Consider the following 57671-nt stretch of genomic DNA (forward strand, 5'->3'; position numbering starts at 1 on the left):
GCAGCCTGAAAAAAATATGCGGTTGGCAGACAATTCAGCGTGTCTTTAGACACAGCCAGTAATATGCCCTTATAGGGCTAATGCAAACCACCCGTTTTACGGGTGGTCATGATTAATTGCAAAATAAGGAAAAAATTATAAGTAAAACAAGACCAGCTGTGATAAAATAGTAATAGAATTATGATTGTGTTAAGTAAATATGAAAAAATAGCGTAGCTACACGTATAATTACACAAAATTACACAGTTTTTTTATGTAATCTAAATTAATAAAATTTGATAATACTGGATTTATCAAAAAAAGGCATGCCGAAGGCACCTACTTAAAACTTAAAATGTAGGTGTGTTAAGAATATATGGTTTATTTGAGAATTAAGCAGACAGAAGCCAGTTATTAATATTTTTTTCATCAACTAAAATACCAGCAACTTGTGCAGGAGTTAGATTGTTTAAAGAATAGTGAGGTCTTAAAAAATTATAATGGAAAATAAACATTGCTATTAGAGTGTTTGCACTTTCAAATGATTTAAAACCTCTTTTACGTTTATACCAGTCTTTAAATGTATCATTAAAAGCTTCTAGCAAGTTGTTGGATATATCATCTTTAAATGATTGAACTTTTATGTGTTTTGAAGAATTAAAAATAGTTTTAGTAGCAAGATTATATGAGCCTAATCTATCGGTCACAATAGCCGATGGACATCCAAACTTACTTGCAGATTTAAACAAGGAAAAAGCTTGAGAAGCATCTCTTGAAGGAGATAAATTAAAACCAAGAACCATTCTGGTTTCTGAATCTATAATTAACCAAAGATAATGTTTTTTACCATTAATAAAAACGACAGTTTCGTCGGCATGCCATTCATCAGATGCACTTAAATCAAGATTTTCAGTAAGTTTATTAGCTATACTTAGAAAAATTGGAGCAAATTTTTTGCACCAAGATGCAATAGTTACATGAGAAACTTTGACATTGTAGGTTAGTTTAAAAAATTGAGATATTCTTCTTGTTGAAGAACCATTTAGATAATAGAGGTTAAGTGCAGTAAGAATTAAAAATAATGGAAATCTCATTCTTTTAAAATCTGTCTTTCCTTTAATTAATTCACAAGATGCAGAGGGTATATTAATAGGTTTTGCAACATAAATAGAATGACCACATTTTTTAGAGTTGCAAGTATAATGGGAATAGTACTCATAATCATGGTGCAAATAAGTACCACTACCACAAACAGGACAACGAGGATACCCTCTCAATACACGATTTTTCTTACCCTTATAATCTTCAAGAGTAAACTGACGTCTACAGTCTTTACATTGATATTTTTGATTACCTGCTTTGTCTTTCCCAAAGCGATAGAGATTTTGACTATGGCATCTTGGACATGAAATTTTATTCAATGACTTGCACATAATTTCATCTCTCCTTCGGAGGTATTTTGTTTTTCGCTATATATAAGATAACTCAAAGGAGAGATGAAATTCAAATATCATATAACTTAACAAAACTAGAATTATTATAAGGAGGGGGAAAATGAAAAAGGTTAGGGTTGAAGATGCTGTTGGAATGGTACTTGCCCACGATCTTACAAAAATAATTCCAGGTAAATTTAAAGGGGCAGCATTTAAAAAAGGACACATTATTGAAGAAAAAGATATAATAGAGCTAAAAAGTATGGGTAAAAATCATGTGTATATATTAGAAATTAATGAAGGTATTATACATGAGGATGATGCTGCCATAAAAATTGCAAAGGCAGCTTCAGGGGAAAATATTATCCTTCAAGGTCCATCGGAGGGGAAAATAAATTTTATAGCAGAAAAGAGAGGAATTTTAAAAGTTAATGAAAGAGCACTATATAAGATAAATAGTATAGAAATGATTATGTTTGCTACTCTTCATAACAATACCATTGTAGATAAGAATAAATCAGTTGGAGGAACAAGAATAATACCTTTGACTATTGAAAAGGAGAAGATTGATGAAGTTGAAAATATATGCAAAGAATATGGGAAGGTTATAAGTGTAAAAGAGTTTAAAAGTTGTAAAGTTGGATTAATAGTAACAGGAACAGAAGTATATGAAAAAAGGATAACGGATAAGTTTGGGCCTGTACTTAAAAATAAAATAAGTGAATATCAATGTACATTAGATATAATAAAATATGCCAGAGATGATAAAGAAGCTATAAAAAATGTAATTGAAGATCTTATAGATGAAGGATGTGAAATAATACTTTTATCTGGGGGAATGTCCGTTGATGCTGATGATGTAACCCCATCAGCAATAAAGGATGTGGCAGATAATGTTATAATATATGGAGCACCGGTTCTTCCGGGGGCTATGTTTATGATGGCTTATAAAAATAATATACCATTAATTGGAATACCTGCCTGTGGCATGTATTATAAGATTACTATTTTTGATTTAATATTTCCAAGAATTCTTGCAGGGGAGATTATAACAAGGGATGACATAATAAGATTAGGTCATGGCGGATATTGTGAAAGCTGCAAAGAATGCCGTTTCCCAAGTTGCAGCTTTGGAAAATAGGAGGTTAGTATGAAAAAGAGTATTATTACTATTTTCATAATTATTTTCATTTCTGGGGGGTTATTTAAGCTTTTTAATATTAAAATTAAGGCTTCATCTTCAAATAAAGCAGATAAAGAAATTACTGTTACGGCAGCGGCAGATTTAGTATTTGCCTTTAGAGAAATAGGTGAACTTTATGAAAAAAGTACAGGCAATAAGGTAAAGTTTATTTTTTCATCCTCAGGAACGGCAAGGGAGCAGATTGAAAATGGTGCACCTTATGATGTTTATGCCAGTGCAAATATTAAATATGTTGATGATTTAATAGGTAAAGATAAGATAATTCCTGATACTAAAAAGATTTATGCCATAGGAAGAATAGGAGTTGCCACAAATGTTAAAAGCTCATTAAAAGTAAATGATGTAAGAGATTTGTTAAAGACTGAATATAAAAAAATAGCAATTGCAAATCCGGAACATGCACCTTATGGATTAGCCTCAAAGGAAGCGTTAGAATCCTTAGGACTTTGGGAAAAACTAAAGGATAAAATAATATACTGTAAGGATATTCAAGATGTTTTAACCATGATAAAATCTGGCAATGTGGAGGCTGGATTTATATCTTTATCTGTATATAGAAAGGATGAAGTTAATTTTCTATTAATTGATGATAAACTACATAAACCTTTAAAGCAGGCTATTGCTGTTGTTAAGGGAACAAAAAATGAAAAAATAGCAAGGGATTTTATAAAGTTTGTAAATGGGAAACAGGGTAGAGATATTATGAAAAAATATGGGTTTGTTTTACCAGGAGAGATAGATTAAATGAAAGGAATTGATTTGTTTCCATTGCTTTTATCTTTAAAGGTTGCATCTACATCAACGATTATAAGCATAATTTTAGGACTTCCAATTGCATATTTTTTAAGCAAAAGAAATGATAGGCTATCGGATTTTATTGATACTATAACCAATTTACCTGTAGTTTTACCTCCAACAGTTCTAGGATATTATTTGCTCGTATTTATTGGAAGACAGTCCCTAATTGGAAGATTTCTTGAGGATAATTTTAATGTTATGATAGTTTTTACTCCTACAGGAGCTGTAATTGCTTCAATGGTAGTATCAATACCTTATATGATAAAAGCCTCAAAGGTATCTTTATCAGAGGTAAATGAGGATTATATAAACGCAGCAAGGTTACTTGGCAGGGGAGAAATTAATATATTCTTTACAATTATTATTCCAATATGCTGGAGAGGGATAATGTCTGGAATTACTATGACCTTTGTAAGGGCATTGGGAGATTTTGGGACAACCCTTATGGTTGCGGGAAGCATACCAGGTAAAACTCTTACTATGCCTATTGCAATATATGATGCACTTCAATCTGGCAATAATGCAATGGCAAATTTTCTTGTTTTTATTATGACATTTATTTCAATAATTGTACTTTATATATTAAACTGGCTTGAAAAGAAGATAAAAAGGGGATGATTTTGTGCTTGAGGTATCTATTTCTAAAACTATTGGGAATTTTAAACTTACATCCTCTTTTTGCTGTGAAAAAGAAATCTTGGGGATTATTGGACCTTCAGGCTGTGGGAAAAGTATGACTTTAAAGTGTATAGCTGGGATTTTCACCCCTGATGATGGATATATAAGGCTTTACGGGAAAGAACTTTTTAATTCATATAAAAAAATAAATGTTATTCCTCAACAAAGAAATATAGGATATGTATTTCAAAATTATGCTCTTTTCCCACATCTTACTGTATATGAGAACATAGCCTATGGAATAAGTAAAATTGAAAAGAAAATTCGCCATAATAAAGTTATGGATATGATAGATAAAATGCAGCTTAATGGACTTGAAAAAAGGTATCCATCCCAGCTTTCTGGAGGACAGCAGCAAAGGGTTGCATTAGCAAGGAGTCTTATTACAGAACCTAAACTTTTACTTTTAGATGAGCCTTTTTCAGCTCTTGATACAAATGTTAGGAATACTTTAAGAAAGGAACTTTTAAATATAGTAAGGCAAAGATATAATGGCATAGTGATTCTTGTAACTCATGATATCGAAGAGGCCTATGAGATGAGCAATAAGATATTAATAATGAATGATGGGAGGGTTGTTCAGGCTGGAGATAAAAAAGAGGTTATTAGAAATCCTGCTTCTTTAATAGCAGCAAGGATTACGGGATGTAAAAATTTTTTTGATGCAAAACTTATAGGTAAAGAAGGAGAATATACAATTATAAAATCAAAGGAAATTATGCTATATGTTAAAAAAAATAATTTTTTATCATATTCTAATATAATTGCAGGAGTAAGAGCAGAGGATATAACGATTTTACAAGAAAATAATGGTAAATTGAATACATTTAATTGTAAAATTATTGATATAATAGAAGGATTATCTCATACAATGATTATTGCTGATTGTATGGGTATACCCCTTGAGGTTCAAGTTTCAAATAATGACACATATTTAAAAAATAAAGAAAGAATACTTTTACATATACCTCCAGATAGAATATTTTTATTAAAATAAAGAGGTGAGCTTATGTCAGAAGATATTATAATTGAAAAGTTAAACGAGGCTATTAAACAAAATAAAGGTGCAGGCCTTGTTAGTGTTGTTGATTCGACTGGCTCAAGCCCAGGAAAAAAGGGATTTATTATGGCAGTTTTTGATGATAAAAGTACTGTTGGTACAATTGGAGGTGGAGAGGTAGAAAAGTTAGTAATAGAAAAAGCAATAAAATGTATTGATGAAGGAAGAGATGAACTTTTAACTTTTAAGCTTGAAGATAAAGGAGATCTTCACATACAGTGTGGGGGAACAATCACCATATTTATAAAAACCTTTGGAAGAAAAGATAAGCTTTTGATTGCTGGAGGAGGGCATGTTTCAAAGGCAATATATGAAATAGCAAAAAATTTTAATTTTAAAATAGTTATCTTCGAAGATAGAAAAGAATATGGAAACATTGAAAGGTTTCCAAACTGTGAGATTATTATTGGAGATATAGGTGAGAATATTAAAAATTATAATATCGATAATAGGTGTTATATTGTAATAGTAACAAGAGGGCATATACAGGATGAAAATGCTTTAAAAGCTTCTTTAAATAGAGGTGCAGCTTATGTTGGTATGATAGGAAGCATAAATAAAACAAAACATATAATGCAAAATCTATTAAATGAAGGATATTCAAAGGATGAACTTGAAAGAGTTTATGCTCCAATTGGTATTTGTATTGGAGGGGATAGTGCAGAGGAAATAGCTCTTAGTATTTTGTCGGAAATATTTATTGTTAAAAATAAGGGGCAATTAAGACATAAAAGGGATATTTAAGTATTTTACATGGTATGAAACAAATAAACAGGAAGAAGGGATGCTATGAATGAGTATATTCTTTCTATTGATTGCGGTACACAAAGCATAAGAGCACTTATTTTTGATACAAAAGGGGAATTAATTGCAAAGGAATCAATGGAATTTAAAAGGCCATATTATTCTAATTATCCAGGGTGGGCTGAACAGGATGCTAATGTTTATTGGAATGGACTTTGTAATGTATGTAGAAGCATTAAAGAAAAAAATGAGAATATTTTTGAAAATATAGCAGGTGTTACAATAACAACTATGAGAGATACAGTTGTAAACATTGATAAAAATGGACAGCCTCTTCGTCCTGTAATACTTTGGCTTGATCAGAGGATGGCAAAGTGTGAGGAACCTATACCGTTTTTTTATAATATAATATATAGCTTAATAGGTATGAAAAGTGCTGTTGAAATTTCAAGAAGAAAATCAAAGGCTAACTGGATTAAGGAAAATGAAAAGGAAATTTGGGAAAGAACCTATAAATATTTAATGTTGTCAGGATACTTGAATTTTATGCTAACTGGTGAGATGGTTGATTCTGTTGCATGCCAGATAGGGCATATACCCTTTGATTATAAAAATTTTTCCTGGCCAAAATCCTTTTCAAATTATAGATGGAGCATGTTTGGGGTGGAACAAGATAAGCTCCCGTCATTAGTTCAACCGGGGAGTATTATTGGGTATGTTACTGAAAAAGCTTCAAAAGAAAGTGGAATAAAAAAGGGGCTTCCTGTTATAGCATCAGCTTCAGATAAAGGATGTGAGACTTTAGGATGTGGATGCCTTGATTTAAGCAGTGCAAGTATAAGCTTTGGAACTACTGCAACGGTTCAGATAACTTCCAAAAAGTATATAGAACCTATTTCTTTTATGCCTTCCTATCCAGCAGCAATCCCATACTGCTATAATGCAGAAATTCAAATATACAGAGGCTATTGGATGATAAGCTGGTTTAAAAATGAATTTGGAGCAGAGGATATAATAGAAGCAAAGAAAAAAGGGATTGATGTGGAAGAACTTTTAAGTAATAAATTAGATAAAATACCAGCAGGATCTTTAGGACTTATGCTTCAGCCCTTTTGGAGTCCAGGACTAAAAATGCCGGAGGCAAAAGGGGCAATGATAGGCTTTGGGGATGTACATACAAGGCTTCATGTTTATAGGGCTATTATAGAAGGAATAAACTATGGGCTTCTTGATGGGATAGAAAAAATTGAAAGAAAGTCAAAAAAGAAAATAGACAGGATTATAGTTTCAGGAGGAGGATCAAAAAGCGATACTATATGCCAAATTACTGCTGATATGATGGGAAGAAATGTTTTTAAAGGTCAAACTTATGAAATGTCAGGGCTTGGCTCTGCCATGAATGGATTTGTCGGGCTTAAAATATATAAATCTTATGAAGATGCAGTGAAAAATATGGTTCATTATGTTAAATGTTTTGAACCAAATAAAGAAAATCATAAATTATATAACAAGCTTTTTAACAGAGTTTATAAAAGGATATACCCAAATTTAAGAAAATCATATTTTGAGATTCAACGTATTACAGGATATCCAAATATTTATTAAAAGAATTGACCTGAATTAGGTCAATTCTTTTGGCATATATAAACTCCTGATATTATAAGAAGAGCTGTTAATATTTTTATAGGATATAGTGTTTCCTTTAATATCAAAGTTGAAAGTATTATTGAGAATATAGGAACAAGGTTTATAAATATTGCTGTTTTAGAGGGACCAATTTGTTTTATTGACATTTGCTGAACAAGATATCCTATTACAGATGGGAATATACTCATGTATATACTTGCTATGTAAGAATAATAAGGTATATTATTTATAAGCTTCCAAGGAGCTTCATAAATTACAAAGGGTATTAGAAATATTGTACAAAAAAGGAAACTATAATATGTAAGAATTAAAGGAGAGTAGTTTGGCATAACTTTTTTGCTATACACAGAATAGCTTGCCCACATTAAAACCGCAATTATCATTAATATATCACCTTTATTGAAGGATAGCGTTTTAAATATTGAAATATCTGCATTTGTTAATGTTAAGAATACACCTATAAATGATAGTATAATGCCTAATATTCTTTTAAAATTAATTCTATCCTTTAAGAATATAATACATAGAATAGTTGTAATAAGGGGATTAGTTGCTGCTATTATTGATGAATTTATAGCGGTGGTGTATTTTAATGCATTAAAAAACAAAACATGATAACCAAACATTCCAACAATACCTGTAAAGGAAAAAACAGGTATATCCTTTTTTGATATTTTAAAGGATGAACCTTCCTTTTTATTAATGATGAAATAAAGTATTAAAGATGCAAGGGAAAACCTTAGAAAGGTTAGAGTGTATGCAGGTATGTATGGGGCCGAAAGCTTTCCTGCAATAAAGGCTCCAGCCCAAAAGGTTGTAGATAATATCATTAATAGGTATATCTTTTTATTTGACATATTTATTCCCCCAAACCTCATAGATTATTTTTTATATTAATAAAATGGATGAAATAATTTAAGAAAGCAAGTATTGTAGCACAAAGAGTTAAGTAAAGTAAGTATGTACCAATGGATTTATTAAATATTAAAACAAAAATTGATATATAAAAAAGTATTGTTGCAGTTTTACCATAATAATTTGCTGGTAAAACTTTTTTATATTTATAAAGGTTTATTCCTCCAATTACCATTGTAAGTTCCTTTACAAGAAAAGGAGCAACTATCCAGCGAGGTATTATATACCTATAGGCAAGGCAGAACAATACAGTAAGTGTCATGAGCTTATCAGCCAGAGGATCAAGAACAGTTCCAATCTTTGTAACAAGGTTATATTTTCTTGCAATATGACCATCAAGAAAATCGGTAATTCCTGCTATAAAGAATACGACCATAGACAAAAAAAATGAGTATTTAATATTTGAAAAGTAAATAATACAAAAAACGGGTATTAGGAGGAATCTTATTATAGTTAGCATGTTAGGTATGTTCATATTAACCTCCAATATAATTTTATTAATATCATTATTATAAAGTATATTATAAAATTGTAAAAGGGTATCAATAAATTTCGCATTTTTATATATTTATTTTATTATTAAAGTTTTTTTGTTTTTTTATTACACATAAAATCCGAAATTAATAATTAATTTTTAAATAAATGTTCGTGAAAATATTTGACTCACGACTTAAGCTTTGATAGTATAAATATGTGCTCTTTTTTAAAGGAGGTATAAAATATGAAAAAATACGATGTTATAATTGTTGGCGGAGGTCCGGCAGGAATTTTCGCTGCTATTGAGCTTAGCCGGAGAAATGATAATCTTAAGATACTTTTACTTGAAAAGGGAAAGAGTATAATAAACAGAAGATGTCCTATAAGCTATAGTGAAAAGAAGTTGAAGTGCCAACATTGTGAACCTTGTGCAATAGTTTCAGGATGGGGTGGTGCTGGAGCTTTTAGTGATGGGAAATTAACTCTGACAACGGAATTTGGAGGAGTGCTTGATGAGTATATCGATAAATCAGAGCTTGAAAGCCTTATAGATTATGTTGATAAAATATACCTTGAATTTGGAGGACCGCAGGAAGTACATGGTGATATTACCCCTGAGGTTGAAAATATAATGAAGAAGGCTGCAGCTGCGGACCTTAAATTCATACCTGCAAGAATTAGGCACCTTGGAACAGATAACTGCTTTAACATATTAAAGGATATGGAAACTTACCTTAGGGAAAGAATAGATGTGAAAACTTTATGTGCTGTAAAAAAACTATTGGTTAAAGATGATGTTGCTTTTGGAGTTGAAACTGAAGATGGCCAAATATATGAATCAGATTATGTAATTGTATGTCCAGGAAGAGAAGGTTCTGACTGGTTCTCAACAGAGGTTGAAAGACTAAATATAGAAGTTACAACAAATCCTGTTGATATAGGAGTTAGGGTTGAATGTCCAGCAATTATTATGAAGGATATTACAGATGCAGTTTATGAGTCAAAGCTAATATATTATACAAAATCTTTTGATGACAGGGTTAGAACTTTCTGTATGAATCCTTATGGTGAAGTTGTTGTTGAAAACAACAGTGGAATTAATACTGTAAATGGGCATAGCTTTGCAAATAAAAAGTCTAATAATACTAACTTTGCATTGCTTGTTAGCAAAAACTTTACGAAACCTTTCCGATCACCAATAGAATATGGTAAATACATTGCAAGCCTTGCAAACATGCTTGGAGAAGGGGTTATAGTTCAAAGGCTTGGAGATCTTTTAGAGGGAAGAAGAACAACTGAAGAGAGATTAAAAAGAGGTCTTGTAGAGCCTACATTAAAGGATGCTACTCCTGGGGATTTAAGCCTTGTTTTACCTTATAGATTTTTAACTGATATAATTGAAATGCTTGAGGCTTTAGATAAAATTGCTCCTGGAATATATTCAAAGCATACCCTTTTATATGGAGTTGAAGTTAAATTCTATTCAATGAGACTAAAGCTATCTAATGTTCTTGAAACCCAGATAAAAAATCTCTTTGCAGCAGGTGATGGTGCAGGAGTTACAAGAGGTCTTGCCCAGGCTTCTGTTTCAGGTGTTATGATAGCAAGAGAAATATTAAGAAGAATTTGAGGTGATATTATGTCGGGAGTTGTTGTTATAGGGGCACAATGGGGAGATGAAGGAAAAGGAAAAATAACTGATTTTTTAGCTGAAGGTGCAGATGTTGTTGTAAGATATCAAGGAGGAAACAACGCAGGACATACTGTTGAAGTTGAAGGGAAAAAATATAAGCTTCATCTTGTACCATCAGGAATACTTTATGATGATAAGCTTTGTATAATAGGAAATGGGGTTGTAATAGATCCTAAGGCCCTTCTTGAGGAAATTGAATATCTTGAAGGAGAAGGAGTTAAAGTTACTCCTAAAAAGCTTGTTATAAGCGACAGGGCACATGTTATAATGCCATATCATAAGATACTTGATGGCCTTTCAGAGAAAAAAAGAGGAAAGGCAGATATCGGAACTACAGGTAAAGGAATAGGACCTTGTTATACTGATAAACATGAAAGATCAGGAATAAGGATCTGTGATCTATTTCATATAGAGGTTTTTAAAGAAAAGTTAAAGCAAAACATCGAACTTAAAAATAAAATAATATGCGATGTATATGGAGGAGACCCTTTAAGTTTTGAAGAAATTTACGATGAATATATAAATTATGCAAATAGGTTAAGGGATTTTGTATTTGATACATCTGTTGTACTTTATGATTCTATTAAGAAGGGTAAGAAAGTATTATTTGAAGGAGCTCAAGGAACTCTTCTTGATATAGATTATGGAACATATCCTTATGTAACATCTTCTCATCCTATATCAGGAGGAGTATGTATTGGAGCAGGAGTTGGCCCCACTATGATATCTAATGCAGTTGGAGTATGCAAAGCATATACAACAAGAGTTGGGAAGGGACCTTTCCCAACGGAGTTATTTGATGAAATGGGAGATTTTATAAGAGAAAAAGGATTTGAATATGGAACAACTACAGGTAGGGCAAGAAGGTGCGGATGGCTTGATCTTGTTATATTAAAGTATGCAGTTAGAATATCAGGCCTAACGAGCCTTGCCATAACTAAACTTGATACTCTATCCGATATTGATGAGATAAAGGTATGTGTTGGATATGAAATGGATGGTAAGGTAATAGATTATTTCCCAGCATCTTTAGAAGATCTTGCAAAATGTAAGCCTGTTTATGAAAGCTTTAAAGGCTGGGACAGCTCTATAGAAAAAGCAAAAACCTTTGAGGAACTACCAGAAAATGCGAAGATATATCTAAAGAGGATAGAGGAGTATACAGGCGTTAGAATCTCTATAGTTTCTGTTGGTCCTGCAAGGCACCAGACAATTATTATTAATAAGATGTAAGGCAGCAAATACAGCTGCCTTATTCCATTTATTACCTTAAAAAATTAATAAAAAAATGTATTGACAGGTATATAATTTTCTTGTATTATATAAAAGTGTCAGGCGACAAAAAGCCTTGAAAAAAGTAATGTGGCCCCTTGGTCAAGTGGTTAAGACATCGCCCTTTCACGGCGGTAACATGGGTTCGAATCCCGTAGGGGTCACCATCTTGGGAGCATAGCTCAGCTGGGAGAGCATCTGCCTTACAAGCAGAGGGTCATAGGTTCGAGCCCTATTGTTCCCACCATTTTGGCCCAGTAGCTCAGTTGGTTAGAGTGCCGGCCTGTCACGCCGGAGGTCGAGGGTTCGAGCCCCTTCTGGGTCGCCATTTGCCGGCTTAGCTCAATAGGCAGAGCAACTGACTTGTAATCAGTAGGTTATTGGTTCGATTCCGATAGCCGGCTCCAAAATAAAGACCCTGCTAATGCAGGGTCTTTTTCTTATCCTGATTTTTTCCTATTGATGTTTTTCATGATTCTAATATCATCCCCAAAGAATTCAAATATGCTAAAGAGGCCAAATATTCTTGATGTTATTCTATCAGGGTAGCATTGATTAAAACTTTCAATTGGAATGTTAGTTGAAATAATCATTTTTTTATTTTTAAGAAGCCTTGTATTTATTACATTAAATAACTCTGTTTGAGAGAAGGATGTATTCTGCTCAGTGCCTAAATCATCAATTATAAGAAGATCGCAATCAAAAATATCTTCAATTATATCAGGTGAAGAGTTTTCATCAAAACGAGCCCTTCTTAGAGTTTCTATAAGCTCTACCGCTGTTTGATATATTACTACCTTTCCCATATCAAGAAGTTCCTTAGCTATGCAGTTTGATAAAAAAGTTTTTCCAAGACCAGACTTGCCGGAAAAAAATAGATTTTCATTAGAGGAATCAAAATTTTTATAAAAGGCAATGCATCTTGTATATATTTGCTGCATGTTCTCTAAAGGAGAAAGTCCATACTGAGGGTTTCTTTCTTTGGAATAAAGAGAAAAGTCAAAGGTATCAAAGTTTTCGTATTTTAAAATATCCTTTAGATTTGATTGATTGTATAAGTTGTTAATAATTTTTTGCTTAAAACAGGAACACTTTTCGTTATCAATATATCCTGTGTCCTTGCATTTTTGACATTTATATTTTATCTCAAGGTAGTCTATGGGATATTTATTTTGTACTAATATCTCAGCCTTCTCCATTTTAAGATCCGTTATTTTTTTTCTTCCTTCAATTATTAATGATTCGCTATCAGCGCCTTTAAATATAGAAGAAGCAATTTCCAGCCCTATTTTTGATATTTCCTCATCTATCTCTTTAATCCTTGGAAGTTTTTCATATATTTCTTCTTGACGCTTTTTTTGTTCAGATTTAGCGTTTTCTTGAAGGTGATCATATTCTTTTAATATTTCTATTACAAATTTACTTTTCATTTGAATCACCCCTTCCTAAAAGTTGCCTTTTAAGCTCTGCCATATCGTATTGGCTTTCAAAGTTCTGTATTTTATTAAATGGTTGTGATTTTTTTCTTGACTTTTTAGATAGTTTGTTTAAATCTTCTACTTTTTTTACTCCATTTTTATACCAATCAGAAAGTATAGCATCTATATAGTTGAAGTTTCCTTCGTTTATTCTCATAATACATATACGGCATGCTTCAAGGACTATTTCAAGAGGAAAACCCATTTTAAATAGCCACTTCTCCATGAATTCTTCCTGTGGCTTTGATATTTCTGAATCTTTAAAGCCAAGATAACTTGCTATGGCTCTATATTTATTCCATTTATCTTCACGCATCTTGATTTGTTTTTGAGCATCTTCAATAGACTTAACGCCACTATCATGCCAAGCTATTGCGACTTTTTCTATATATCTTATATCTGTTTTTTTCTTTGCTGCACAGTATTCAACAAGAAGTAATATAACTTCTGGAGTAAAATTAAAATCATCTAAAAAGTTCATATAAGTTAATATTTCTTTTGAATATAAAGGTCTTCCTATCAGTTTTTCTATGTGTTCAAGCATATCCTTTGAAAAATCATTTAAATATAAATTATTATTTTTTATTTGCATAGATTCATCTAAGAATTCCAAGGTTCCATCATTTGATAAATGAAGGAGCCCTTTTTCTTCCCAATATTCAAAGGCTTTTATTACATCTGTCTGCAAAAGACCAAGAGTTTGAGATATGTCTTCAATGCTTGTGTCCATATTTGATAATGCATACCTAAGACAAATAAGATATACCTTTACAAATTCACCCTTGGCCTCTGGAAGATACTTATCTATGAATTTATTATCAACAGGAGTAAATTCAAGTTTGGGTATATTAAATTTTATGTTTCCCATAATAACACTCCTTAATTAACTGTATTAATATTATATCAAAACCAATATATGCCCTCAACAAAATAGGAATAATTTAAAAGGATGTGCATAATAATATCATATTATAATGCACTTGCAAAATAGAAGTTTTTGGTGTATAAATAAAGTGTACGTTAATGAAAGGAGGCGATTCGGTGAATTTTAAAGCTAATCGCTATTTTCAGGGTTTATTTGGCTATATTAGCTTTATTCGGCGTAATTTAAAATCTATTCCGCTTATTGCTATAATATCAGGGCTTCTTGTCGCGATTTGTACATATAGTATATATCAAGCGAAGTCTACAACATATCTTCTAAAGGTCAATAATAAGCCAGTATGTTATGTTAAAAAATTAAGCGATGTAAAATCTATATTAAAGTCTATTAAATCCTCTGAAGGTGAAGATATTTTAAAATCTGTTACTTACACTAAAACAACGGAACAATCAAAAAATCTTCAATTGGATGAAGCAGAAAAAGCAATAAGATATGAGCTTGGACTTGAGATTAAAGCTCTTGAGATTTTAGCAAATGGAGTGGAAATTGCAAAGGTTTATGATAAAAGTACAGCTGATAAAGTTATTCAAAAAGTAAAAGAATACTATTACCCTAAAGTTAACGGTAGCTGTGAAATATTATCAAGTACAATAAAAGAACAAATTACCTTTAAAGATGTAAACGCTAAAGCTTCAGAGATTTTAAATCTAGATGATGCTGTGAAGAAGATTGTAGGGAAGAAAGAAGTAGAAAAAATTTATATAGTTAAAGAGAAGGATACGATATGGGATATAGCTATTAAAAACAACATGACAGTTGAAGAACTAAGGCAGGCAAATCCTAATATAAATATAGATTTAATAAATATCGGACAAGAGATAAAACTTGCAGTTAGTCAGCCATATATAAATGTACAGATAGTTGCAAAGATAAAGGATAGAGAAGAAATACCTTATGATACAAAGGAAGTAGAGGATAAAAAGCTTTCAAAGGGAGTAAAAAAAGTAAAACAGGAAGGTAAGAATGGCATTGCTGATGTAGAAAAGGTTGTAACTTTTTTAAATGAAGATACAATGGATGAAGAAATAACAAAGTCTACGGTGATATCAAAAGCAGTTGATGAGATTGTTGCAGTTGGAAGTAAGGTTCCTATGTATGTTGCAACAGGAAATTTTATAAGACCATCGAGAGGAGTTATAACTTCAAGGTTTGGATATAGATGGGGAAGAATGCATGAAGGAATTGACATTGCAGCTTCAAGAGGCACATCAATAGTTGCATCAGATTCAGGTAAAGTTTCATTTGCTGGATGGAGAAGTGGATATGGTTATTGTGTTATGATAAATCATGGGAATGGATATCAAACGCTATATGGTCATGCAAGTAAGCTGTATGTTAAGACTGGACAATATGTAAATAAAGGGCAAAAAATAGCAGCAGTAGGTAGTACAGGACGTTCAACAGGCCCACATGTTCATTTTGAAGTAAGAAAAAATGGAGTAGCACAAAATCCTTTAAAATACATAAAATAGGACGGATACCCGTCCTATTTTATTATTTTTTCAAAAACAAATATTCCTTTCCCCTGGGAAAATTTATTATCCCCTATGCTTAGGGTTGAAAGGCATAATATTGATTTTACATCTGAAGGAGTAAGATCTGGAGTTTTTTCAAGCAGTAGTGCACAGGCACCTGAAATTAAAGCACAGGCTATAGATGTACCGGACATAGTAATGTATGGATTTTTAATCTCTATTTTTGACTTTATTGAAGGAATGTATGAAGTTACGGCTGAAAGCGATGTTATGTTGCTGCAAGGAGCTACTATATCTGGCTTGGAAGTCCCATCTATTAAAGGACCTCTTCCTGAAAAGGATGATATAGTAAAGTTCTTTAATATATTATCATAGCAGTTTGCACCACCAACGGTTACAACTTCCTTCATATTTCCGGGGAAATAAATACTATAAGGTTGAGGACCAAGGTTGCCTGCTGGAACTATTACGTTTATGTTTTTTTCAATTGCTATTTTAATTATTTCTTGAAGAGGGTTCGTTTTTAAATCATTTAGATAAGGGAATTCGAATGGAAGACAGAGTATTCTTATATTGTATTTATCCTTTACTGAAAGTAATATATCGATTGCTTTTATAATATCAGACATGAAACCGTGACCACTTGCATCAAAGGCCTTTATCATGCATATTGAGGAGTCTGGGGCTACTCCACAGTAATAATTTGATGACATATAACCACTTGAGGCTATACAACCACATATAAACGTTCCATGGCCGTTGTCATCATAAGGTTTTAAATAGCCATTAATAATATCGTAAAAATAAACTATAGTATTTTTGTTGTTTGTTAGGTCAGGATGTGGAAATACACCTGTATCTATAATCCCAATACCTATATTTTTACCTGAAAGGTTAAATTTCCTTGCATGATTAATTCCAAGGACATCTCTTGAATTGTTAAGGCAAAGAGTAGCTTTATGGTCAAGGCATATAAAAGAAACTTCAGGGGTCTCAGACAATTTGTCAGCAGCAATAGGAGTTAGTTCGCAGGATATAGCTTTTATATTTACATATTCATATTTTATCTTACCACTGTTATATAAAATCTTATTCTTTATAGCTTTCAAATTTTCTTTATAACATATTATTACAGGCAATTTCCTCTTAGACATTGTTCTCATATATGGTCTTATACTTGCATCAAATTTTCTGCCAAATAACTGCATTAAAACACCTCATTATATTTCTGCATTATATATTATATGCTCCAGAAAAGATTATGTTACAGAATATGAAGTATTAATATATTGTTATAATGTGATATAATTATAATGGAGGCGATAATATGGCATTGATAGATTTTAAATGTAAAGAATGCGGAAATGAATTCTTTGAAATAGTTAAGAATTGTAATGAAAAAGTAGTTTGCCCTAAATGTAACAGCAAAGAAGTAGAAAGAGTATATAAAGGCAAATTTTACGGAAAAGGATCAAATTGCTCAGGAAGTTGCGGAAGCTGTAGTGGATGTCATTAAAAAAAGCCCAAAAGGGCTTTATTTTTTTTGTGAATAGTTTTCTACGTGTTTTAAGAATTCTTTTGCAACAGGAGATAGAGGCCTTTTGTTATGAGTTACAACGTAAATTCCTCTGGTAATATTCATATCTTTTATATTATGTTTAAATAAAAGACCTGTTTGAATGTAGTCTTTACAAGCTATTTCTGAAACTACAGAAATCCCCGCACCAAACTTTACAAATTGAAGTACAGCTTCGAGGCTACTAACTTCAGCAAATATTTTAAGCTTATCAATTCCATATCCTAATTTACTTAATGCATTTTCAAATACTGATCTTGTAGCAGAACCTTTTTCCCTTAATATAAAATTCTGTTGAAGAAGTATATCAGTTGATATAACCTCTGGAAGAGAAGAGTTTGAGCTTATTAAAATTAGTTTATCCTCATAAACTTTAGAATAAGTAAGTTTAGGATCCTTGATAATTTCTCCTACAATACCAACATCAGCATTTCCAAGAAGTATCATATCAACTACGTTTTTTGTACTTTCTTCTTTTATATCATAGTTTATATTAGGGAATTTATCATAGAAAGATTTTAAAAGCTCAGGTAATAAAAATCTGCATGGTGTTGTACTTGATGCTATTGTAAGACTACCTTGAATTTTAGAGCCAAGTTCTGATAGTTTAGCTGTTGCAGTATTCCTTACGTTAATAAGGCTTACTGCATAATCTAAAAATATTGCTCCTGCCGGGGTTAACCTTATTTCTTTACTACTTCTATCAAACAAAATAACTCCAAGCTCCTGTTCTAAGGATGCAATATGAGCACTAACTGTAGGCTGTGATAAGAATATAGCTTCTGCAGCTTTTGAAAAACTTTTATACTTTGCAACATTTACAAAAGCTTCTATTTGTTTAAAATCCATAAAATCACCCAAATAAATAATATATGATTTTATTGAAAATATCAATATATATTATTATTATTTTAAATATTTATAATATGGAAGATAGCCAATTAAATACTCATCTTTGACAGTTGCGCGAAGCAAAAAGCCTGTAGAACCATTGAATATCAAGGGCTCTCAGGCTTTTATACTTTTCAAAAAAGTGAACAATGTTTTTTATTTTTTCGTGTCTTTAAAAATTTTTTTCATTTGTTTCATATTAATTATTTGATAATCCGTTCTAAAGCCAAATTTGTCATGTAAATCATCTGTAAAATCGGTCCTTGTATATATTGGAATATAGCCCTCATTCTTAATCTCATAAAAATTCATTTCTCTAAGTTCTGATATAATATCGCTACACGTATATTTTTCTGAAAGCTTTTTTTCTAATAGCCTATATATCATCAGGGAAATGAAACAAGTTGTAAAATGCGCTTTTATTCTATCATCTCTTCTTAAATATACTGGTCTTGCCTTAAACTCTGATTTCATAATACGGAAGGACTCTTCTATTTCCCAACGCCTTCTATTAATTTTTATAATTGCGGCAGCATCATCACTTATATTTGTACATACTGCGTAAAAACCATCATACATTGCCTCTTGTGCTATTAAATCAGCATTAATGCTGTATAATTCTTTTTCAGCTACTTCACCGTCAGGTGTGCAGTGAGTCTTTGAAATAAAGCGTTTGTAATCATTAGCATTACATTTCTTCAATTTTGTAGGATTGGTATCAATAACCTCTTGAGCTCTCTCTATTTGGTTACCTCTTATAGTTCTTTGATAGTTTCTATATTTCAAGGAAAATGTTACAATAAGTTTTTGTTCAAGCCCGTCTTCTTTTATCCAGCGTTCCTTATAAAAAATTTTATTAATATCTGTTTCTTCGTCAATTTCGTTTAAATTATATACTTTGTCTGAATCGCTAAGATGCCATCCTTTGGGGTCTAACGCCCATTCTTTTAAATGTGATTTTAATTTTTTAATAGATTGTGTAGTAATAAAAGCTCGATTTTGTATATTATTAAATTTTCTGTTTGCTGTAGATGCAAGCCCTGCATCTGTACAAATGATAAATTTTGAAAGCCCAAATTCGGATATAATTTTTTGCTCTAAAGGTTTTAAAGTTACTTGTTCATTAGTATTACCTTTGTTTATACAAAATGCAAGGGGGATGCCGTCTCCATCCATGAAAAGTCCCATTTGAACAATTGGATTGGGTCTATGTTCCTTCGATACTCCATACTGTTTTAATCCTTCTTCCTGTTCAATTTCAAAGAAATAGTTGGTGCAGTCATAATAGAGAACTCCTTTATTACGATTGCAAACTTTAAGACTGTTCTTGTATAATTCTGACTGAATAAAATCTGTTTCTTGTGAAATCACTTCTAAAGCTCTATAAATATGCTGAAGCTCAAAATCAGGCTGCTCAATAAATTTTTTTGATAGTTCGTATGTAGCAAGCTTAGATGATGGATAAATAATTCTTGCATAAATTAATCTTGATAGTATTGAATTTAGATTAAAATTAAATTTATGTTTATCCGAAATATTTTTACAGATATTTTGCAGCCCAAGCTCGTTATATATTTTTTGTAAAAACAAGTAACTACCATTAAAAGTATGCTGTTCGTCCTTGTTAATTTGTTTAACAGGCGAGTATTTTACTAATATTTCTCTTTTCTCTTCTTTTTCTTTTCTATTTAACTCTTCAACGTACCTCTTCCCCCATTCTATAGGGTCTTGTCCGTTTAGTTTTTTTAAAAGTTCATCATAAGTGCCAAGCTTCTCAACTACTTTTGATGTACGCTTGCCTTTTTCATAAACAGATTTAACTACATATAAGGATGCTGCATTTTTTGATTTAACAATTTGTAATCTCATTTTTTCACATCTCTTCATATATTTATATCTATATTATAACACATTGTTACACATTGTGCACTATAAAAATTTAAAATTTGACAAAAAAATAAGCCTATATCAAGGCTTTAAGGCACTTTTTTTGTCTTGCAACTGTCAAAGACCCGATATATGATTTTATTGAAAATATCAATATATATTATTATTATTTTAAATATTTATAATATGGAAGATAGCCAATTAAATACTAATAAAAAATTATAAACAATTTATCGCATTAGGCTTTGTTAAGTGATATAATCTCATCTTTGACAGTTGCGCGAAGCAAAAAGCCTGTAGAACCATTGAATATCAAGGGCTCTCAGGCTTTTATACTTTTCAAAAAAGTGAACAATGTTTTTTATTTTTTCGTGTCTTTAAAAATTTTTTTCATTTGTTTCATATTAATTATTTGATAATCCGTTCTAAAGCCAAATTTGTCATGTAAATCATCTGTAAAATCGGTCCTTGTATATATTGGAATATAGCCCTCATTCTTAATCTCATAAAAATTCATTTCTCTAAGTCCTGATATAATATCGCTACACGTATATTTTTCTGAAAGCTTTTTTTCTAATAGCCTATATATCATCAGGGAAATGAAACAAGTTGTAAAATGCGCTTTTATTCTATCATCTCTTCTTAAATATACTGGTCTTGCCTTAAACTCTGATTTCATAATACGGAAGGACTCTTCTATTTCCCAACGCCTTCTATTAATTTTTATAATTGCGGCAGCATCATCACTTATATTTGTACATACTGCGTAAAAACCATCATACATTGCCTCTTGTGCTATTAAATCAGCATTAATGCTGTATAATTCTTTTTCAGCTACTTCACCGTCAGGTGTGCAGTGAGTCTTTGAAATAAAGCGTTTGTAATCATTAGCATTACATTTCTTCAATTTTGTAGGATTGGTATCAATAACCTCTTGAGCTCTCTCTATTTGGTTACCTCTTATAGTTCTTTGATAGTTTCTATATTTCAAGGAAAATGTTACAATAAGTTTTTGTTCAAGCCCGTCTTCTTTTATCCAGCGTTCCTTATAAAAAATTTTATTAATATCTGTTTCTTCGTCAATTTCGTTTAAATTATATACTTTGTCTGAATCGCTAAGATGCCATCCTTTGGGGTCTAACGCCCATTCTTTTAAATGTGATTTTAATTTTTTAATAGATTGTGTAGTAATAAAAGCTCGATTTTGTATATTATTAAATTTTCTGTTTGCTGTAGATGCAAGCCCTGCATCTGTACAAATGATAAATTTTGAAAGCCCAAATTCGGATATAATTTTTTGCTCTAAAGGTTTTAAAGTTACTTGTTCATTAGTATTACCTTTGTTTATACAAAATGCAAGGGGGATGCCGTCTCCATCCATGAAAAGTCCCATTTGAACAATTGGATTGGGTCTATGTTCCTTCGATACTCCATACTGTTTTAATCCTTCTTCCTGTTCAATTTCAAAGAAATAGTTGGTGCAGTCATAATAGAGAACTCCTTTATTACGATTGCAAACTTTAAGACTGTTCTTGTATAATTCTGACTGAATAAAATCTGTTTCTTGTGAAATCACTTCTAAAGCTCTATAAATATGCTGAAGCTCAAAATCAGGCTGCTCAATAAATTTTTTTGATAGTTCGTATGTAGCAAGCTTAGATGATGGATAAATAATTCTTGCATAAATTAATCTTGATAGTATTGAATTTAGATTAAAATTAAATTTATGTTTATCCGAAATATTTTTACAGATATTTTGCAGCCCAAGCTCGTTATATATTTTTTGTAAAAACAAGTAACTACCATTAAAAGTATGCTGTTCGTCCTTGTTAATTTGTTTAACAGGCGAGTATTTTACTAATATTTCTCTTTTCTCTTCTTTTTCTTTTCTATTTAACTCTTCAACGTACCTCTTCCCCCATTCTATAGGGTCTTGTCCGTTTAGTTTTTTTAAAAGTTCATCATAAGTGCCAAGCTTCTCAACTACTTTTGATGTACGCTTGCCTTTTTCATAAACAGATTTAACTACATATAAGGATGCTGCATTTTTTGATTTAACAATTTGTAATCTCATTTTTTCACATCTCTTCATATATTTATATCTATATTATAACACATTGTTACACATTGTGCACTATAAAAATTTAAAATTTGACAAAAAAATAAGCCTATATCAAGGCTTTAAGGCACTTTTTTTGTCTTGCAACTGTCAAAGACCCGTTTATAATATGGAAGATAGCCAATTAAATACTAATAAAAAATTATAAACAATTTATCGCATTAGGCTTTGTTAAGTGATATAATATCAATTATGGATTATAAAATGGAGATATTGTGTTTATATAGATGAAGTTAATGAAAGAAGGATGGGTGGAACATGGAGAAATTTTTAATAGAAGGTGGCAAAAGGCTTTCTGGAAGTGTTACTATAAGTGGTGCAAAAAATGCAGCAGTTGCTATATTACCTGCTGTTATATTATGCGATGAAGGTGTATGTAAAATAGATAATCTTCCACAAATTGAGGATATATACTGTCTTGAAAAAATATTAACAGATCTTGGAGCAAAAATTGAAAAAGAAAGTAAAGATTGCATTAGCATTGATTGTACAGGAATTAATTCCTATATTGCTACAGGCGATGACGTTAAGAAAATGAGGGCATCCTATTATTTGATAGGAGCACTTCTTGGGAAATACGGTAAAGCTGAAGTGTATTTTCCAGGGGGATGTTCTATTGGTGTAAGACCAATAGATCAGCACATTAAAGGCTTTGAAGCACTTGGAGCAAAGGTTACGGTAGAACATGGAATAATAAAAGTAAATTCAGAAGAAGGCCTTAAAGGGGCTAATATATATCTTGATGTTGTAAGTGTAGGTGCAACAATTAATATAATGCTTGCAGCATGCAGAGCAAAGGGAGTAACTATAATTGAGAATGCGGCTAAAGAGCCTCATGTAGTTGATGTTGCAAACTTTTTGAATGCAATGGGAGCAAATATTAAAGGTGCTGGTACGGATGTTATAAAGATTACAGGTGTAAACTATTTAAAAGGTTGTGACTATTCAGTTGTACCAGATCAGATTGAGGCTGGGACATACATGATTGCAGCGGCGGCAACAAGGGGGGATGTTACTCTTATAAATGTTATTCCAAAGCACCTTGAAGCTATTACTGCAAAGCTTATTGAAATGGGAGTAGATATTGAAGAAGGAGAGGATACTATTAGGGTATCCTGCAATAGAAGAACCAGAGGAGTTAATATTAAAACTCTTCCCTATCCAGGATTTCCAACGGATTTACAACAGCCATTATCTGTACTTTTGGCAGTTTCTGAGGGGAGGAGTATTATTACTGAGAATATATGGGAAGCAAGATTTAAACATGTAGATGAGCTTAAAAGGATGGGAGCCAATATTAAGGTTGAAGGTAAAATAGCATTAATCGAAGGTGTTGATAAACTAACAGGTGCGGATGTTGTAGCAACTGACCTTAGAGCAGGGGCTGCTATGATTGTAGCGGGACTTGTTGCTGAAGGATGTACGACTGTATCAAGTATAAGACATATAGATAGAGGATATGAAAATATAGAAAATAAACTTTCAGGGCTTGGAGCTAACATAAAGAGAATAAAAACTGAAGAAAAAGAATTTGAATGTGATTAAAGGCCTGTATTTCAGGTCTTTATTAATCACTATAATTCAGAAAGGAGAAGTGTATGGAGTTTTGTTCAATATATAGCGGAAGTAGCGGCAACTGTTTATATGTAGCATCAGACAGGACAAAAATCCTTGTAGATGCTGGGCTTACGGGCAAAAAAATACAAGAAGGTCTAAAGGAAATAGGCATAAACTCTTGTGACATAGATGCAATTGTTATTACTCATGAGCATGATGACCATATAAAATCAGCTGGAATTTTATCAAGAAGGTTTAATATTCCCATATATGCTAATACTAATACATGGGAAGCAATGATAGATAAAATAGGAGAGGTTAAAAAGGAGAACATAAAGATATTCGAGGATTACAATCCCTTTGAGATTGGGGATATTTTTGTAATACCTTATAAGATACCTCATGATGCTGCAAAACCCTGTGGTTATAGTTTTGTAAATGGTAAGAGAAAGATTTCAATTGCAACGGATATTGGTTATGTAAGTGAAACTGTAAAAGAAAATATTAAGGATTCAGATCTTATACTTTTAGAAGCTAATCATGATGTTGAAATGTTAAAGGTAGGACCTTATCCTTATCATTTAAAACTTAGAATTTTAAGTGATAAGGGACATCTTTCTAATGAGGCAGCAGGTGAAGCAATAGTTGATATACTAAATAGCAAAATAAAGAAAGTTATTCTTGGACATTTAAGTAAAACAAATAACTATCCTCAACTTGCTTTAAGAACTGTATTATCGATTCTTGAAATGAACAATATAAGGGATGGCAGGGATGTTGATATTGATATAGCATTAAGGGATAAGGTGGGTAGGCTTCAAGTAATAAAATAGGAGGATGCCCATGAATTCCAATGAGTTTAATAGGAAGAAACCGTCCTTGTTTGGATATTTTTTGGCTGCGTTTTTTGGAGCCATAATAGGTAGCTTTCTTCTTCTTATTTTTGGACCTGAAACTATATTTGGGAATTTAAAGACACAGGTGCAGCAGAGCCCTCAAACACAAATAAAAGTTGAAGAAAAAGAGCCAGAGGTTGTTAATGCAAATGAAAATGGTAGTATAAAATATGCTGCTTCAAGGATAATTCCTTCAGTTGTTGGTATTGTTACAACTAAAACCCAGGCTAATTATTTTACAAAGCCAAAGACTATACAAGGAGTTGGTTCCGGAGTTATTATTGATAGTCAGGGATATATTATTACCAATAATCATGTTGCAGGTCTTAATGCAAAAAATATATTAGTTCTTTTATCAGATGGACGTGAAGCTACAGGGAGAACAGTATGGGCAGATCCAATACTTGACCTTTCTATAATCAAAATAGATTCTGATAACTTAACTTCTGCTGTATTAGGAGATTCTAAATCAGTTAGTATAGGAGATCAGGCTATAGCAGTTGGTAACCCTTTGGGACTTAGATTTCAAAGAACTGTAACAGCTGGGATAATAAGTGCAATAAATAGAACTATTCAGATGGATGAAGGATATTTTATGGAGGATCTTATACAAACAGATGCTTCAATTAATCCTGGAAATAGTGGAGGACCTCTTGTAAACAGTAAGGGCGAAGTTATAGGAATAAATACTGTAAAGGTAAGCACTGCTGAAGGTATAGGTTTTGCTGTTCCGATAAATATAATAAAGCCTGTTATAAAAAGCATCAAAGATAAAGGGTACTTTATAACTCCTACTCTTGGAATTAAGGGATTTGATAGAGAAATAGCAGCTTACTATGGTTATATTATTCAAAAAGGAGTCTATGTATTTGATGTGACTCCTAATGGCCCTGCTGATAATGCAAACATTAGGGAAGGAGATATAATATTATCTGTAAACGAAGAAGAAATAAATTCTATGCTTGATTTAAAAGAAGCAATATATAAGGCAGGAGCGGAGGGTACAGTAGTGATAGAGTTGAAAACACCAGTTGGAGAAAAAACTGTTAGCACGACTTTACAAAAAGCAAGTAGCTATTGATGCTTTTAATCTAATTTAGACACACAAAATGAGATTAATTGTGTCTAATTTTTTATTAATATAGTTTGTGTATTTAAAATTTTGATTATAGACTTAATTTGTTGGAGTGAAAAAATATGAATATAAAAATAATAGGTGTTGGGAAGATAAAAGAAAAATATTTAAAAGATGGCATAGATGAATATTTAAAGAGGTTATCAAGATATTGCAATATAGAAATAATCGAAGTTCCTGATGAAAAAGCTCCTGAAAATCTATCAACAAAAGAAGAAGAACAGGTGAAAACTAAAGAAGGACAAGGTATTTTAAAATACATAAAGGACAACATGTATGTAATAGCCCTTGATTTAAAGGGGACTATGTTATCTTCTGAAGGTTTTGCTGATTTCATTAATGACTTAGGATTAAAAGGCAGCAGCAACATTTCTTTCATAATAGGTGGATCCCTTGGACTTTCAAAAGAAGTTTTGCAAAGAGCCGATTATAAGCTCTCCTTTTCAAAGATGACCTTCCCCCATCAGCTTATGAGACTAATACTCCTTGAACAAATTTACAGGGGATTTAGAATAATTAGTGGTGAGCCGTATCATAAGTGACGTAGATTTTTATGTCGGAATATGTTGCGAATTCATTGTTGAAAAATTGTAACAAAAATAATAAAATCGAAAATGAAAATAAAATAAAGGAAGGGGAATTAATATGGCAGCAGAAATAAACCCAATTTTGTCATGGACATTAATAAGTGAATGCCCTATTCCAGATGATGTAAAGGATATATTAATAGATGGTGAAGAAGCAATAGCAGCGTATAAAACATTTCGTGATAGTGCAATTTTCACGAATAAAAGACTAATTGTAAGAGATGCACAAGGATTAACAGGTAAAAAGGTAGAAATATATTCATTACCATACTCATCTATAAATATGTGGTCAACTGAAAATGCTGGAAAATTTTTAGACTTTAATGCTGAAGTAGAGCTTTGGACAAGAGCAGGACATATTAAAATTAATTTACAAAAAGGTGTTGACATAAGAAAGTTTGATAAATTGATTGCTAATGCATTGTTAAAATAATACTGTTATCAATTATGATAACAGTTACAGATTGTAGATAAAAACAGCTCTCCACAAAGAAAGAGCTGTTTTTGTCTACAATCTAAAGTGCCTCAGAAGAGGCACTTTATTTTTATCTACTGCTTTTTAATTACATCTTTAAGGGGCATCCAACATTCATTATCCATATCTTCAACATATTTTGTAGTAGTTATATAAAGGCGCATATCGTGTTTATTAAGACGAACAACTCCACATTTAATATTATTGTCGGCTGCATAGGCTGTCATTGCATCCATTTTCTTTTCTGTAAATGGATCTATATCTTCGCTTTGCCCGGAAGAAGATTCTCCTCCTTTAACTTCCACAACCCAAATATCATCTCCAACACCGAGAACATAATCAGGGTAGAAATGTCGGCTCTTACCTGCATTGTCGGTATATACAATAGAGAAGTATTCATTGCCTTTGTCTCCATTCTTGAAAAACCAGTCAACTGCCTCCGAATCCTCACAATATTGCTCAAACATTTTCTCGCCAGTTGAGCGTGGAGAAGCAGAAGACAAATATCCGTCATATACATTCTTTTCATAGATAACTGAATGCCGCTGTTTAGCATCATAGGTAAATAGGTATTCTCTTGGGATATAATAATCTTCTGTAATGCTGTTTTCTACCATTGATAACTGTTGAGTATATTCGTTTGATGAAATAGCTATTTTAAAGTCTTCAGATAGTCTTTTATCATTATTAATTACAAAGGAATATAAGTCCTTTGGGGATAAAGAAAGCAGCTTGTCTTTATAAGCAGGCTCTGTGCAGAATAATTTTCTTATAATATTGGATACACTATCATAAGTCAAGCCAATACTGCGTCCTATTTCACCAATAGAATGATGAAATGAACGACCGTGTTCATGGGTATCCAAAAGCATCTTTATTGTTACCTGATTTAAATGGACTAATTCTTTTTTATTAACACTGGAAGCTATACCTTGGTATGTATGGATTTTAATTTCATTGTCCATATCATATTTATATGAGTTAAGAAGTTTCTTGTTTTCATCAAATTTATTAGGCTTTAGATAATAGTTCTTTTTTAAGAAAGCAAGAAAGGCTTCCAATGCCATCTTGGGGCTTACTTCTGTTGTCAAAACCGATATTTTTTTCTTTTTTAGCTTAATATTTCTATAACTGCTTTTTAGCATTAAGGTCTTCGCATCTTGTGCACCATTGCCTAAATGTAGCTTAACACCTTCTTTAAACTTTTCATCAAATGTATATAGATAACAATTATCGAGGAGAGTATTTTCATAGTGCATTGCTTCAGGCATACGCCTTATACGTCCAATGGTCTGTATTTCAAAGGTTTCTGACATATTTTCGCGGAGTTTAACAAGAATATGTGCTCTTGGACAGTCCCAGCCTGTAGCAACAGCTTGTTTTATTATAATGGCTTTTACAGGCGAAGTATTATCTTCTATTCCATCAAGGTTTTCTTTTTTGTCGGCAAGCCATACGGCAAGTTGTTTGTTAAAATAAGTTATTCCTTTATTTTCAAGATACTCTTCAACCGAATCTATAAGGCTTTCAGATTTGTTAGGAATTTGTATTACAATCAGTGGGTTAACTACACTTCCAACAGAAATAAAGGCTTCACGTAACTGCTCATGTTTTTTTAGTGCAAGTCCGAGAAGATAGGTAACTTGATGTTCAAGACTTATGCCTTCTTCAATTCCTTCATTAATTATAATTAACTTTTTTATAAGTCCTGTAGCTATTACGCGTTCCTCTGGTATTACTACATAGTTTGCGTTAGGATCTTTTTCAGGTGTAGCAGAAGCTCTGATAATTTTGTCAGGTTTAAAAAGTTCGACTACGTCATATGCCTTTACGGTTTTGTTCAGGTGTTCCTCATCAATTATAACAATAAATTTTAAACCATTATCATGGGCTTTGTCTGCAGCGTCAAACAAGTTTATATGTTCCCCATCCATTAAGGCACGATTTCCTGCCTTTGTTACCAGTTCCCAGTTTACAAATACTGTATCGCCTTCTTGAAATCCTCTTGCGGTAAGAACATCCTGAAGATTACATGTAGAGGCATTTGGAATGTATTTTTCCATTTTCTTTTTACTCTGTTCTTCAAGATTGCCTTTACCAGGGCAGAACCAGAGGGCTACATATCCCGGATTTTCTAAAAGGAATTCATTTATAAAATGAGAGAGAATAACTGTTTTCCCAGAACCTGTACCACTCTTTAGTATAATATTTCGTTTATCACCAGAAACAGCTTTGTGAAGTTCTGCAATGGCATCAAGCTGGAATTGTTTAAGCTGTATTGCAGCCATATTATCCCCTCCTCTCTGAATAATAATAATCGGGAATTCTTACTATTTCAATGCCATTTCGCATAAGTTCCCTTTCGCGTTCCGGGTCAGGAAGGACATCATGTCCAACATATAGTTTTCTGCATGGTTTGCTACGTTTTGGCAAGTTTTCTACAAATTTATCCATCTCTCCGTCAGTCAATACAATGGCAAATTCTTCATTACTGTTTAAATCAACACCGTTTTCCAGCTGCACAAGCTCCCGTATATGTTTTAGAAGTTCATTAGCATATTCATAATAAACCTTACCTTCGGTATTAATAAAGTCTACCCGGTAGTATTTTAGGCTTGCTTGGTAGTTTTCCTTTTCTATTACACGCTTTAGACGTTCATAAGTAACGTTACGGCATATATTGTTTTCATTGTTAGTTACAAGAATAAAGCGGCGATTGCCGTTATCAGCTTTATTTAAAGACATAGTTGCTATTCCAGATGTCCCTGAACCAGCAAAGAAATCTAATACAATACTATTTGGTTTATTATATAAAATTAAATCAATTAAAAATTTTTCAGTTTCAATAGGTTTTGTTGTATCAAAAACCTTTTCTTCAAAAATCTCCTTGAGCTCTTTTGTTCCATTTGAAGCAGTTCCTTTTCCTTCTATTAAAGAACCTATTGCTGATTTAGTGACATTTCCTTCAGGGTAAAGTCGGTAAACTTTATATTGATTTTTATCTATCTCTATAGAAATCATTCCATTTTGAATGAGTTCAATTATTGTTTCCCTTCCAACTCTCCATCTTCCGTATCCTTCTTTCCTGATAGGCAAAATAAATACCCAGCCGTCTTCTTCGTACTTTTTCTTTAATTGCAATAAATAATCATCATTAAAACTATTATTAGATTTATCGTATATATTTATAAATTCCTCCTGTGGAATTGTTCTTATTAATTTTTTTTTCTTATTGTATAAAATAGGATAAAACATATAAGGTCTATCTTCTCTCAAAACTTCTTGACCCCATTGCCTTAATTGTTCTTTTCTGGCATTACCTATTTTTATAACTGGCTTAATACTTACATTATTAATATCTTTTGCGTAGCAATATATATATTCATGTTCATTAGCAATTTTTGCATTAGTTCCACCTTTACCACTTCTACTTTTCCAAATAAAAGCCCCAATAAAATTAGTTTCACCAAATATTTCATCGCATAATAGTTTAAGAGGAGCAAATTCATTTTCATCTATATGTATAAAAATAACCCCTGAAGGTTCAAGTAATTCCTTTGATACTAATAAACGTTTTTCCATAAAAGATAACCATTTTGAATGTCGAAAATTGTCATTTTTATCAATATAGTTATCGTCATACAAAAAATCATTTTCTCCTCTATTATAGGGAGGATCTATTAATATTACGGAAACTTTTCCCTTATGAGTTTTTGTTAATAACTGCAACGCAGGCAGATTATCCCCTTCAATAAGGAAATTCCATTGCCCTCCGTTTTCTATAGTTAATTTTTTATCTTCAGTTAAAACAGGCAGGTGTGTAAGCATAAGGTCATCTATTTTTTCTCTATGTTTTTCAAATACAAGTCCAAATTTGCGATTTTTAATTTCAGAAGCTAATTCTAAAAGATAGTCTTCCAGCTGCGGATTTGGAGCGTTTTTTAGTAAATGCAGGCGTATTTCTTCTATTTTTTGGAGCAGTTGCTCTCTACGTATCTTTGATATATTTACAGACATCCTATTCACCCTTTCTCTGTATTTTATATTTATATTGTCTTATAAATTTCACCATAAAATTACAATATTCCATAATATATGATAACATAATTTATTGCTTTAAGGAACATTGAGTAAAATTTGATTTAAGGCTATCCTTTGCTATATAATTTTTAAAGAAAAATGTTCCAGTTATAAAGCTTGACTATAGGGCTTTATTTTTTGTACCTAAAGTTTATACACATAAAACAGTGCATTACACTTTCTAAATAGCTTCCGATAGGAAGCAGAAGCAAAGAAAGGGGGTATGCGAAGATGAAAGAAGAAATTATAGAAAAAATATATGTTTTGTATGTTACTGATAGAAATAAGTATTTAATTCTACATTCGCAAGGTTGGTATGAAACGATAATATACAAACCAATGACACAAGAAGAAAAGAAACAACGTAGGCGGGAACTGTATCAGAAAAAGAAGGAATTGGCAGCTATGGGATTTAGGGAACCGTCAATGTTTATAGAAAAACGTCCTAAACCACTTTTGCCATATTTGCTTGAGGCTCATCTTGATGGTAGGCTAACCATTGGTGTATTTGGTAATATTAACAGCACAAAGTTCATATGTTTTGATATTGATTTTAAAAAGCCACAAAAGGCAAAGGAAGCAGTATATAAGTTAATAGAAGCAATAGAACAGTTTGGTATTCCAAGAGATTATATTTATGTAAGTAGCAGTGGGAATAAAGGGTATCATTTTGTAAAATACACATATGAAAGAGAGTATAAACTCATAGGTACACAAGAAGCTAAAATAAGCCAAGAAGAAGTTGAGAGCATACTTGCATTAAAACAGTATTTTCTATAGTAAAAAGCCTTGTAAAAGCAGGATTTTTAGAAGTAGTTGAAAATAATAAGGGTATATTTAATAAACAGAATCAGACTTTAACGAAAGCTCCAAATAAATATAGGGTTATTGTAAAAAAAAAAAGAAACTATGGGTAAGACCCCATATAAGGTTTGCGATAATAGTAACCAAAAGAGCTTTTATGCATGCTTACTGTATTTTTATAATGAAAAGGAACTACGCAAAAAGGTTTCACGTAAGTTTTATAATTCAATAAGAGAGTTTAAGGAAGCAAATAATATTACTGCTGCATAAGATGTCCTATACAGGTTATATAAATAATGCAATAGCATATTTAGGTGTAGTGTTCCTATTATATATATCTATTTATTAGTAAAAATGAACACAAAAATTAAGAAAAAATACTTGACTCCTTTAAATATCATTATATATATTGGTTTCAACGGGGTAATACATATTTAGTTTTTATCTAAACAAGTATAATTCGCAGCCTCAAGCTGCGAATTATAAAACAAAATTGCTTCCCAACAACCTATTTAGGCTGTCTCATAATAAAATCCTTCTAAAATCATCAAGCGGACATTAATTACCCACTATACATAAAAGCTCTCATCAGCACTTGGTGCTGTTAATATAAATTTAATTGCCATAATAAAAAACTTCTTTCATCTTTTCTAAAGAAAATGTAGGTTATTGAGTTGTGCAGCATTGGCTGCTTCCATATACATATTATATTTATGAGTGCTACTTGAGATATTTTCGATAAAAAGTGTTTTTAAAAACGTATAGATGTTTAAAATAGTGTTCATAGGGCTGTTTCAATAGAAATAGTCCTTATTTTTTGCCTTAAAAAGGTTTCTAAAAACGAATACGATTTTAAATTTAAGTTTATAGGAAAAAGACTATAGATTTTGTTTTTGGGGAATTAGTAATTTAAAGAATTTTTAACAGGTATTATTAAAACAATCTTGTTAATGTAAATTAATATGTATTAGTTGCAATGAGTTTATATTAATTTGTATTAATAGAAATTAATAGAATTATAGAACATAGAAAAACATATTTAAAAACGTAATTTAGTAGAAATACGATTTTAAAACCAGGCAGTCTACCATAGATAAGTTATGAGAAGTAAGATATTGAAAGAAAAACGGAGCATCTAAAACTATCGAAAATATAATTGTAAATAATTATGATTTTTCAACTATAAAACGTAATTAGCACTAATTTTGTTTACTAATTTTTATCTATGCAAAAATCCGTTCTAAAACAATATGTATCGGAATTAAAAAAGTCCTGTGGTGTTTACCACAAGGCATTATATAGGCAGTATCTAATTTTCGATTATATAAAATCTATGGCAGCTTCCAGTAGTTTCAGTGCTACAAAACCCAAAAGGGAAAGTATACGTTTTGTTATGGATTTGATACCGTTTTTAACTGGATATTGCAGGGTTATGGTATCCAGTAACCCCTGCCTTGTTCTGACAAGGTGTAAAAGATAACCATTCCTGTTATAGATTATTTTTGTATCTATAGTCCTCATAGACTCACTTCCTTACCCAAAGGTTTTATTTTATAAATTCCTTCAAAGCCTTGTATCTTAAGGCTTTCTACTGTTTTATTATATCAAATTCCAAATTTATCATCAATAATGGTGGTCTTTAAAAATTCTTATTATACTTGTATCTATACAAAAAAAGTAGACATTCTAATGGTTTTGCTGTCATAATATCAGCTTATACCCAAACTCGGGTGTCAAGGAAGCCATTAGCAACGCTACTTTGCTAACAAATACAGTAGCAGGATATTTAACCTGCTACTTACCTATGAAACAACGTCCCATAGGGTGTGGTAGGACAGGACTCTCTCCCTCTACCAAATATAATATATGCATTTTGATTTAAATTATTTCCAGTAAAATAAAAAATCTCGCATAGATAAAGCTCCTGCGAGTTGTGACGGTACAGGAATCACTCCCTCCGTCAACTTTAATATATCAAATCTATTAATATTTGTCAATTATATTTTAAAATAAATCCAATTTATTCCTTAAAAATTTTAGGCTTAATAACATCAAGTGGAGTTATTGCTTTTTTACCATTAATACTAATAGTAAGTTTTTGCTCTATAATAGATTCAGCATCACTTTCTATCTTACATTCATATTCCATAAAGTCATGTTTCATATAATCAAAAGCTATATAATTAGCTGCATAAAGGGTTAAAAAATCAACGATTTCATTTCCTACATGATTTATGAGTCTTGAATTACAATCATTTGGACAGAGTATGCAATAACCAACTTCAGATTTATCAATAAATCTTACCTCATCAAAGATGTCTTTAAAAGCATCGGATGTAAATCGTTTTGTTCCATTGGATATGCTGTGACTAAAGGCGTTTCTAAAGTCATTTCTAACCGAGAGATCAAAGTCGCCATCATATCTTAACTTAACCATTTTATTGAAATATTTAGCATTAGTGTTTGTTTTGATATTTTCAAGATACTCATCATATGCAATCTTTATAAAATAATAAGTCATTGCATCAAGATGTTCTCTGAATAAAGGATACCAATAACCATTTGTAAGTTCCTTAATCTTTTTATTAGTAAACATGGGAGACTTTATATATCTTTGACCTGATGCTTGTATTGTAAAATCATTATCTTTTATGAAATCACAAATAGCAATATAAAAATCATATAATTTATCAGTTAATAGTTCTCCATTATTGCAGAAAATTTCTTCCATATCTAAATTACGTTCTTTTTCAGGTCTTTCATAGTATTTAGGATTTAATAAAGCCTTAATATCAGTAAAATGTAGGCATACCCCATCTTTTATATTAAATTGACGTCTTATTTCAGCCCAACCTTTTTCGATATTTTGGATATAATTTTCTTTACTTGTTGTCATACTTACTACGGCATGATATATTACATTCTTAAAAGAATATACCGTGGTTTCATCCAAATATGATATATATAGGCGTTTTTCAAAATCTTCTCTGTTCAATTTTTTAACCTCCGGATAGATAGCCTGTCTTAAATACAATTACTTTTAATATTATACATTAAATCATACAAAATTTGAATAAAGGAGAGAAGAGTTACAAGAGATATTTATTAAAAAAATAAAGTGAACCTATCAACGTTCTATCAACAATTTTTTATTTTTGTTGATAGAACGTTGATAGAAAATAAAACTTATACTAACCAGATGTAAAGATGAAAAAGATATTTTAAATGGGGATTTGTCTATTACAAGCAAATCTCCATTTTGCTATTAATGACCCTTTAAATTTTATAAAATCGACGCTATAATAACTCCATCAATAAGAAAGGAGCTGTATGGTATATGATAGAACGTGAAGAAAAACTTATAAGTGCTACCCAAGAAATTATTTTTACTGCTCGCTTAAGCGGAAATGACCTGGCACAGTTCGGCAGGGAAGTGGCAGAAATACTCTTAAATCATGGGCTTTTAGAAAAAGAATCTTATGAAATTCTTACAGGCAGAGTATAATTAAATCGATATTGTATACTCAAAATTGCGTTTGAGGTAATTATTGATACGCTGAACCGTATCATAAGTAGTCGCAAAATTTTTCAGACTATAAATAATTTTAACAGACTTAAACCGCATCATTTTATCAGAAATTATAAAACAAAAGAAAGAGTTTAAGTTTCATTGATATTTATGGATTTTTGTTAATAGTTGGGTGGGTGTTTATTTAAAATGCCTGCCCTTTATTATTTTAGTTGTCTGGCATAATGGGAATATATCAAAACCTGTAGATATTTTTTATATTAGTTTATCTATAAAAATTATTATGATAAAATTAGATTTAATAGATTTTTCTTTAGGTAAATTTAGTAGTTGAGGTGATTATATGGCAAAGGAAGCAGAAAGCAATGTACAATCAGTTGAAAGAGCAATATTAATTTTAGAAAAGCTCTCTGAGGAGAAAAAAGGATGTGGAGTAACTAAAATATCAAAGGACATTGGTCTTAGTAAGAGTACAGTTCATAGATTGCTTTTAACTTTAATGAATAAAGGATATGTTGAAAAGGAAATTGATAGCGATAATTATAGACTAGGGAAAAGAATTTTATATCTTGCAAACTCAATACTTGATAGCCTTGATATAGGAAATATATCAAGACCATATTTAAAGAAACTTGCAGAGCTAACTGATCAGGTTGTACATCTTGCTGTGCTTGATGGAGATAAAGCAATATATATTGATAAAGTTGAAAGCCACAGCAACAAAAGAAGTGTTAGGATGAATTCACAGATAGGAAAAAGAATTCCCCTCTACTGTACAGCAGTTGGCAAGGTTCTTTTATGGGATTTTGATGAAAACTTTATAAAAGCGTTAATAAAAGAAAAAGATATGATTAAGTATACACAAAATACAATAACGAATATTGATGGACTAATTAATGAATTAAAAAAATCAAAGGAAAGAGGTTATGCTGTTGATGAGGTTGAATTTGAAGAAGGAATAAGGTGTATTGCAGCACCTATATATAATAGAGAAGGAAAAGTAGAAGCTGCAGTAAGTATATCGGGCCTTACTATACATATGACTGATGATAAAATAAAAGAGATAAAGGGAATATTAATTCAAATAACAGAGGAAATTTCATACCAGTTAGGATATATAAAAAAATAAACAAAATTATAAATTATCTATGGAATTTTTATAAAAGTAATGTTAATATAATATTGATATATAATGAAACGATGTTCCGCAATACGAAACAAACAAAGAGTTTGTTATATATTTTATCATATTAATGAAACTATGTTTCATAATGTGGAACAAAAATTTAATTACAAAATGCTCTTGTTATGCTGAAGGTAAAAATTAAAGATTAAAAATAAAATGGATTATTATGGGAGGTATGAAGATGAAAAGGATTGAAACTATTAAAAAAATAGTGGATAGCGGTGTAGTTGCTGTTATAAGGGCAGAGTCTAAAGAACAGGGAATAAAAATAGTTGATGCTGTTAAAAAAGGCGGAATAAATATTCTTGAAGTTACTATGACAGTTCCAGGTGCTGTTGATATTATAAAAGAGCTTTCACAGGTATATAAAGATGATGATGTTGTAATAGGTGCAGGGACAGTACTTGATCCTGAAACAGCAAGGGCTTGTATATTAGCAGGTGCAAAATATATCGTAAGCCCAAGTTTAAATCCTGATACTATTAAATTATGTAACAGATATAGAGTTCCTGTCATGCCAGGGGTTATGACTGTAAGGGATGCTATTGAAGCTTTAGAGCTAGGAGCTGAAATTTTAAAGGTATTTCCAGGAAGTGCTTTTGGGCCTTCAATAATTAAAGATTTTAAAGGACCTCTTCCACAGGGAAACTTTATGCCAACAGGAGGAGTAGACTTAAACAATGTTGAGGAATGGATTAAAGCTGGAGCTATTGCAGTAGGCACAGGAAGCAGCCTTACAAAGGGAGCAAAAAGTGGAGACTATGAACTTGTAACAAAAACAGCACAGCAATTCGTAGAAGCTGTGAAAAAGGCAAGACAAAAATAAATAGAATTAATATATAAATATTGAGGAGGTAAGCAAAAATGAGTAAATTTGTAACTTTTGGAGAAATAATGTTAAGACTTGCACCAATAGGGTATGAAAGGTTTATTCAAGCAAAAGAATTTTCAGTTGTATATGGGGGAGGAGAAGCAAATGTTGCTGTATCCCTTGCTAACTATGGTAAAGATGCATACTTTGTAACTAAGGTTCCAAAACATGAAATAGGACAGTGTGCAGTAAATGAGCTTAGAAAGTATGGAGTAAAAACTGATTACATAGCAAGAGGCGGGGAAAGGCTTGGAATATATTTCTGCGAAAAAGGAGCATCACAACGACCATCAAAGGTAATATATGATAGAGCCCATTCATCTATTTCAGAGGCTACAAGCGAAGATTTTAATTGGGATGAAATTTTTAAAGATGCACAGTGGTTTCATTTTACAGGAATAACTCCAGCTTTATCAGATAATTGTGCAAATTTAACTTTAGAAGCTGTAAAAAAAGCAAAAGAAAAAGGAGTTATAGTAAGCTGTGATCTTAACTATAGGAAAAAGCTTTGGAGCAGTGAAAAAGCAGGAAAAATAATGGGAGAGATAGTAAAATACTGTGATGTTGTAATTGCAAATGAAGAAGATGCTGAAAAAGTATTTGGAATAAAAGCTGATGCTACAGATATTGAAAGTGGGAAGCTAAGTGAAGAGGGATATAGAAAGGTTGCTAAAGAACTTTATGATAGGTTTAATTTAAAATATGTGGCTATAACTTTAAGGGAAAGTTACTCAGCTTCAGATAACGGCTGGTCAGCTATGATTTATGATGGTAAGGAATTTATAAGATCAAGAAAATATGATATGAGAATTGTTGATAGAGTCGGCGGTGGAGACTCCTTTGCTGGAGGACTTATATATGGATTATCCTCAGGAATGAGCAGCAAAGATGCCCTTGAGTTTGCAGTTGCAGCATCTTGTTTAAAACATTCAATTGAAGGAGACTTTAATCTTGTTTCAAAAGAGGAAGTTGAAACTTTAATGAAGGGAGATGCATCAGGAAGAGTACAAAGATAGCATATAAATAGAGTGAAACCTGCCAATATTTGATTTGTTTAAAATTGAATGAATTTTATAAGTTATCAAAAAAACTATTGTTAACGTGTGCAAATAATGTTATAATATATCTTGTAATAAAAATTTATTTTTTAACAAGGTGAAATATAATGAGTGTTACAATAAAAGATATAGCAAAGTTGGCAGGAGTTTCACATACTACGGTTTCAAGGGCATTAAACAATAGCCCCCTTATAAAGAATGAAACAAAAAATAAAATTAAAGAAATAGCAAAACAGCTTAATTATGTTCCAGATATTAGTGCAAAAAATTTAGTTACCCATAGAACATTTAACATAGGATTGTTTTTTTCAACATTGAATATCGAAACAACACCATCTTTCTTTAATCAGACTGTTAAAGGTGTTAATAGTATTATAAAAGATAGGTATAATCTAATTGTAAAAGGAATTGATGAATATAAAGACTTTAGGCTAATAACTCCTAAGAGATTTGATGGTATTATTTTAATGAGTCAGACTGAAAAAGATGATTTATTTATATATAATGTTATAGAGAAAAAAATACCTATTGTTGTGTTAAATAGAGAGATAAAAAATGATAAAGTAATTTCTATTTTAACTGATGATAAAGCTGCATCAAAACAAGCTGTAAAATATTTAATAGACAATGGGCATAAAGACATTGCTATTATTTTAGGAAAAGAAGGTTTTAAATCAACAGAAAAAAGAAGACAAGGGTACTTTGAAGCATTGGTTGAAAACAATATTATGATAAATAAGGAATACATAGCTCAAGGAAATTATGATTTTAAAAGCGGCTATATTGAAATGAAAAAGCTTCTTGCACTTTCTAATATTCCTACTGCTGTATTTTGCTCAAATGATGATATGGCAATAGGCGCCATGAATGCTATTTTTGAAGCAGGTTTAAAAATACCTGAAGATATTTCGGTTATGGGATTTGATGATAATGGTGTCTCTCAATTTTTAATACCTTCTCTTACAACTGTAAATAGGCATATTGAACAAATAGGAATGGAAGGTGCAAAAACTATTCTTGAATTTGTTGAAAAAGGAAATGGAAATGGAATGATAAGGTACATGGATGCAGAACTTGTTATCAGAAAATCAGTTAAAAATATTATTTGAATAAAATAAAATTTTTTAATCAGAAATGCACACGTTAACAATAATTGATTTAATTATTATGAGAGGAGATGAAATACTATAATCACTAACAGAGATTTATTAAAAAAAGTAGTTTTAAATGAAATTGAAAACGTTAAAATAACAGATATCCATACACATATTTTCCCAGAAAGCTTTAAAGAATTATCTCTATGGGGTATAGATGAGCTTCTGACATATCACTATCTTTGCGCAGAATACTTTAGATATTCTAACATTGAATATGAAAAATTTTTCGAACTTTCAAAAACAGAGCAGGCTAATGAAATATGGAAAACACTGTTTTTGCAGCATACGCCTATTAGTGAAGCACAAAGAGGGGTTTTGACTGTATTATCCAAACTTGGATTTGATATCTCAAAAAGGAATTTAGATGAATACAGAAAGTATTATGATTCAATCAACACAAGTGAATATATAAATAAGGTTTTTGAGATTTCTAATGTAAAGGAAGTCATAATGACAAACGACCCTTTTGATGAAAAAGAGAGGAAGATATGGGAAAAGGGATACAATAAAGACAGCAGGTTTATATCATCATTAAGAATTGACCCTCTTTTAAATGATTTTGATACGATATATTTAAAATTAAATCAATGGGGATATGATGTTAAATTCGAATTGGATAATAAATCAATCGAAGAAATAAAAAGATTTTTATCTGAATGGGTGAGGAAAACCGATTCAGTATATATGGCGGTATCGCTGCCACCGTCGTTTACTATAATAAACGATAATACATACAAAAAGAAGATAATTGAAAAATGTGTTTTGCCTGTATGTAGAGAATTTAATATTCCCTTTGCAATGATGATAGGCGTAAAAAGGGCTGCAAATCCAAGGCTGAGCTTAGCTGGAGATTTTCTTGGAAAGGCAGATATAAGTGAAGTTGAATATTTGTGCAGAGAGTTTATGGATAATAAATTTATGATAACTATGCTCTCTAAAGAGAATCAGCATGAACTTGCAATTTTAGCAAGAAAGTTCAGGAATCTTATGGTTTTTGGATGCTGGTGGTTTTTAAATAACCCGAGTATGATAGATGAGATTACAAGAATAAGAATGGAAACCCTCGGATTATCCTTTATTCCACAACATTCAGATTCGAGAGTAATAGATCAGCTTATATATAAATGGTATCATTCTAAAAAAATAATTTCATCTGTACTTATAGATAAATATGAAGACATCATGGATTCAGGTTGGGTAATAAGTGAAGAAGAGATTAGAAGGGATGTAGAAAGTATCTTTAGTAATAACTTTTGGGATTTTATAAAAAAACAAATTTAAAGCTGCGAAGGATAAAATGGCTGAGATAGTAAATGTATAGGATAAAGGTTTTAAGTTTCTTTGTAAGCAAATAAAAAATGGAGGGGAAGGATAATGTTATATCCTATTTCTACAGCAACAAGACAAGTATTTGATTTAAATGGAATTTGGAGTTTTAAACTTGATGATGGAAGTGGGTTTGATAAGGGGTGGTATAAATCTCCTCTGGAAGAAACTCTACCTATAGCTGTTCCAGCGTCTTTTAATGATTTATACGAAGGGGAAAGATTTAGAGACCATGTTGGTTGGGTTTGGTATGAGAGGGATTTTGTAATACAAAAACACATGCTTAGTAATAGAATAGTTCTTAGATTTGGTGCAGCTACTCATTACGCAAAAGTATATATAAATGGCATGTTTGTAACAGAACATAAAGGAGGTTTTACTCCTTTTGAAGCAAAAATTAATGAATTTATTTCTGAAGGGAAAAATAGGTTGACTGTAGCTGTTAATAATATTATAGATAAGACTACACTTCCTGTTGGCATTTTAGAAGAAAAAAATATACCTGGTGCAGGGAATGTTGTAACAAATAAACCTAATTTTGACTTTTTTAACTATGCTGGACTTAACAGGCCGGTTAAAATTTATACTACTCCTAATGATTACATTGAAGACATTACTATAGTTACAGATATCAATGGGAATAATGGCATAGTAAATTACAATATAGAGTGTGTACCAGGATATGAAGTTGCAGTTAAGGTGTTTGATGAGAAGGGAATTCTTGTAGATAGCAATAGCAATAGAGAAGGGCGGTTAATCATTGAGAATGTAAATTTATGGGAGCCAATGAAGGCTTATTTATATACGATGAAAGTTCAGATGTTAAAAGATGGTGAAGTAATTGATGAATATGAACAGCCCTTTGGAGTTAGAACAATTGAAGTAAAAGATGGTAAATTTTTAATTAATGGAAAACCTTTTTATTTTAAAGGTTTTGGGAAACATGAGGATTTCCATGTGAGTGGAAGAGGATTTAATGAGGCTCTTAATATAAAAGATTTCTCTTTGTTAAAATGGATTGGGGCAAATTCATTCAGGACCTCGCATTACCCTTATTCAGAAGAACTGATGAGACTTGCAGATAGGGAAGGAATTGTTGTTATAGACGAAACGCCTGCTGTAGGTTTGCATTTGGGGCTTATGGGTGCATTTTATGGCGGTAAAAAGAAAGATACATGGAAAGAAATAAAAACCTTTGAACATCATAAGAATGTAATTGCTGAACTTATTAAAAGAGATAAGAATCATCCTTGTGTAGTTATGTGGTCATTGGCAAATGAAGCTGCAACTGAAGAGGAAGGGGCTTATGAATATTTTAAGCCTTTAGTTCAACTGGCAAAGGAACTTGATCCTCAAAAGAGACCTGTTACTATTGTTACTCACGTGTACGCAACTCCTGATAAGTGTAAAGTATCTTCTCTGATTGATGTTCTGGCGTTAAATAGATACTATGGATGGTATATTTCGGGTGGAGAGATAGAATGTGCTAAAAGATTAATTCAAATGGAATTGGAAAAGCTTCAAAAAATGTATCCTGAAAAACCTATAATGTTTACAGAATATGGTGCAGATACAATAGCAGGCTTTCATGAAACTACTCCTGTGATGTTTACAGAAGAATATCAAGTTGAGTTTTTGAAAGCTAACCATGAGGTAATAGATCAGTTTAAAAATTTTATTGGAGAGCATGTTTGGAACTTTGCAGATTTTGCAACAAGTCAAGGAATATGGCGTGTACAAGGTAATAGAAAGGGTGTTTTTACCAGGGATAGGAAGCCAAAAATGGCAGCACATTATCTAAGGGAGAGATGGCGCAGTATACCAGATTTTTATTATAAAAAATAGCAATAAAATATCTAAGGGGATGTTAAAAAAATAAAATAATTTAAACGTATTAGGGGGCTAAAATGAAAGATACTATAGCAGGATTTAAAAAGAGAAAAAAATTTTTAGTTTGTGTTGACTCGGATGGATGTGCAATGGATACGATGGATGTAAAACACAAGAAATGTTTTGGACCAAAAGCAGTTGAAGAATGGGGACTTCAGGATATCCAGGACAGATTTTTAGAAGTATGGAATTTTGTAAATTTATATTCAAGAACAAGGGGAATTAATCGCTTTAAAGGACTTATAAAGACTTTTGAAATTTTATCTTCAGAAGGTATTTCTGTTCCAGAATTTTCATCAATACGACAGTGGACTGAGACTTCACCAGAATTATCAAATCCTGCATTAGAAAAGGCTATAGAAGAGACAAAGGATGAACAATTAATTAAAGCACTATCCTGGAGTAATGCTGTTAATAAGGCTATTGCTGAATTGACTGATTTTGATAAACCTTTTCTTAACGTTAAAGAAAGCTTGGAGATAATTAGCACTGTTGCAGATATTGTCGTTATTTCTTCTGCAAATGTAAATGCAGTAAAGTCTGAATGGGAACGTTGCGGGCTTGATTCTTATGTCCAGGTAATTCTTGGACAAGAGGCAGGAAGTAAAGCATTTTGCATAGCTACTTTTAAAGAAAATAATTATTCTTGTGATGAAATATTGATGGTTGGGGATGCACCGGGTGATTTAGATGCTGCAGAAAAGAATGGGGTTTTGTATTATCCTATTCTAGTTGGAAGAGAAGATTTTTCATGGAAGAGGTTAGCGTCTGAAGCATTAATAAAGTTTTTATATGGAAGCTATAGAGGAGAATATCAACAAAAATTGATTGATGAGTTTAATTTAATATTAAAATAAGCCCTTTATCTTTTGAAATGGAGGTAGAAAAATGCCATTAGTAGATTTAAAAGCAAAACCATATTATTTAAGCGATGAAGATATAGCTTGGGTAGAGGATACCATCACAAGTATGACGATTGAAGAAAAGATAGGTCAGTTGTTTATCAATCTGTTTACTGATTTTGATATTGAAAAAGCAAAAGAAATTATTGATAAATATCATATTGGCGGAGTAAGATATCATGGTGGTAATTCAGAACAAATATATGAATTTTTATCAAGTATTCAAAAATATAGTAAAGTACCCCTATTAATAGCTGCAAACTGTGATGCTGGTGGAGATGGAGCAACAAAAGATGGTACTTATATTGCTTCTGCCGCACACTGTGAAGCAACAGGAAGCGAAAAGGTGGCATATAATGCAGGTTATGTAAGTGGTCGTGAAGCTGCGGCACTTGGTGTTAATTGGAATTTTGGGCCATGTGCAGATATTTTAATGAACTGGAGAAATACGATTGTTAATACCAGAGCCTATGGTACCAACGCAGAGACGGTTATCAAGTATACAAGTGCTTATATTAAAGGTTTAAGGCAGAGTAATATAGCTTCTTGTGCTAAGCACTTCCCAGGTGACGGGGTTGAAGAGCGTGACCAACATCTGGTTTTAGGCGTGAATGATCTTAGTGTTGAAGAATGGGAGGCAAGCTTTGGCAAGGTTTATAAGCATTTAATTGATGAAGGTATTATGAGCATAATGGCTGGCCATATTGCACTTCCGGAGTATCAGTATAAGTTGGTTCCAGGTTTGAAATATGAAGATGTTTTACCTGCAAGTTTGGCCCCAGAATTAATTACAGGATTGTTACGAGAAAAATTGGGATTTAATGGGTTGGTTTTAACTGATGCTTCTCATATGATAGGCATGGCTGCTGCTATGAAGCGCAGGGATTATGTACCTGCTGCAATTGCTGCAGGATGTGATATGTTCTTATTTTTCAATGATTATGAAGAAGATTTCAATTTTATGCTGGAAGGATACAAAAACGGTGTTATTACAGAAGAACGTTTGCATGATGCTTTACGCAGGATTTTAGGTTTAAAAGCTGCTCTAAAGCTGCATGTTAAACAAAAAGAGGGAACTTTAATACCTCCTAAAGAAGGTCTAAGAGTTATTGGTTGTGAAGAGCACTTGGCTATGGCAAGGGAGGCAGCTGATTTGGGAATTACACTTGTTAAAGATACATGGAACCAGCTCCCAATTAGACCAAGTACTCATAAAAGAATTAGGCTTCATACTTTATTTGGAGAAATTGGTGGTATTACACATGGTTCAAAGGATGCGGAGAAAATAATTATAGAAGAACTTGAAAGAGTAGGTTTTGAGGTTACTCTACATGATGGTACTACACGAGAAAAAGGCAAAACTTCTGAATTGTCTAAGAAATTTGATGCAGCATTAATTTTTGCAGATATTGTGGGGTATGCAGCTGAAAATAATTATCGTATAAGATGGAAATGTCCTATGTCCAGTGATATTCCCTGGTATGTATATGAAATTCCAACAGTATTTATATCTTTGAACTATACAACTCATTTAACAGACGTGCCTATGGTAAAAACATATATTAATGCTTATAAAGATACAAGAGAAATTATTCGTCAAACAATTCAAAAAATTATGGGAGAATCACAATTTAAAGGATCATTTAATGAACTTGTGTGGTGCAATCTATGGGAAACAAGAAGATAGAAAAATAACAATCTATTAGATACTTTTGTTTATTTAGTTAGTTAGGAAACAATTAATGGCAACTAGTGGCTTTGAACACTAATTTGATACATTATCTATTATGCAGGGTGGTGATAATAAATGTAATATAAGTAAAAACTGACTGCATGATTGTAAAGCATAATTAAGCTATTACAAAATGCGGTTGAGAAGTAGATATTTAAAAATTGCCTAACTAATAATTGTTCAAGGGGGATAAATATGAATACAAATTTAAATGTAACAAATTCAAATGTACAAACAAATAGGGATATAATCTATAACAGAGCTAAAATATGGCAAATTGCCCTATTTGTCCTAAATAACACAGCAACTAATGTAACTATGGTACTTATGGGATTTTATGCTTTCTTTACTCAAAATGTTCTTGGTCTTTCAGCAATAATTGTTGGTACTATAGCAACAACTATGCGTATATGGGATGCAGTAACTGACCCAATTATAGGCTTTTTGCTTGACAAAACCAATACAAAATTCGGAAAGTTTAGACCTTTCATGTTGATAGGTAATATAATAATGTTTTTATCCATATTTGCTATATTCCACACCCCGCTTGATTATTCAGTGGCACAAAAATATAATTACACAACTATATGGTATGTAATATTTATTATAGGATATACATTTCAAACTTGCGTTACAAAAGGCGCCCAAGCAGCACTGACAAATGATCCTGGCCAACGTCCTATATTCTCACTTTTTGATTCCATATATAATGCAATATTATTTAGCTTAGCTACTTTTATAATTACAACAGTAATGGCGCCAAAGTATCCTAAAAAGCTTATTGACCCTGATCTCTGGAAAGATGTGTCACTAATGTTTATGATAGTATCTTTTGTTTTGACTATTTTAGCTATAATTGGGATATGGCAAAAAGATAGGACAGAATTCTTTGGATTAGGTAAAAATAATGTAAAAATCAAATTTAAAGATTATATTGATATTCTTAAAAATAATAGGCCAATACAAATGCTTACAATTGCAGCTTCAACTGATAAACTTGCTTTGGTTGCTGTAAGGGCTGGAATGGTATATTTCTTTGCTAATATTTTACTAAATTCTTCACTACAGGGAAAGTATTCACTTTATGCTACTGTACCTACTCTTTTAGCATCTTTTGTTGGTGTTGGTTGGGCAAGAAAAGTTGGCATAAAAAAAGCCTTTGTAGTATCAACGTGGATAAGTTTATTAATGTTATTTTTACTTATTGCAACAGCTCCTATTCTTGCTAAACCTACCTGGGGAACCAGTGTGTTAATACTTCTTATACTAATGGCATTACAGTCTGCTGCTGCATCTTTAGCTGGTAATATCGTTATACCTATGATTGCGGATTGTTCAGATTATGAAACTTACAGAACTGGAAGATTTATACCTGGAATGATGGGAACATTATTCTCCTTTGTTGATAAAGTAATTTCATCTTTTTCAACGTTCATAGTAGGAGCTGCAATTGCTTGGGCTGGTTATGGGAATACCAAAATCGTGCCCAATACACCTGTTAACAATAAAATGACTTTAGCAATATATTTTATTATATGGGGACTTCCAATAATAGGACATATTGCATCAATAATAGCAATGAAATTCTATATACTTGATGCTCAAATGATGGAAAAGATAAAAAAAGCAATACATGAGAGAAAGCAAGTAGGCTCTGAAGCTTGATATTACATACCTTTGAAACAAAGTCAGAGGATGAAAGGGGATTTATGGTATTCCCTCATAGACATAATGGAAAAACTGAATTTAAACTTTATGAAGATGACGGATACACAAACGACTATAAGAAGGGTATATTTGCATTTGTAAACGTTAATATGGAATGCGATAGAGAAAAAGTAAAAATAGATATTTCAGAAGAAGGTAAGTATGAACTGCCATATAATAAAGTTAAAATACATCTTCCAAAATCCGAAACAAGAAAAATTGTAATTAACGGAAAAACACTTGAAAAAAACAATGAAAATGTTTATGAAGCTTGTGTAGCAGAGGGGAGGTAATTTTATGTACATGACCTTTAGATGGTATGGAGACAGTGATAAAGTTACATTGGATTATATAAGGCAGATACCAGGGGTTAAAGGTGTTGTAACAGCTATATATGATGTACCTGTAGGAGAGATTTGGCCCTTGGAAAAAATAATGGAGTTAAAAAATAAAATCGAAGCAAAAGGATTGAATTTCAAGGTTATTGAAAGCGTTCCTGTACATGAAGATATAAAAATGGGACTTCCAACAAGGGATAGGTATATTAATAATTACTGCGAAACTTTAAGAAATTTATCAAAGGCAGGAATTGAAGTTGTATGTTATAACTTTATGCCGGTGTTTGATTGGACACGCTCTTGTCTTGATTACAAACTTTCTGATGGTTCAACAGCCCTTATTTATGATGAAAAAACAGTTCAGCAGATGGATCCTTTAAAGGGGGACTTAGAACTTCCAGGTTGGGATACAAGCTATAATAAAGAAGACCTAAGAAATCTTTTAATTCAGTATCAAAGCATAACTGAGGAAGATTTATGGAAAAATCTAAAATATTTCTTGGAGAGAGTTATTAAAACTGCTGAGGAAGTTGGAATTAAAATGGCCATTCATCCCGATGATCCACCATGGTCAATATTTGGACTTCCAAGAATAATAACAAATAAGGAAAATCTTGAAAGATTTATAAATCTTGTGGACAGCCCCAATAATGGAATTACTCTCTGTTCAGGATCTCTTGGAGTAGATCCTAATAATAATATACCTGAGCTTATAAGATATTTTGGTAAAAAGGGAAGAATACATTTTGCTCATGTAAGAAATATAAAAATTACCGGTGAAAAGTCTTTTGAAGAATCAGCCCATAGAAGTGAAGATGGATCTCTCGATATGTATGAAATAATGAAGGCATATTATGATATTGGATTTGAAGGCCCTGTAAGGCCTGATCATGGAAGGATGATATGGGGAGAACAGGGAAGACCTGGATACGGACTTTATGACAGGGCTTTGGGAGCTGTATACCTTAATGGTTTATATGAAGCAATTGAAAAAGCAAATAAGTAGTTATGAAAGGAAGATAATAGTTATGAATTTACCATTTAGCATTGATCTTAATGGCAAAACAGCCGTTGTAACAGGAGGAGGAGGCATACTTTGTAGCATGTTTGCAGAGGCTCTTGCAATGTGTGGCGCAAAGGTTGCAGTGCTTGATTTAAACAAGGAAAAGGCTGAAAAAGTAGCAAAGGATATATGTGATAAAGGATATAATGCAATTGGAGTTGAATGTAACGTACTTAATTCAGAGAGCCTTGAAAATGCGAAAAAAGAGGTTAATGAAAGATTAGGGAGCTGTGATATATTAATAAATGGAGCTGGAGGCAATAATCCTAAAGGGACTACAACAAAGGAGTATTTATATAAAGAAGATTTAATTAATAAAGATAGTAATATTATTACATTCTTTGACCTTGATCCTAAGGGTATAGAGTTTGTATTTAATCTTAACTTTTTAGGAACATTAATGCCTACTCAAACCTTTGCAAAGGATATGATTGAAAAAGATGGCGCTGTAATCATAAACATATCTTCAATGAATGCCTTTACTCCACTAACCAAAATTCCTGCATACAGCGGAGCAAAGGCAGCAGTAAGCAATTTTACTCAATGGCTTGCTGTACATTTATCAAAGGTTGGAATAAGGGTTAATGCAATTGCACCAGGCTTTTTCCTAACAGAGCAAAATAGAAGATTATTAACTAATGAAGATGGCTCATATACAGAAAGAGCAGAAAAAATATTAAACAATACTCCTATGAACAGGTTTGGCACCCCTGAAGATTTAATAGGAACTCTTCTTTGGCTTGTAGATAATAAAGCTTCAGGATTTGTTACAGGAACAGTTATTCCTGTTGATGGAGGATTTTCAGCCTATTCAGGAGTTTAATAATGAACTGATAAATATTTTTAGGATAGTACTTTATATTTGCTTATGTAGAAATAAGCAATCAATATTAAATGCGTTATGTATTATGATTAGTTTCTTGTCAATAGTTGGACGGGTATTTATTTAAAATGCCTGTCCTTTATTATTTTAGGAAGCTAATTTGACTGTCGAAAGTTAATTTTTTAACTTTTCAAAAAATATTGATAATTATAAAATACTATGTTAAAATAAAGTCGTATAAGGCAGAGAGATGAGAGCCGCAATACTACATTAGTAGTATTGCGGCTCAGATTGTAGACAAAAACAGCTCTCCATAAAGGAAGAGCTGTTTTCAAATGTAAGATATATAATTTTCTAAGCAAAAAAGCTTTATTAGGTCCGGTTTTCCCAGACCTCCATAGCCAGTTTGCCATCTTTTTTAAATTCATACAAGCAGCAACAAGCATCGCCTGCGCTGTTACTTTTTTTAATCCTCTTAGGGTCGTAAAGCGCATGCCATGCTTTTCCTTCATATCTGCAAAAACTCTTTCTATCGTTTCTTTCCTTTTTTCATATATTTCTTTATTAAGAGTTGTATATCTTAGATGCTCGGCTTCTTCAACATAATCAGCCCATATATGTCGGTTTATTACCTTTGTATAGTCTTTACTGTTTGTACATTTATTTCGATATGGGCAATCCTTACATGTTTTAGAATCTGATGCATATTCTCTATATCCTTCTCTATTAGTTGTCCTATAGTTTAATATTTGATTGTTAGGACATATATAACAGTCATAATATTCATCATAGACATATTCATATTTTTTAAAGAATCCTTCCTTAGTCATTGGGCGTGTATATGGCATTACAGGTCTAATTCCTTGATCTATTATTGTTTTGCATATATAGGGTGTTTTATACCCTGCGTCTACTACAATATATTCAGGCTTTCCAACATTCTTTTTTACTTGCTCTAATATTGTATCAAACATGGTGTTATCATGGACATTAGCAGCTGTAGCAGTTATTCCAAGTATAAAACCATTCCTATCACATGCAGCATGAAATGAATATGCAAAACATTTCTCTTTTTCATTCTTTCTTAATACTCCGCTATCTGGATCAGTCTTGCTAATTTTTGTTTCTTTAACTTCTAGTTTTTTTTTACTCATATCTAATGGCTTTTTACCATGTAACTCTCTATCTTCGTTTATCTCTTTGTCCAAAAGCTCTTGATATACACGGGCTTCTTTTTCGAGTTTTACCTTATCATATTTTTTCTTATTAGCATTTGCCTTTACGTGGGTTGCATCAATAAATACAGCGTCTGACTTGATTAATCCCGCATTCACTGCTTCCTCTAATATTCTAACAAATATTTTTTCAAAAATATCTGTATTCTTAAATCTTCTTACATAGTTTTTGCCAAACGTAGTGAAATGAGGAATTGGGTCATAAAGTCCATATCCTATAAACCAACGGTATGCAATATTTGTTTGAATTTCTGATATCGTCTGGCGCATTGATTTAATCCCGAATACATATTGAATAAATACAATTTTAAATAATACAACTGGATCGATGCTTGGCCTACCAATATCCTTAGAATATTTATCTGATACAAGATCATATATGAAATCAAAATTAATAGCAGCCTCAAGTTTTCTTACCAGATGATTTTCTGGTACTAATTGATCAATTGAGCATATTTCTATTTGTGTACGTTTTTCATTTTTTTCTTTAGTTAGCATTTTAAACACCACCATATTTAATACTTTACTATATATATTCGACATAAATTAAGAGAATCCTTTTTGCTTTTGAGGATTCTCTTAAAAAAATTTTATACTTTGTCTTCAGTCTGAGCCGCAATACTACATTAGTAGTATTGCGGCTTTTTTTTGGGAGGGGGGGAGAAAAATTAAAGATTTTGTTTTTTAATTTTAATTATCTAAAAATCAAAATCTAATTTTTAAGGCTAGTAGAAAAAACTGAAAAAGGCTGTTTTATGGAAGTTTTAAAGACAATGATTATTAGCTAAAAAGTAATTTAATACCTAATTGACTCAATTTATGTACTGTAAATTACAATTAAATCTATTGCTGTATGATAAAACTATAAACATCAAAAGTTACATAACAATTTTAACAAAATAATACTGTCATCATGATATTTTTAATCTCTTATATTTCTAACATTATTTAAATTCATAATAATAAATTTTAATTAATTTAAAGAGGGGGAAATGAAAAATGAAAAAAGGTTATTTTGGAGAGTTGGTTGCTGAATTTATAGGTTCTTTTATACTTATTTTTATAGGCTCAGGTGTTGTTGCAGCACTTGTTTTAGAAGGAGCAAACATAGGGCAATGGGAATTATCATTAGTCTGGGGTATGGCAGTAGCAATGGCTATTTATGTTACAGGTTCAGTATCAGGGACTCATATAAATCCAGCAGTTACTTTAGCATTGACAACATTTAAAGGTTTTGATAAGAAAAAAGTTATACCATATATAATAGCTCAAATGCTTGGTACATTTACAGCTGCAGCAGTTGTATATGGATTATATAGAAGTGGATTTTTGTTGTACGAACAAACAAATAATCTTGTAAGAGGGAGTCAAGAGAGTGCAAAATTAGTAGGTATATTTTCAACTTTCCCAAAATCACATTTAACCATGACCGGTGCATTTTTAGTTGAAGTTGCAATAACAGCTTTTTTATTAATAGTAGTATTAGCAGTTGGAGATACTAGAAACCAATCTGCTCCAACTCCAGGGATGGCAGCAATTATGATTGGTATAACAATAGCAATAATAGGTTCATCATTTGGACCTCTTACAGGATTTGCAATGAACCCAGCTCGTGACTTAGGACCAAGATTATTTGCAATGCTTGCAGGTTGGGGTAGTGCAGCAATTGGTCCTAATGGTTACGGATTTATAGTACCAATATTTGGACCAATTGTTGGGGCACAAATAGGAGCATTTATTTATGAAAAAATACTCGTTCCATATTTCCCAAGCATGCAAGTAATAAATAAAAATAAAGTTGATATAAACAAATAATTTAAATGATTTAAGGGGGATTTTAAAATGTCAAAATATGTTTTAGCTTTAGACCAAGGAACAACAAGTTCAAGAGCAATTGTTTTTGATAAGGATGGACATATTGTTTCTGTAGCTCAAAAGGAATTTAAACAAATATATCCAAAGGCTGGTTGGGTAGAACATGATCCTATGGAAATATGGGCAACTCAAATAGGTGTTGCTAATGAGGCTATAGCAAAGGCAGGTCTTACTGCTGATAATATTGCTGCAGTGGGAATAACTAATCAAAGAGAAACAACGGTTGTTTGGGATAAAAATACAGGGAAACCCATATATAATGCAATAGTTTGGCAATGCAGAAGAACAGCAGATATATGCGATGAATTAAGAAATAAGGGCTATGTAGATATGTTTAGAAATAAGACAGGGCTTGTTCTTGATGCTTATTTTTCAGGAACAAAAATAAAGTGGATTTTAGATAATGTTGAAGGTGCAAGAGAAAAGGCAGAAAAGGGAGAACTATTATTTGGAAACGTTGATACATGGCTTATATGGAATTTAACTGGTGGTAAAGTCCATGTTACAGATTATTCAAATGCATCAAGAACATTATTATATAATATTTATGAGTTAAAGTGGGATGATGAAATACTTGAAATACTAAACATTCCAAAATCAATGTTACCAGAAGTTAAGCCATCAAGCTGTATATATGGTTATACAACAGTAGATACGCTTGGTGGAGAAATTCCAATAGCAGGAGATGCAGGAGATCAGCAGGCAGCTTTATTTGGACAAGGATGCTATAAAGAAGGTATGGCTAAAAATACTTATGGAACAGGATGCTTTATGCTAATGAATACAGGTGAAAAAGCTGTTAAATCAAAGAATGGACTTTTAACTACAATTGCTTGGGGAGTTGACGGAAAGGTTGAATATGCCCTTGAAGGGAGTATATTTATAGCTGGTGCAGTAATCCAGTGGCTAAGAGATGAGCTTAGAATGATAAAAACTGCAGCAGATAGTGAAGAATATGCTACTGCTGTTGAGGATTCAAATGGAGTTTATGTTGTTCCTGCATTTGTTGGAATGGGTGCTCCATATTGGGACATGTATGCAAGAGGAACTATTGTAGGATTAACAAGAGGTGCTAAAAAAGAACATATAATAAGGGCTGCTCTTGAATCAATGGCTTATCAAACAATGGACGTATTAAGTGCAATGCAAGAAGATTCAGGTATAAACTTAAGCGCCCTTAAAGTTGATGGAGGAGCAGTTGCAAATAACTTTTTAATGCAATTCCAGTCTGATATATTAAATGTTGATGTATATAGACCAAAGGTTATCGAAACAACTGCACTCGGTGCAGCATATCTTGCTGGCCTTGCAGTTGGATACTGGAAAGACAAAGAAGAAATTTTGAATAACTGGGCAGTAGATAGAAAGTTTGAACCTAATATGAGTGAAGAAAAGAGGGCAAAGCTTGTAAAGGGATGGCATAAGGCAGTAAATAGAGCTCTTGCTTGGGAAAAGGAAGAATAACTAATAAATGTTTTTGAAAAATAAATTTATTTATTGTAAAATAAATATATAATATTTGGCGAGAAGTGAGAGCCATGGAAATGACCACTGAGGTGGTCTATTTTCCATGGCTTATTTTTTTGAAGGAGGGCTTGTTATGTATGATGTTGCAATAATAGGTGCAGGAATAGTTGGGACAAGTATTGCGAGGGAACTTTCAAAATATGATTTAAATTGTGTTGTGATTGAAAAAAGTAACGATATTGCAAATGGTTCGACAAAGGCAAACAGTGGAATAGTACATGCTGGATACGATGCAAAAGAAGGAACATTAAAGGCAAAATTTAATGTCCTTGGAAATGAGATGTATGAAGAAATTTGCAGAGAATTAGATGTGCCATACAAAAAAAATGGTTCATTGGTTTTGGCATTTAATGATGAGGAAATGAGGCATATCGAAACACTTTATGAAAGGGGATTAAAAAACGGAGTAAAGGAACTTTCAATAATTGATAAGAATACAGTTTTATCATTAGAGCCTAATATACAAAATAATGTAATTGGTGCTCTTTATGCTAAAACAGGTGGGATTGTATCTCCTTTTGAACTTGCAATTGCCCTTGCAGAAAATGCTAATGAAAATGGCGTTGAATTTATGTTATCTACTCAGGTTATTAATATTTATAAAGATAAAGATATTTTTAAAATTGAAACTAATAATGGAATTTTAGATGCTAAATACCTGGTAAATGCTGCAGGACTTTTTTCTGATGAAATAAACAACATGCTTGGAGGAGAAAAATTTAATATTATTCCAAGAAGAGGAGAATATTGCCTCTTTGACAAAGCTGTTGGAAATATGGTTACAAGAACAATATTCCAAACTCCATCAAGCAAAGGAAAAGGAATACTGGTATCGCCAACAGTCCATGGAAATTTGTTTGTTGGACCTAACGCTATTGAGATGGACAAAAAAGATGATGTATCTACAACAAAGGAAGGGCTTGAAGAAGTGTTAAGGGAAGGAGCTAAAAGCGTTAAAAATATTAATCCGAGGGATATTATAACTTCTTTTACGGGGGTTAGAGCAACTCCAAGTACAAATGATTTTGTAATAAATGTTCCTACAAGAAATGCTGTAAATGCAGCGGGAATAGAATCTCCAGGTTTAACGGCATCAGTTGCAATTGCACCTTATGTTGTTAATTTACTTGAAAATCAAGGATTAAAGTTAATAAAGAAAACTAATTTTATACCAAAAAGAAAAAACACTAAATTGTTTATTAATATGAGCGATGATGAGAAAAAAAGAGTACTTTCATTAAATAGTTCTTATGGCAGAATAATCTGTAGATGTGAGCATATAACAGAAGGAGATATTATTAATGCAATTAAAAGACCTCTTGGAGCAAGAAGTGTAGATGGTGTAAAGAAAAGAGTAAGGGCTGGAATGGGAAGATGCCAGGGAGGATTTTGCATGCCAAGAGTAGTTGAAATTCTTGCAAGAGAACTTAATATACCTTTAACAGAAATTACAAAGTCAGATAAAGGTAGCTATATCTTAACAGGAGAGACAAAGTGAATGGAGGCGAAAAAATGAAGAAGGATTTAGTTATAATCGGTGGCGGGCCTGCCGGACTTGCTGCTGCAATTGAAGCAAAGAAAAACGGAATAGATGATATTCTTATATTAGAAAGGGACAAAAGGCTTGGAGGAATACTTCAGCAGTGTATTCATAATGGTTTTGGACTTCATATATTTAAAGAACAGTTAACTGGTCCGGAATACGCTCAAAGGTTTATTGATGAGGCTAAAAAATTAGGAATAGAGTATAAGTTAGATACAATGGTACTCCATTTGTCTGATGATAAAAAAATAGTTGCAGTAAGCCCCAAGGATGGCTTGTTTGAAATAGAAGCAAAAGCAATAATTCTTGCAATGGGCTGCCGTGAAAGAACAAGAGGTGCTTTAAATATACCAGGAACAAGACCTGCCGGAGTTTTTACAGCAGGTGCAGCACAAAGATTTGTAAATATGGAAGGGTATATGGTAGGCAAAAAGGTAGTTATATTAGGTTCAGGAGATATTGGGCTTATAATGGCAAGGAGAATGACTTTAGAAGGTGCAGAAGTTAAGATGGTTGTTGAGCTAATGCCATATTCAACAGGACTTAAAAGAAATATTGTCCAATGCCTTGAAGATTTTGATATCCCACTATTATTTAACCATACAGTAGTAAAAATACATGGTAAAGAAAGAGTTGAAGGAGTTACAATTGCAAAAGTAGATGAAAACAGGCAACCAATTGAAGGAACAGAAATGTATATTGAATGTGATACCCTTTTATTATCTGTAGGACTTATACCTGAAAATGAGCTGACAAGGGAAGCTAAAATAGATATAAATCCTATTACAAGCGGGGCTTATGTAAATGAGCTTATGGAAACAAGTATAGAAGGGATATTTGCCTGTGGGAATGTAGTTCATGTACATGATTTAGTTGATTTTGTTACTGAGGAGAGTCGTCTTGCAGGTTATGGGGCATCAAAGTATATTAAGGGCCAGCAAGTCAAAAATGGAAAAGAATATTGTACTAAGGGAATCAATGGAATAAGATATGTAGTTCCTAATATAATTCATCCTGATAATGTAAGAGAATCAGTTAATTTTTATATGAGGGTTAGCAATGTATATAATAATGTAAATTTGGTTGTAAAAGATGGTGAGAAAATAATTTATAAATCAAGAAAAAATCATGTTTCACCTGGTGAGATGGAAAATGTTAAATTAACTAAAGATATTCTTGAAAAGATTGAAGGCAAGGAATTAACTTTTGAGTTAGAGGAGGTAGCAAAATGATTAAGAATATGACTTGTATAAGCTGCCCCTTAGGATGTCAGCTTGAAGTTGAGTTTAATGGAGAGATTAAAGTTAAGGGTAATAGATGCAAAAGAGGAGAAGACTATGCCAAGAATGAAGTTACAAATCCAACTAGAATAATAACATCTACAGTTAGGGTACGAGGTGGAGATAGACCTCTTTTATCAGTTAAAACGGATAAAGAAATTCCTAAAACAAAAATATTTGATATTATGAAGGAGATTAATAAGGTTGTTGTTAATGCACCAGTTGAAATTGGTGATATTATTATTGAAAATGTGCTTGGAACGGGTTCAAATATTGTTGCAACATCAAGGGTAGAAATATTAACTTAGGGGGCTGAGTATGAGGGAAATACTTGATTGTTTAGAGGAAAACCCGATAATAGCAGCAATTAAAAATGTTAAAGATGTTGATTTTGCATTAGAAAAAGATGTGACTGTAGTTTTTTTACTATGTGGAAGTATACTAAATATTAATGCTGTTGTAAATAAAATAAAAATTAAAAGAAAAAAAGTATTTGCACATATTGATTTAGTTGAAGGATTAGGCAAGGATGAAGAAGCGGTTAGATATTTAAAACTTTCTGGTGTAGATGGAATTATTACAACAAAACCAACGCTTATTAAATGTGCTAAAAATGAAGGCTTAATAGCGATTCAGAGAATTTTTTTGCTTGATTCAAGATCCCTTGAAACGGGAATTAAAAATATATTAGAGGATAGACCGAGTGCAGTAGAGATTATGCCGGGGTTATCATATAAAGTAATAAAGAAAATTAATAGTTATGTAAAGATACCTATTATTGCTGGAGGATTGATATCTGATAAAAATGATATAGAGAATGCACTTT

50 protein-coding genes and 4 tRNA genes (1 of these 54 cut by a window edge) are annotated in these 57671 nt (G+C 31.9%); 40 read left to right on the top strand and 14 right to left on the bottom strand.

Annotation, left to right across the window (positions count from 1 at the left end):
- Nucleotides 1–371: 371 nt before the first annotated feature.
- A complete protein-coding gene (locus FDN13_RS07940; protein ID WP_138979478.1) occupies nt 372–1412 on the bottom strand; it encodes an IS6 family transposase in 1041 nt (346 codons plus the stop codon).
- Nucleotides 1413–1533: 121 nt separating this feature from the next.
- On the opposite strand from FDN13_RS07940, the gene FDN13_RS07945 reads away from it, so the two are divergent.
- From FDN13_RS07945 to FDN13_RS07970, 6 genes are read left to right on the top strand one after another with little or no spacing between them, the layout of a single operon-like run.
- Nucleotides 1534–2553 (top strand): molybdopterin-binding protein, encoded by a 1020-nt coding sequence (locus FDN13_RS07945; RefSeq protein WP_138979709.1) that lies wholly within the window; start codon nt 1534–1536, stop codon nt 2551–2553.
- A 9-nt stretch (nt 2554–2562) separates the two neighbouring features.
- The gene (gene modA / locus FDN13_RS07950; RefSeq protein WP_138979710.1) at nt 2563–3360 is read left to right on the top strand and encodes a molybdate ABC transporter substrate-binding protein; all 798 of its coding nucleotides are present in this window, start codon (nt 2563–2565) and stop codon (nt 3358–3360) included.
- Nucleotides 3361–4032 (top strand): molybdate ABC transporter permease subunit, encoded by a 672-nt coding sequence (modB, locus tag FDN13_RS07955; RefSeq protein ID WP_138979711.1) that lies wholly within the window; start codon nt 3361–3363, stop codon nt 4030–4032.
- A 4-nt stretch (nt 4033–4036) separates the two neighbouring features.
- A complete protein-coding gene (locus FDN13_RS07960) occupies nt 4037–5089 on the top strand; it encodes a sulfate/molybdate ABC transporter ATP-binding protein (RefSeq protein ID WP_138979712.1) in 1053 nt (350 codons plus the stop codon).
- Nucleotides 5090–5101: 12 nt separating this feature from the next.
- Complete coding sequence (locus FDN13_RS07965) at nt 5102–5896, top strand: XdhC family protein (RefSeq protein WP_138979713.1); 795 nt, start codon at nt 5102–5104, stop codon at nt 5894–5896.
- 45 nt (nt 5897–5941) lie between these two features.
- Nucleotides 5942–7501, top strand: a complete 1560-nt coding sequence (locus tag FDN13_RS07970) for an FGGY-family carbohydrate kinase (protein WP_138979714.1) — start codon at nt 5942–5944, stop codon at nt 7499–7501.
- Nucleotides 7502–7521: 20 nt separating this feature from the next.
- Here the strand turns inward: FDN13_RS07970 and FDN13_RS07975 are convergent, their stop codons facing one another.
- A complete protein-coding gene (locus FDN13_RS07975; RefSeq protein WP_138979715.1) occupies nt 7522–8400 on the bottom strand; it encodes a DMT family transporter in 879 nt (292 codons plus the stop codon).
- A gap of 17 nt (nt 8401–8417) precedes the next feature.
- Nucleotides 8418–8933: a CDP-diacylglycerol--glycerol-3-phosphate 3-phosphatidyltransferase gene (gene pgsA / locus FDN13_RS07980; RefSeq protein ID WP_138979716.1), complete on the bottom strand. Its 516-nt coding sequence runs from the start codon at nt 8931–8933 to the stop codon at nt 8418–8420.
- A gap of 246 nt (nt 8934–9179) precedes the next feature.
- Between pgsA and FDN13_RS07985 the strand changes: the two genes are divergently transcribed.
- The 6 genes from FDN13_RS07985 (at nt 9180) to FDN13_RS08010 (ending at nt 12307) form a co-directional block, all read left to right on the top strand.
- Entirely contained in the window at nt 9180–10565 is a 1386-nt protein-coding gene (locus tag FDN13_RS07985; RefSeq protein ID WP_138979717.1) for an NAD(P)/FAD-dependent oxidoreductase, read from the top strand.
- A 9-nt stretch (nt 10566–10574) separates the two neighbouring features.
- Nucleotides 10575–11861, top strand: a complete 1287-nt coding sequence (locus tag FDN13_RS07990; RefSeq protein ID WP_138979718.1) for an adenylosuccinate synthase — start codon at nt 10575–10577, stop codon at nt 11859–11861.
- 131 nt (nt 11862–11992) lie between these two features.
- Nucleotides 11993–12067, top strand: a tRNA-Glu gene (locus FDN13_RS07995).
- A 4-nt stretch (nt 12068–12071) separates the two neighbouring features.
- A tRNA-Val gene (locus FDN13_RS08000) sits at nt 12072–12147 on the top strand.
- Between the two features lie 4 nt (nt 12148–12151).
- Nucleotides 12152–12228: transfer RNA gene (locus tag FDN13_RS08005), tRNA-Asp, on the top strand.
- Between the two features lie 3 nt (nt 12229–12231).
- A tRNA-Thr gene (locus FDN13_RS08010) sits at nt 12232–12307 on the top strand.
- A gap of 33 nt (nt 12308–12340) precedes the next feature.
- Here the strand turns inward: FDN13_RS08010 and FDN13_RS08015 are convergent.
- Both FDN13_RS08015 and FDN13_RS08020 read right to left on the bottom strand, forming a co-directional pair.
- A complete protein-coding gene (locus tag FDN13_RS08015; RefSeq protein ID WP_138979719.1) occupies nt 12341–13330 on the bottom strand; it encodes an ATP-binding protein in 990 nt (329 codons plus the stop codon).
- Nucleotides 13320–14246, bottom strand: coding sequence for a DnaD domain protein (locus FDN13_RS08020; protein WP_138979720.1), 927 nt, complete (start codon nt 14244–14246; stop codon nt 13320–13322). The genes FDN13_RS08015 and FDN13_RS08020 overlap by 11 nt, the downstream gene beginning before the upstream one ends.
- 173 nt (nt 14247–14419) lie before the next feature.
- Between FDN13_RS08020 and FDN13_RS08025 the strand changes: the two genes are divergently transcribed.
- Nucleotides 14420–15793, top strand: coding sequence for a M23 family metallopeptidase (locus tag FDN13_RS08025; RefSeq protein WP_168190111.1), 1374 nt, complete (start codon nt 14420–14422; stop codon nt 15791–15793).
- A gap of 14 nt (nt 15794–15807) precedes the next feature.
- Here the strand turns inward: FDN13_RS08025 and FDN13_RS08030 are convergent, their stop codons facing one another.
- Nucleotides 15808–17004, bottom strand: coding sequence for a S8 family peptidase (locus FDN13_RS08030; RefSeq protein ID WP_138979722.1), 1197 nt, complete (start codon nt 17002–17004; stop codon nt 15808–15810).
- Between the two features lie 119 nt (nt 17005–17123).
- Here FDN13_RS08030 and FDN13_RS08035 point away from each other — a divergent pair, with 119 nt between their 5' ends.
- Nucleotides 17124–17312, top strand: coding sequence for an FmdB family zinc ribbon protein (locus FDN13_RS08035; RefSeq protein ID WP_138979723.1), 189 nt, complete (start codon nt 17124–17126; stop codon nt 17310–17312).
- An 18-nt stretch (nt 17313–17330) separates the two neighbouring features.
- On the opposite strand, the gene FDN13_RS08040 is transcribed toward FDN13_RS08035, so the two are convergent.
- From FDN13_RS08040 to FDN13_RS08050, 3 genes are all read right to left on the bottom strand, one after another.
- A complete protein-coding gene (locus FDN13_RS08040; protein ID WP_138979724.1) occupies nt 17331–18221 on the bottom strand; it encodes a selenium metabolism-associated LysR family transcriptional regulator in 891 nt (296 codons plus the stop codon).
- A gap of 198 nt (nt 18222–18419) precedes the next feature.
- Entirely contained in the window at nt 18420–20132 is a 1713-nt protein-coding gene (locus tag FDN13_RS08045) for an IS1634 family transposase (protein ID WP_138978393.1), read from the bottom strand.
- A 379-nt stretch (nt 20133–20511) separates the two neighbouring features.
- Entirely contained in the window at nt 20512–22224 is a 1713-nt protein-coding gene (locus FDN13_RS08050) for an IS1634 family transposase (protein WP_138979184.1), read from the bottom strand.
- A gap of 303 nt (nt 22225–22527) precedes the next feature.
- Between FDN13_RS08050 and FDN13_RS08055 the strand changes: the two genes are divergently transcribed.
- The 5 genes from FDN13_RS08055 to FDN13_RS08075 all read left to right on the top strand — a co-directional run bounded on the left by FDN13_RS08055 (nt 22528) and on the right by FDN13_RS08075 (nt 26877).
- Nucleotides 22528–23814, top strand: a complete 1287-nt coding sequence (locus FDN13_RS08055; protein WP_138979725.1) for a UDP-N-acetylglucosamine 1-carboxyvinyltransferase — start codon at nt 22528–22530, stop codon at nt 23812–23814.
- Between the two features lie 53 nt (nt 23815–23867).
- Complete coding sequence (locus FDN13_RS08060) at nt 23868–24659, top strand: MBL fold metallo-hydrolase (protein ID WP_138979726.1); 792 nt, start codon at nt 23868–23870, stop codon at nt 24657–24659.
- 10 nt (nt 24660–24669) lie between these two features.
- Nucleotides 24670–25803 (top strand): S1C family serine protease, encoded by a 1134-nt coding sequence (locus FDN13_RS08065; protein ID WP_138979727.1) that lies wholly within the window; start codon nt 24670–24672, stop codon nt 25801–25803.
- Nucleotides 25804–25919: 116 nt separating this feature from the next.
- Nucleotides 25920–26399: a 23S rRNA (pseudouridine(1915)-N(3))-methyltransferase RlmH gene (rlmH, locus tag FDN13_RS08070; protein WP_138979728.1), complete on the top strand. Its 480-nt coding sequence runs from the start codon at nt 25920–25922 to the stop codon at nt 26397–26399.
- A 103-nt stretch (nt 26400–26502) separates the two neighbouring features.
- Entirely contained in the window at nt 26503–26877 is a 375-nt protein-coding gene (locus FDN13_RS08075; RefSeq protein WP_138979729.1) for a PH domain-containing protein, read from the top strand.
- 116 nt (nt 26878–26993) lie between these two features.
- On the opposite strand, the gene FDN13_RS08080 is transcribed toward FDN13_RS08075, so the two are convergent.
- Nucleotides 26994–29207: a DEAD/DEAH box helicase gene (locus FDN13_RS08080; protein WP_138979730.1), complete on the bottom strand. Its 2214-nt coding sequence runs from the start codon at nt 29205–29207 to the stop codon at nt 26994–26996.
- Between the two features lies 1 nt (nt 29208).
- Nucleotides 29209–30936 carry a site-specific DNA-methyltransferase gene (locus FDN13_RS08085; RefSeq protein WP_138979731.1) on the bottom strand — a complete coding sequence of 576 codons (1728 nt, stop codon included), beginning with the start codon at nt 30934–30936 and terminating at the stop codon, nt 29209–29211.
- Nucleotides 30937–31230: 294 nt separating this feature from the next.
- Between FDN13_RS08085 and FDN13_RS08090 the strand changes: the two genes are divergently transcribed.
- Both FDN13_RS08090 and FDN13_RS14210 read left to right on the top strand, forming a co-directional pair.
- Nucleotides 31231–31779, top strand: coding sequence for a TOTE conflict system archaeo-eukaryotic primase domain-containing protein (locus tag FDN13_RS08090; RefSeq protein ID WP_138979732.1), 549 nt, complete (start codon nt 31231–31233; stop codon nt 31777–31779).
- Between the two features lie 129 nt (nt 31780–31908).
- Entirely contained in the window at nt 31909–32073 is a 165-nt protein-coding gene (locus FDN13_RS14210; RefSeq protein WP_168190112.1) for a hypothetical protein, read from the top strand.
- A 1050-nt stretch (nt 32074–33123) separates the two neighbouring features.
- Here FDN13_RS14210 and FDN13_RS08095 read toward each other — a convergent pair.
- Complete coding sequence (locus FDN13_RS08095) at nt 33124–33324, bottom strand: hypothetical protein (RefSeq protein ID WP_138979733.1); 201 nt, start codon at nt 33322–33324, stop codon at nt 33124–33126.
- 499 nt (nt 33325–33823) lie between these two features.
- A complete protein-coding gene (locus tag FDN13_RS08100; protein WP_138979734.1) occupies nt 33824–34798 on the bottom strand; it encodes a hypothetical protein in 975 nt (324 codons plus the stop codon).
- Nucleotides 34799–35140: 342 nt separating this feature from the next.
- Between FDN13_RS08100 and FDN13_RS14215 the strand changes: the two genes are divergently transcribed.
- The 13 genes from FDN13_RS14215 to FDN13_RS08160 all read left to right on the top strand — a co-directional run bounded on the left by FDN13_RS14215 (nt 35141) and on the right by FDN13_RS08160 (nt 49385).
- On the top strand, nt 35141–35308 hold the full coding sequence (locus FDN13_RS14215; protein ID WP_168190113.1) for a hypothetical protein: 168 nt from the start codon (nt 35141–35143) through the stop codon (nt 35306–35308).
- Between the two features lie 367 nt (nt 35309–35675).
- Nucleotides 35676–36461: an IclR family transcriptional regulator gene (locus FDN13_RS08105; RefSeq protein ID WP_138979735.1), complete on the top strand. Its 786-nt coding sequence runs from the start codon at nt 35676–35678 to the stop codon at nt 36459–36461.
- Between the two features lie 238 nt (nt 36462–36699).
- Nucleotides 36700–37344, top strand: coding sequence for a bifunctional 4-hydroxy-2-oxoglutarate aldolase/2-dehydro-3-deoxy-phosphogluconate aldolase (locus tag FDN13_RS08110; protein WP_138979736.1), 645 nt, complete (start codon nt 36700–36702; stop codon nt 37342–37344).
- Nucleotides 37345–37382: 38 nt separating this feature from the next.
- On the top strand, nt 37383–38405 hold the full coding sequence (locus FDN13_RS08115) for a sugar kinase (protein ID WP_138979737.1): 1023 nt from the start codon (nt 37383–37385) through the stop codon (nt 38403–38405).
- A 149-nt stretch (nt 38406–38554) separates the two neighbouring features.
- A complete protein-coding gene (locus tag FDN13_RS08120; RefSeq protein ID WP_138979738.1) occupies nt 38555–39556 on the top strand; it encodes a LacI family DNA-binding transcriptional regulator in 1002 nt (333 codons plus the stop codon).
- A gap of 363 nt (nt 39557–39919) precedes the next feature.
- Nucleotides 39920–40885 carry a glucuronate isomerase gene (locus FDN13_RS08125; RefSeq protein ID WP_243120197.1) on the top strand — a complete coding sequence of 322 codons (966 nt, stop codon included), beginning with the start codon at nt 39920–39922 and terminating at the stop codon, nt 40883–40885.
- Nucleotides 40886–40978: 93 nt separating this feature from the next.
- The gene (gene uidA, locus FDN13_RS08130) at nt 40979–42775 is read left to right on the top strand and encodes a beta-glucuronidase (protein ID WP_138979740.1); all 1797 of its coding nucleotides are present in this window, start codon (nt 40979–40981) and stop codon (nt 42773–42775) included.
- A gap of 62 nt (nt 42776–42837) precedes the next feature.
- Complete coding sequence (locus FDN13_RS08135; RefSeq protein WP_138979741.1) at nt 42838–43677, top strand: HAD family hydrolase; 840 nt, start codon at nt 42838–42840, stop codon at nt 43675–43677.
- Nucleotides 43678–43708: 31 nt separating this feature from the next.
- Entirely contained in the window at nt 43709–45409 is a 1701-nt protein-coding gene (locus FDN13_RS08140) for a glycoside hydrolase family 3 protein (protein WP_138979742.1), read from the top strand.
- A 240-nt stretch (nt 45410–45649) separates the two neighbouring features.
- A complete protein-coding gene (locus FDN13_RS08145; protein ID WP_138979743.1) occupies nt 45650–47119 on the top strand; it encodes an MFS transporter in 1470 nt (489 codons plus the stop codon).
- Entirely contained in the window at nt 47116–47454 is a 339-nt protein-coding gene (locus FDN13_RS08150; RefSeq protein ID WP_207670872.1) for a DUF5110 domain-containing protein, read from the top strand. The genes FDN13_RS08145 and FDN13_RS08150 overlap by 4 nt, the downstream gene beginning before the upstream one ends.
- A gap of 4 nt (nt 47455–47458) precedes the next feature.
- Entirely contained in the window at nt 47459–48505 is a 1047-nt protein-coding gene (uxuA, locus tag FDN13_RS08155) for a mannonate dehydratase (RefSeq protein ID WP_138979744.1), read from the top strand.
- A gap of 22 nt (nt 48506–48527) precedes the next feature.
- Entirely contained in the window at nt 48528–49385 is an 858-nt protein-coding gene (locus tag FDN13_RS08160; RefSeq protein ID WP_138981056.1) for an SDR family oxidoreductase, read from the top strand.
- 182 nt (nt 49386–49567) lie between these two features.
- On the opposite strand, the gene FDN13_RS08165 is transcribed toward FDN13_RS08160, so the two are convergent.
- Entirely contained in the window at nt 49568–51118 is a 1551-nt protein-coding gene (locus FDN13_RS08165; protein ID WP_435369328.1) for an IS1182 family transposase, read from the bottom strand.
- A gap of 501 nt (nt 51119–51619) precedes the next feature.
- On the opposite strand from FDN13_RS08165, the gene FDN13_RS08170 reads away from it, so the two are divergent.
- From FDN13_RS08170 to FDN13_RS08195, 6 genes are all read left to right on the top strand, one after another.
- Entirely contained in the window at nt 51620–52435 is an 816-nt protein-coding gene (locus FDN13_RS08170; protein WP_138979745.1) for an MIP/aquaporin family protein, read from the top strand.
- Between the two features lie 27 nt (nt 52436–52462).
- Nucleotides 52463–53959 (top strand): glycerol kinase GlpK, encoded by a 1497-nt coding sequence (gene glpK / locus FDN13_RS08175; protein WP_138979746.1) that lies wholly within the window; start codon nt 52463–52465, stop codon nt 53957–53959.
- 136 nt (nt 53960–54095) lie between these two features.
- Nucleotides 54096–55520 (top strand): NAD(P)/FAD-dependent oxidoreductase, encoded by a 1425-nt coding sequence (locus FDN13_RS08180; RefSeq protein ID WP_138979747.1) that lies wholly within the window; start codon nt 54096–54098, stop codon nt 55518–55520.
- A gap of 14 nt (nt 55521–55534) precedes the next feature.
- Nucleotides 55535–56797, top strand: a complete 1263-nt coding sequence (locus FDN13_RS08185; protein WP_138979748.1) for an NAD(P)/FAD-dependent oxidoreductase — start codon at nt 55535–55537, stop codon at nt 56795–56797.
- Complete coding sequence (locus FDN13_RS08190; protein WP_138979749.1) at nt 56794–57153, top strand: DUF1667 domain-containing protein; 360 nt, start codon at nt 56794–56796, stop codon at nt 57151–57153. The genes FDN13_RS08185 and FDN13_RS08190 overlap by 4 nt, the downstream gene beginning before the upstream one ends.
- A 10-nt stretch (nt 57154–57163) precedes the next feature.
- On the top strand, nt 57164–57671 hold the 5' portion of the coding sequence (locus FDN13_RS08195) for a glycerol-3-phosphate responsive antiterminator (RefSeq protein ID WP_138979750.1). It continues 47 nt past the right edge of the window; only the first 508 of its 555 coding nucleotides appear in the window; it begins with the start codon at nt 57164–57166; the stop codon falls past the right edge of the window.

It is taken from the genome of Caloramator sp. E03, from assembly GCF_006016075.1.
Classification (GTDB): Bacteria; Bacillota; Clostridia; order Clostridiales; family Caloramatoraceae; genus Caloramator_B.

Coding starts and splice junctions, on each gene's coding strand:
- FDN13_RS08015 (WP_138979719.1), bottom strand. CDS start 13,330: ATGAAAAGTAAATTTGTAATAGAAATATTAAAAGAATATGATCACCTT.
- FDN13_RS08180 (WP_138979747.1), top strand. CDS start 54,096: ATGTATGATGTTGCAATAATAGGTGCAGGAATAGTTGGGACAAGTATT.
- FDN13_RS08145 (WP_138979743.1), top strand. CDS start 45,650: ATGAATACAAATTTAAATGTAACAAATTCAAATGTACAAACAAATAGG.
- FDN13_RS07965 (WP_138979713.1), top strand. CDS start 5,102: ATGTCAGAAGATATTATAATTGAAAAGTTAAACGAGGCTATTAAACAA.
- FDN13_RS07975 (WP_138979715.1), bottom strand. CDS start 8,400: ATGTCAAATAAAAAGATATACCTATTAATGATATTATCTACAACCTTT.
- modB (WP_138979711.1), top strand. CDS start 3,361: ATGAAAGGAATTGATTTGTTTCCATTGCTTTTATCTTTAAAGGTTGCA.
- FDN13_RS08105 (WP_138979735.1), top strand. CDS start 35,676: ATGGCAAAGGAAGCAGAAAGCAATGTACAATCAGTTGAAAGAGCAATA.
- FDN13_RS08115 (WP_138979737.1), top strand. CDS start 37,383: ATGAGTAAATTTGTAACTTTTGGAGAAATAATGTTAAGACTTGCACCA.
- FDN13_RS08040 (WP_138979724.1), bottom strand. CDS start 18,221: ATGGATTTTAAACAAATAGAAGCTTTTGTAAATGTTGCAAAGTATAAA.
- FDN13_RS08120 (WP_138979738.1), top strand. CDS start 38,555: ATGAGTGTTACAATAAAAGATATAGCAAAGTTGGCAGGAGTTTCACAT.
- FDN13_RS08075 (WP_138979729.1), top strand. CDS start 26,503: ATGGCAGCAGAAATAAACCCAATTTTGTCATGGACATTAATAAGTGAA.
- FDN13_RS08055 (WP_138979725.1), top strand. CDS start 22,528: ATGGAGAAATTTTTAATAGAAGGTGGCAAAAGGCTTTCTGGAAGTGTT.
- FDN13_RS08095 (WP_138979733.1), bottom strand. CDS start 33,324: ATGAGGACTATAGATACAAAAATAATCTATAACAGGAATGGTTATCTT.
- FDN13_RS08080 (WP_138979730.1), bottom strand. CDS start 29,207: ATGGCTGCAATACAGCTTAAACAATTCCAGCTTGATGCCATTGCAGAA.
- FDN13_RS08170 (WP_138979745.1), top strand. CDS start 51,620: ATGAAAAAAGGTTATTTTGGAGAGTTGGTTGCTGAATTTATAGGTTCT.
- FDN13_RS08190 (WP_138979749.1), top strand. CDS start 56,794: ATGATTAAGAATATGACTTGTATAAGCTGCCCCTTAGGATGTCAGCTT.
- FDN13_RS07970 (WP_138979714.1), top strand. CDS start 5,942: ATGAATGAGTATATTCTTTCTATTGATTGCGGTACACAAAGCATAAGA.
- uxuA (WP_138979744.1), top strand. CDS start 47,459: ATGTACATGACCTTTAGATGGTATGGAGACAGTGATAAAGTTACATTG.
- FDN13_RS08110 (WP_138979736.1), top strand. CDS start 36,700: ATGAAAAGGATTGAAACTATTAAAAAAATAGTGGATAGCGGTGTAGTT.
- FDN13_RS07985 (WP_138979717.1), top strand. CDS start 9,180: ATGAAAAAATACGATGTTATAATTGTTGGCGGAGGTCCGGCAGGAATT.
- FDN13_RS08140 (WP_138979742.1), top strand. CDS start 43,709: ATGCCATTAGTAGATTTAAAAGCAAAACCATATTATTTAAGCGATGAA.
- FDN13_RS08185 (WP_138979748.1), top strand. CDS start 55,535: ATGAAGAAGGATTTAGTTATAATCGGTGGCGGGCCTGCCGGACTTGCT.
- FDN13_RS08045 (WP_138978393.1), bottom strand. CDS start 20,132: ATGAGATTACAAATTGTTAAATCAAAAAATGCAGCATCCTTATATGTA.
- FDN13_RS08060 (WP_138979726.1), top strand. CDS start 23,868: ATGGAGTTTTGTTCAATATATAGCGGAAGTAGCGGCAACTGTTTATAT.
- FDN13_RS08030 (WP_138979722.1), bottom strand. CDS start 17,004: ATGCAGTTATTTGGCAGAAAATTTGATGCAAGTATAAGACCATATATG.
- FDN13_RS08065 (WP_138979727.1), top strand. CDS start 24,670: ATGAATTCCAATGAGTTTAATAGGAAGAAACCGTCCTTGTTTGGATAT.
- rlmH (WP_138979728.1), top strand. CDS start 25,920: ATGAATATAAAAATAATAGGTGTTGGGAAGATAAAAGAAAAATATTTA.
- glpK (WP_138979746.1), top strand. CDS start 52,463: ATGTCAAAATATGTTTTAGCTTTAGACCAAGGAACAACAAGTTCAAGA.
- FDN13_RS07990 (WP_138979718.1), top strand. CDS start 10,575: ATGTCGGGAGTTGTTGTTATAGGGGCACAATGGGGAGATGAAGGAAAA.
- uidA (WP_138979740.1), top strand. CDS start 40,979: ATGTTATATCCTATTTCTACAGCAACAAGACAAGTATTTGATTTAAAT.
- FDN13_RS08135 (WP_138979741.1), top strand. CDS start 42,838: ATGAAAGATACTATAGCAGGATTTAAAAAGAGAAAAAAATTTTTAGTT.
- FDN13_RS08160 (WP_138981056.1), top strand. CDS start 48,528: ATGAATTTACCATTTAGCATTGATCTTAATGGCAAAACAGCCGTTGTA.
- FDN13_RS07940 (WP_138979478.1), bottom strand. CDS start 1,412: ATGTGCAAGTCATTGAATAAAATTTCATGTCCAAGATGCCATAGTCAA.
- FDN13_RS14210 (WP_168190112.1), top strand. CDS start 31,909: ATGGGTAAGACCCCATATAAGGTTTGCGATAATAGTAACCAAAAGAGC.
- FDN13_RS14215 (WP_168190113.1), top strand. CDS start 35,141: ATGATAGAACGTGAAGAAAAACTTATAAGTGCTACCCAAGAAATTATT.
- FDN13_RS08090 (WP_138979732.1), top strand. CDS start 31,231: ATGAAAGAAGAAATTATAGAAAAAATATATGTTTTGTATGTTACTGAT.
- FDN13_RS08020 (WP_138979720.1), bottom strand. CDS start 14,246: ATGGGAAACATAAAATTTAATATACCCAAACTTGAATTTACTCCTGTT.
- FDN13_RS08085 (WP_138979731.1), bottom strand. CDS start 30,936: ATGTCTGTAAATATATCAAAGATACGTAGAGAGCAACTGCTCCAAAAA.
- FDN13_RS08035 (WP_138979723.1), top strand. CDS start 17,124: ATGGCATTGATAGATTTTAAATGTAAAGAATGCGGAAATGAATTCTTT.
- FDN13_RS08050 (WP_138979184.1), bottom strand. CDS start 22,224: ATGAGATTACAAATTGTTAAATCAAAAAATGCAGCATCCTTATATGTA.
- modA (WP_138979710.1), top strand. CDS start 2,563: ATGAAAAAGAGTATTATTACTATTTTCATAATTATTTTCATTTCTGGG.
- FDN13_RS07945 (WP_138979709.1), top strand. CDS start 1,534: ATGAAAAAGGTTAGGGTTGAAGATGCTGTTGGAATGGTACTTGCCCAC.
- pgsA (WP_138979716.1), bottom strand. CDS start 8,933: ATGAACATACCTAACATGCTAACTATAATAAGATTCCTCCTAATACCC.
- FDN13_RS08165 (WP_435369328.1), bottom strand. CDS start 51,118: ATGCTAACTAAAGAAAAAAATGAAAAACGTACACAAATAGAAATATGC.